Origin of the sequence: Clostridioides sp. GD02377, from assembly GCF_045899875.1 — a bacterium.
In the GTDB taxonomy this organism is placed as follows: domain Bacteria; phylum Bacillota; class Clostridia; order Peptostreptococcales; family Peptostreptococcaceae; genus Clostridioides; species Clostridioides difficile_A.
Map to the genome: position 1 here is coordinate 57,672 of NZ_JBJODA010000001.1, position 57,671 is coordinate 115,342.

Genomic DNA, 57,671 nt, shown 5'->3' on the forward strand with positions numbered 1-57,671 from the left:
TCTGGATTATAAGATGTTAGATTATTTGATGATTCACCATAGTATAAATAAGCAAAATTAGTAGAATAAGAAGATTGTGTACATCTTGTAGGATAATAGTTATATAAATAGCTATCATTATGTCCAGCGTATGAAATTCCTTGATGCTGAACTCTATAAGTTGAATCAGTTGGTTTTGTCCATAAAGTTCCATGATATCCAGTTAAAAAGGATCCAATGTTTGTACAAAATATAGTTACATACTCATATATGATAATATTATTAATTTTAGTAATATCATTTGTACATGAGCTTCTACTATAATTTGACCCTGATATATTTATATAATACCAATTATTTAATAAACTTAAATTTACATTAGCTCCATTAGAACTAGTAGAACCTAATAAGTAATTTGTGTTTATACCAGTTGCATATACCTTTTTTTCGTCACCCACAATAAATGTTGCATTATATGCACTATATGCATCTGTTACATTGCTAACACCAATCTCAGTATATTGGCTTGCTAATGTATTACTAAGTCCATTAACATAACTTGAACTCTTTCCAGAAGTGTATATTTGTTTATTATTAGTTACAATTAATGAAAACCAGTTTAATAAATCAGTATTTATAACAACCTTTTTTACATTATCTATAGATATTTTCTTAAATATGTCTGAATTAGAAGGAAGAACACCTGCTATAGAGTTACTATTTGAACCAGAATAATAACAAGTATCATCATTTTTAATGTAAAATATTCCTCCAGAAATATTTTTTGATGCTACTATCAATTTTACATTAGATATACTTAATTTTGTCAATTCATTTAATTGACTTGGTAAATCAGAACCCATACCTTTATAACTATTATTTCCTAGTCCATATACATCTCCATTCCCTAAAATGACTAGAGTACAATAAGGACTAAAAACAACATCTCTTACAGAATGTATATCTAGTGGAAGTTCAATATCCTTTATTTCCATTTCTTCTTTTAACAACGTTAATTTGTCATCAGATTTAATTAGATTAACATAATTACTATAACTATATTTTTCATTATTCATTTTTTTAAATTCTACAACATGCATATCATCAAAAAACGAACCAAGTTGGCCATAAGTATTATCACCTGTGCAATATGAATCATTATTTGAATCAATTAATATACTATGTGATAAACCAATGAAAATATTCTTAGATACAGTATTTTTCAAATCTATAAATGAACTATCTATATTTTCAGAGTAATTTGATATTCCTAACTGATATATATCATTATTTCCAGCAACTTTTAAAGTCCCTTTATTGTCTATAAGCATAGTATTACCATTACCACATGCAATAGTTTTTATATTTACCTGCTCTATTTTAGTAAATAGAGATGATTGAAGTGCATTTCCAAAACATTTTTCTTTTCCACAACCATATATATCATTGTTATATGTCATTAAAACAGTATGTTCAGAACCACAAGCTATAGTCTTAACATCATTAATTGAAACTAAACTAAATAAATTTCTATCATTCTTATCTCCTAAACCTAGTTGACCTTGATTATTAAAACCTGTAGAATAACACTTATTATCATTTTTTATTATAAAAGCTGATTTATTATATGAAAATACAGCCTTTACATTATCAACATCTACTTTTGTAAATGTATTTACATTTGCAGATGCTCCATTAGTTCCTAGACCTAATTGTCCATATAAATTATTTCCAGCAACATACAAAGTTCCATCATTATATAAAAGATATGTTGATTGAAGTCCACATGCAATATCTTTTACTCCTTTTATTTCTGGCACCTTCTCAAATGTAGATATTGTTTTTCCTACTTTATCCTGTCCCAACCCCATTTGACCATCTGTGTTTATACCTGCAACAAGTAATTCTCCATCCGATGTAAGTACAACTGCATGAGATTCTCCACATGCAACTTTTTTAATGTTAGTAGATATATTTGGTATTTTAGTAAATAGTTTTCTTGTTGTATTGTCTTCTCCTAACCCTAATTGAAAGTTACTATTATCCCCGCATCCATACAAGATATTATTATTTTTTAATCCAAATGTATAGTTACAACATCCAGTAAAAAAATTGATAAAGTCATAATTATCATATCCTTCATCAAACTCATCAACTATCATATTTTTATCACCAAAAAAATTACCTCTTTGAAGTAGTTTAGTCCTTTTCATTATACAAACCTCCTAATTATCTTATTTCATATGAATATTTATTTAAAGTTATCTCTGTCTGACCCATTAGATATGCCTCATTAGATTTTGTCTCTAGAAAGTTATTATCCATTTCATGTATATATCTAACTCGGTTTGCATTAAATGGCAATACCACATTTTTAAATGTTACACTCCCAAGGTCTCCAGCTATACATTTTCTATTTAAATCTAATTTCAGACCTTCTATAGCTACTATGTTTTTAGTATTAGCTAAGGTATCATACCAATATCCAGCTTCATCTACATCTATTTCTGACTCTAACTCTAAATATATTAAGATATCTAATACTTTTTCAGATAATTTATTGTAACTGTTTTTTAATACAGATAAATCAGTTTGTATTTGTCCTCCTATTACATCATCAATAGATATGTTTTCAATTTTTTCTACTACTTCATTTATAGCTTCTGACAGATTTTTAGCATCTGTAGACAATATTTCTTCTCCAATTTTCACTTTTATTTCTTTTATATTATTATTAAACTTATCATCCAAATCTTGAATATCCTTTTGAGTTACAAAAACCAGTGTTGGGTCTACTTCTAATGTCACATTTGAGGTATTAGATAGTTGTAAAATCATCTTTACAACTAAGTCTTTAATACTGCCATCCTCAGCACGTGGCTTATACGTCTCTGGATATTTACCTATAGCTATTATATTGTTCTCATTATCCAAAACAGCAGCTTCTCTTATCATAAATCCGCCAACTGTTCCTGGTAAAATAGTCTCTATAACTATCCAATTAGGATTTTTCTCATCAATTCTTAAAGAATTTATATTTCCTTCCCAAACTACATTCTTTAAAGCAGTTTGTTCTTCTGTTGGCTCATAATATTCTCCATTACTATCTCCAACTTGAAACTTTGTCAACCCTACAAGTTCCCCTAGTGCAGTTGCATTTGCTATTTTTTCTCTACCAATTTTGGTTAATATTATATAAAATTTTTCTTCCAACTATACCACCTCCTGTTTAGGATAAACTACTACATTTTCAACTCCTGTATCATTTGCAATAGCTATATTAATCTTACAATTACTTTCAATATATTTAATACTTAAAGGATAAACCTTTACTTCTTCTCTACTTAGCATTCCAGCTCCACAATTTATAATGGCACTACATTTTATAATTGGTTCAAAATATGGATGAACTTTTACTTCCTCACTACAAACCATACCTCCACCACAATAGACCATACTTTTATCTAGTATTATGGGCTCTAAATAGTGTACTAAGTGAGCAGGTTTTACTTTTTCAATCATATCGCTACAATCTAAAAGAGTTTTATAGTCACAGTTATTTGCTATAAAACTCAATACGAATGTAAATTCATCACTATAAACTTTTATATCTGCTTCTGATTTTGTATATGCCTCACATATATTTTTTATAACTTCAATAGTACTAGTACCTCTGCTCCTCATTTTGGCTTTTATATTGTTACGTCTTGCTTCGAAATCAAGGTCTTTCTTTTCAATGCAGAGTATATCTTCCCACATATCTAATCCCCATGTTGCAGTGTCAACAAATAATTGGTCAAAAGTATCATCAATATCTTCTTTAAGAATATTTAACTCTGTATCATATGCACCTTGTATCTCTTCTACAATGTGATTTCTATCAAATGATGGTAGTTTATCAATTAGTTTCATTGATTTTCCACCTCACTAAAATCAACAGATGTTACACTTGGTATTTTATCTTCATTAATAGTTATATTATCTGTGCTTCCATTTATAAGTAAGTTACTTAAATCATGCACACCAGCAGTATTTATAAGTATCCCCATGACTTTTGTATAGATTATTTCTCCTCTAATCTCTCTAAAATATGAATTTATACTTTCTAAGAAAGATTCTTTGACATTATCTAATGTATATCCATCTTCTAGTTTCATTACTGCACTTATATTTATTTCTATTGGTAATGGTGTTGTAACTGTTACAGTTGGTCCAATAGGTTTTTCTTCATCTATATGTTGCTGACATCTTTCAATTGTTTCTGTATCAACAGCTTGATTGTTTTTACCAAATATCAAAACTTTAATAGTTCCTGGACCATCCCATCTTGGATAAACCTTCGCATTATAGACTCCATCTACCTCTAAAGCCCATTCTTCATAGTGAGCTTTATTTCCACTTGTAGCTTGATTTTTCTGTATTTTATAAAATCTTTCCTTTAATTCTTCATCTGTCTCTATATCTGTACCACCTTCAAAACTTTTAGTGTTAATAATCTTAATTACTCCAGATATATTATCAGTTAATTTAAATTCACAATTTGTAGGTAAATTATATCTCTTACCAACTTCTAGAGCTTGAACTGGGCTATTATCACCTTCTTCACTACCAATAGTTACATCTTTTATTACTACAAATAGTAAATCTCTATATGATATTACTGTGCCATTAGTTATTACAGTTCCTTTCTCTCCAATGAACTCAACTTCTCCATTTGACTCAGTTCCCAACTTTCTATATACACCAAATTCATTAACTCTTTTATCAAGAAATTGGTTATATGTATCTTGTATAAAAGCCATTTTATGTATTTTAGAAAGTTCCATATACATTTTTGCGAGTTCTAGATTATTTCCAGATACCATGTTGTTTATAAAGGAACCTTCACCTTTATAAATATCAAGCTTGATATTTTCAAGAGTTCTATTTTTTATTACTTCATATGTCTGGTCGCTATACATTTAATTCCACCTCCCCATAGATAGTGGATACTTTTACATTTGTACTCAATATGTCTCTGTTAAAGTTAGCACTTTTTACATTTACTTCTAATATATATGGATTTATTAAAAGAGCTTCTTTTATAAATCTGCTAGCTTCACTTTCTGTAAGACCTTTTGTATACTTTTGTCCTATAAGTTCTGAAAGCTCTGTACCATACTCTAAAGAGTATATCTCATGTTCATACCTATTTGTTTTTATGCACTTGTATATCCAAACTTTTAAAGCTTCTTTTTTCTCAACTATTTTAAAATCACTTTTTTCTAAAATAGGTTGGTCTTTTTCAAAATCCCATGCTACTTCACGAAAGATTGGTAGCTCTTCTGCTTTAGGTAAGATATAATCTTCTGGTACACCTATAAAAGGGAATATTGTACTCATTATAAGCTCACCAACTTACTTACAATAGCAAATTTCTCACCTATTCTAAACATTATTACTGTGTCTCCAGATTCAAAAGTATCTATAAAGGGATTTTTTATTTCATGTTTATGTTCTTGACTTGTTTCTGTATCAAATAATTCTATCTGTCTATCAAGCATCCAACTATCTATTAAGATATCTTCTTTTTCTAATATAATGTTATTTGTTTCTATTTTTAAATCTGGTAATTTACTTTTAACTTTTCCAATAAAAAAAGAAGGTTGATTATGATACTTTCCTTCTTCTCTTATTATTCCTATAAATTCATTAATTGGATTTGCCATTATATCACCACCCTCTAAAAAACCCTTCTAGCTATGTTAAAGTCTTTTCTACTATTAAAATTACTTACTCTAATTTTTTTACCTTTACCAGGTGCTTCTATAAATTCTCCATTTCCTATATATAATCCAACATGACTTACAGGATTATGGAAAAATACTAAATCTCCTGCTTGTAAATTTTTTCGCTCTATTTTCTTTCCTACTGTGGCCTGCTGACTTGAAGTTCTTGGCAAATTAATACTAACTTTCTTAAAGCAATATACCATTAATCCAGAACAATCAAAACTACTTGGTCCATTACCACCCCATTTATAAGGCTTGCCTAAATGTTTTTTTGCTTCTGATATTACCGTTTTAGCTTTATTAGATACATTACCAGCATAACCACCAATAATAATTTTTCCTTTTCTCTTTCCAAATCTTTTCATTTCTTCTTCATTTTTTACTAAAACATCGATATGATAAGTTCCATCCTTTTCTATAATTATAGCAGGACCATTATCATTGACTGTATAAACTCCATCACGTCCAGAGACTCCTGTTACAAGTCTTACCTCATCACCATATTTAAATAATGGATGTTTTGATAAGAACTCTTTTGTGTAGTAAGGTTTTTCATAAGCTCCAACCATAGGTGTAGCACATGTCTTTTTAGAAGGATTGAGTTTTTTCTCTCTACAGTCTGTATCTCCTCCTTCTATACCAGGACCAGGATAATATGCTGTAAATATAGTAGAAAATTCTGTTCCTCCTGTATAATCATCTCCACCTAAATTACTTTCTTCCTTAGGTTCATCCTGTCCTGCTGACTTTTCATCCATAAGATTTTGAAAGTTAAGTTCAAGTTCAATTTGGTACTCTCCATTTTGCCATGTATGTTTATCTGTATCTATATAAAACAATCCTACAAACTTTGTATAAGAATCTTTAACTTTTACACCTCTACCAGTTATACAACTTACATCTCCATAACCTCTAAGAGAACAGCTTTTTTCTATCCCTTTAAATTCACTATCCACATCTACATCTTGATTTTCTTGTTGCTGAATTACTTTTTGCATTATTACATTTACTTCTTTAAAAACTTCATTATCTATTTTTTCACTAATTTTACTTCCATATTGGTCTACTACTATCACCTTATTTTTTACATTTTCCATACTTTCTGAAAAAGTAGTATTTATAATATTAAATCCCTCTTCAAACATAACACTTAAAGTTATAGTTCCTTTTTCAATAACATTAAACTTGTCTAAATTAGCTTCTATCATGTATTTTTTCTTAGTCTTCTTACTTGCTTCTGTATATGCACTCATTATGGTATCATAACCAGTTACACCTATAAACATCTTTGTGTACTTGACATTGGTCCTTGCTATTGTTCCAACTGCAAGTCTATTTTCAGCAAATACTTGTTTTGCTATATCTTCAACTAACTTGTCTTTAAAATTACATGATACTTCACTTTGTGTAAGTAAAAATCCCATGTCTTTAGATACAAAGCTAATTTCATTACTACTTGAATCTTTAGACCTATTAATTATCATTCCTCTAAAGAGTTCTTTCTCATCTACATAGAAACAAATCGTACTAGCTATTGGTATATCTATCTGTTGAAAATTCACATCAAAAGAGGATTGGATTATTGAAAATTCTAGTGTCCTTGATGGAGATTTATAATCACCTGACCAAGAAACTTTATTTACTATATCAGTGATATCATAGATACTTCCTTTTTTTATGTGTACCCAAATTTTAATAATAAAAAATCACCTGCCTTTTCCTTTAAGTCTATCAGCAGTTATTTATAACTTATTATCCATAATAGTTATTGTTTTGGAGTTACTTTTGGTATTTTTATTCTTTTATATTCCTTTAAATCTAATGTAAAATATACATCTCTAGTTCCATCTTTTTCTTCATAGCTAAAACCCTCAATTATGACTTCCATATTTATATTGGTTTCTGTAATTGTAAATCTTAGTATAAAGCCTTCCTTCATCCATTTTTCAATCTTATTTACACAGTCATATGGTGATGGAAAACCTGTGTAGTCACAAAAAGTATAGTCTTTATTTGGAAAAAAACTAGATATTGAAATACTTTTAAGAGCTACACCTCCAAAAGTGGCTATTTCACCTATTTTGAGTATACTAGAGGAGTTTACAGCAGCTTTTCCATTAATACTAAAGGATGATGGGAATACTGGAAATCTAAATCTATCTTCTGCTTGTCTAAGCCACATTTCCATTATAATACTCCTCCTAATTGTGCTATTTTTATACTTGAAACTAATTTTGATGTAACTTTTTCTATATCAGCTTCTTCTCTAATTACTATTGTGTCAGCTAATTTTGCTATACTTATGTTTCCACCACTTTTTCCACTTCTATATTGATTTGCTTCTTGTTTAGTTAATACCATCTCACCCTCATGAAGTCTTGTTTGGTAATTATTGTAAGGTACATAGTTTAATCCAAAGGCATTTCCAAACAATGAATTTATATCAGGATTTGTACCTGAATCATGAGCTAATCCACTATCCATTCCTTCTTCTTTATATTTATTTCTTCTTTCTGTAACATATTTACCTATTTTAGCTGTTATAGGACTTTCATTTATGGACTTAACCATCTTCTTCCATAAATCACAAATTAAATTTATAAAATCAGATAAGTTTTTTAATGCATCAAGAAAAGAGTCTAAAAGTGGTTCTAAAAACTTCCATGCCTCTTCTAAAATTGGACCTAATGTTTCCCATACGGTTTTCCATACATTGCCCATAGTTTCAATAAAATAATTTATTTGTGGTGCATGCTCTCCTAAAAAAGTAAAAATTCTTGTAATAATAGGGCTAACAGCCTCAACTACAGGTCCTATTAATTGAAATGCTGTAGTTACTATTGTCCCAAATATACTTATTAAACCTTGTGCAATTGGTGATTTATTGTTTATGTTGTCTAATAAATTGTTTACTAAGTTTACTACTGGAAATAATGAATCTATTAATGCAGTAAAGTCAATATTTTGCATTAACATACTTCCTGCATTAACAATTGCTTTTGGTGCATTTCCTATCATCATTGCTGCATTATTTTCAAAACTTTCTTGTTTATTTTCAACTAACATTTTACGTTTTTCAAGTTCACTAGAAAGTCGGTATTGAGTAGAATCAGGAAGTGATTTTTCACGCTTCATACTTCTAAATTTCATTTGTTCATCTTTGTTAGCAGTAATTCCTATACCATTCACTACATTACCTATCTTTGGAGCCATTCTTTTAGTAACATTAGTTAAACTTTTCAAACCACTCTCGATAAAACTTTGTATTTTTTTTATTCCTTGCCCCAAAATGGAATCGAAGGGTCTAACAAGATTCTTTAAACCATTATTAATACTCGTCTGAGTACTTGCTATTATACCTGGTATTGTTCCACTCATTTCCTTAGCCAATCCCATTTGCTTTACACTTATACCCTCTAATGCTTCATCAAAAGTTTTATAATTTTCTCCTACCAAAGTATTAAGAGATTCCATATTTCCTTTTGCTGCACTTAAGAAAGCTGCTGATACATCTTGCTCACTACTTGTATTCATATTTAAAGCTCTAACATCTACCATAGCCTGAGTTATATCTTTTTCTTTTTTTCCACCAGTAATATTACTAATCATTTTAGCTTTAGTTCCCATTGAAACAACATCTTCGGGATCAAAGGGTGTATCATTTGCTATCTTTAATAAATTATTATAATAAGTATCAACATCTTTTTTTCTAACATTTCCAGTATTTCTCTTCATTACACTTTCTAGGACAACTTTCTGATTTTGCTCTTGACCAAGTAAGTCAACACCCCTTTTAACAGCAACACCTATAGTAGCTCCATTCGTCAAATCAGATATCTTCCCCTTTATTGAACCAAGTATACTACTAGCCATATCCTTTACAGCTATTGCACCTGTCCACACCTTACCTGCAAACAATCTCAATTTAGGAAATACTTTACTTATAATGCCACTTGCCATATCCTTTGCAGCTATTACACCTCTCCAAAGAGAATTTTTAAATAACATTAATTTAGGTAAAATTACACCTATAACACTGCTTACCTTATCTTTTGCCCATATTATAATATTCCATATTTTACCGCCTTTAAGCTGTTTCAAGTATCCAATGACTTTATTTATGCCTTTCTTTACACCAGAATTTTCTATCCTTAACCTTATGTTAGAAGCATTTCTCTTTAAGAAACTTATTTTTGAATTAGTTTGTTCTATTTCATTATTTTTAACTTTAAATATTAATATAATTATAGGATTTGAATTAAATTCATTTTTCTTTTGAATCAACTTACTAAAATAATTAATAATCATAGCTATAGTTACTGCTAATCTCATAATACTGCCATTTAAACTCCCAATAGCTCCTGAAACAGCATTAATACTAGAACTTAATTTTGTTATAGTAGAACTTACACTACTAGCAGTAGCCTGAACTTTTCTTAAAGAAGAATTTAAACTGTTTACTCTACTACTTGCACTTCCAACAGAATTATTTATACTATTAGCCATTACATTAGTTGAAAGCGAAACAGCCACAGTTGCTCTCCTAAAATTATCAGTTACTGATATAATCTGATTCATTTTTGGTGTGTAATTATCTGTAAGATACATATTTATACCTTCTTCTTTTACATTCCCCACTATATATCACCTCCTGTCAAAGGACAAACTCCATATCCATGTTTCATTTTTTCAACTTCTTCCTCAATTTCCAAGGCGAAAAAAGCTTCAATAAGCTTTAATTCGCCTTTATCCATTGCATAAAAAAGGGACGGTCTAATACCTTTTTTCTTCCAATAATAATACATTATTGTAGTCTTGGTATCCGTCCCTATTAGTTTTTTACCTCTTCTATAACTGCATTTTTACCATAACCCATAATATCTTGAAGTATTCTATATAAGTTAGTAATTTCACCTGGCAGTAATAATTTTCTTGCCAATTCTTTTGGAGTTGGGGCCTTAAATTTCTCCATTAACTCCTTATTTTTAAATAGAAGCTTTCCATCCAAATCACAAATACCTTCTATTACTGTAAGCATCTGCATCTCTGGTAAATCTATATCTGTTTTCATATTTTCATCAATTTTAAGGCAAGTGTTTTGTATTTCTTCATCCTTACTTATTGTTAAAGCTCTACACATTACCTTAAACTCTTGACCAAATATATTAGATAATCTCTTAAGTTCAACTATCGTACTTGGTCTTTCTAAATTTTCTGTATCTGTATTTAAAAGTAAGTCTACTATATTTACATTCTTTGATAATCCATTTTCACTCATTATTATTTGCTCCTTTATCAATCAATTTCTATTAAATAACTACATATCTCCATTAACTAAACATATTTAATAACCATCTATATTTAACAATTATCCAAGTAAAACTAAATTATATCAAGGAAGTCATATTCAGTAAATGTGAATGGAGCTTCTATCTCTCCTTTTACTCCAACTTCCCAATCAGCTAAAGTTAAATCATCAAATGCTATATTCTTTACTGCTATTCTTTCTGCCCCATAAGAATCTGGATCATTTAATTTAGATATAGCAACAAATCTAGGTTCAGAGCCTCTCTTTATCTTTTCTCCAATTAATTTATGCATTCTTGAGCTAACATGATATAAAGTTATTGAGCCTTTTCCTTTGTATCCCATATACTTTGTATCAGTACCCATTTGACCTGCTATTATAATATCTTCTTTTGTAAATTCCATCTTTGCTTGAAACTTCTTTACTTCTGCTACTTTATTTCCATCAAGCCAAAGCTCTCCCCAAGTACCACTCATTACATTTCTAGCTTCCATATTTGCCATATTAATTAATCCTCCTATATCTCTATTGATAAATCTATATCTTCCATAGCATCAAGTACCTTTATTTTTGCTTTTAAAAATACTTTAGAACCTGTATTAGCTTCTTTTATTTCCTGTAAAGTCATATAAGATAAATCTACTCCCTTTGATTTCAAGTACGATTTTTGTGCTTCAAAATCTATTTCAACTGTAGAATTAGATTCTATAAGTGCAGATTTTTCTAGCTCTTCTAAATAACTCTTTATAGCCACTATCAATAAGCATTTGTTGTCATAACTGTTAGTAATCTTTCCTATATAGTCATCTATTATAACCTTTCTTATATCACTTTGTATAATATCTAAAGTATCAACTATTTTTATCTTTTGGAACATTTCTCCTTTTTCTTCTGTTAACTCAGTTAAAGAATTTACTCCTCTAGCAATTCTTATAGCCCCTGCTTCCTTAATAAGTATAAGCTCTCCTTTATTAACCTTTGATTCTGCATCAACTTTAGTCATCTTAGGTATATCAACTACATCACTAAGTTTAGTATAAGTTACTGACTGACTTAAAGGTGTCCCTGCTATAATACCTGCCACTCTACTTGTAAACTCATCAACACTATATTTCTTGTCTCCAACTAGTACATCTTCTGTAGTAAAATTAATTATACCTTCATGATTTCCTACAACTTTTCCTAATATAGCCTTAACTTTAACCTTATCTGTATCTCTAAGTTTAATTATCCAATTTTTTATAGCAGTCTTATCAGCTTCTACTGCTTTAGGCATACATAGATAATTAAATTCCTTAGTCTCTAAAAAGTCTAATGCAGTTTGAATATCTGCCTCTCCATCTATTACATAAGCTAATAACTTATTTGGAGTATTAACATTTCCCATCAAAGCCAAATTTATATATTCTTTATTTTCAGCAGATAAATCAGCTGGTATATCCTCTTTTTCATGTATCTCATTAAAACCTAGTGCTTTAGTGTCTTTAAGCACCATTGCAATTATTCCTCTAGCTGAACGTTCTTTAACAGTTGTAGCTAACTCCTTAAATGATATATTGATACTTGGTAATCCTATAGCCATACTATCACTCTCCTAAATTCAAATTGATTTCTTCCATATTTTCATATACTACTTCTTCTTCATATACACTATCAAGATAGTTTAATGTGATTGAAAAGTTCAATGTATATATTGACTCCTCTTTTTTGATACTTTGTTCTAGTTTTGTTATATTTAATTTTCTATCTGTTATCTTTATATTTCTGTTGAATAGCTTATTTAATTCGTCTGAGACTTCATACATTCTAACACCGTTTGATTGTGGTTTTGGCAAGTATTTTATAGAGATAACAATATCTTTGTTATTTGTATTTAACATTATAGGTGTACAAATAACTGACAATATACTTACAAAAAAACAAGACCCTTCTGAGCCTTGCACACTTTCATCATCAATAAAAACACTTTCAGTAAAGTTTTTTTTGAGAGTCTCAATAATTGTTTCTATTATTTCTTTGTATTTAAGCAAACAATCACCACTCTATCACTAAATATTTTTGCTTAATCTGATAATCTTACTATAAATGATATAAGTCATTTTTAAATACACATCTCATTTATTCTTATCAAGTATCTTCTATATTTTTAGGTAATATCATTCTTTTCAACTCATCACCTCCTTCAATATGGATTTCTTTCACAATAACATTATCTCACATATTTTATAGTCTATTGTTGTAATGGTGTATATAAAGTGTTGAAGATTTGTCCTATTTTTTTATAATATCTCGTTCAATTTAAATATCATCTTTTTCTTTAAGTTATAGCAAGAGGTTCTATCTAAATGTAATTTCATAGAAATATACGTCATATTATTTTTTGTCTTACTATTGTAAAAAAGATTAAAAAATTCCGTTTCCATATCATTTAGGCATGTTAGAGCATTTTCTATCTTTTCTTTTTCTATTTCTATATCTTCTTTTTCCATCTTTAACTTTCTTAATCTCTCTTCTTTTTTTACAACTTCATTTTCAACAGAAGAACTTATATTATACGTAGCACTAGTCTTTTCTTTATACACTATTGCTCCACATCCAGAGTATTCATTCTCACATCTTTTTATATCCAAATTAATGTTCTTTATCTTTATATCCAAATATTTATAATTATGTAATCTTTCATCTGTTTCTTTAAATAATATCTCTTTTTTGTTTTCCATAGTATTTCTCCTTTTTATAAGCTTATTATTAACTTCTAATTTGCAACAATCCCTTTACTGTATATCTTTTTTACTAATCTTATAACATTCAAGAACATTTTGTTCTATAACTATATAAAAAAAACTTCATCTATATTTTGTTCTAAAATATTAGAAATTTTCTTAGCCATAAGAAGTCCAGGACTTTTTATACCTCTTTCTATTTGAGATATATAGTCATTTGTAATTCCTGCCTTTTTAGCAAGTTGAATTTGTGTCATACCTTTACATTTTCTATAATATTTCAAATTGTTTTTAAACATAATCTTCATACCTCCATCACTATTAAGAATATTTTGTTCTTCCATATTCACATTATATAGAATTATTTGTTCTTTATCAATAGATTTTAGAAAAAAACATTCTTTTTATGCTTTCATAGTTTTATTTTTTAGAACAATTTGTTATAATCTATACATAAGGTGGTGTTATAATGTTTGCCAAAAGATTACGAGAACTTAGAAAGGAATTTGGATTGACTCAAAGAGAACTTGGCGAAAAAGTAGGAGTTTCTCAGAGAGTCTTAGGATACTATGAAACAGAAAACAGATTTCCTGATGAACATATTTTAAATAAATTAGCTGATGTGTTTAATGTGTCAGTTGATTACCTTCTTGGAAGAACCTTAGTTAAGGAAAATATTGATACAGTAGCTGCACATAGAAAAAATCCACATGAAGAATTACCTGAAGAAGCACAAGAACAACTTAATGAGTATATAGAATTTTTACTAAATAAATATAAAAAAAAATAAACCACATGATGAGCAGTCTATTTTTCTGCTCTTTTAATATAATTTCAAAGCAAACATACATTCTATTTTAGGGGGATTTTTATGAATAATTTGGATAAGCTCTTTGAATTAGCGTCTCAAGAAGAGATAATAATTCATTATACCACTTATATTGCAGGTGATTTAGAAGGGCTCTATATAAATAAACATGGTATGAAAATTATATCATTACTCAGTAATTTAAAACAAAATACAAAAAAACTTACATCTATCTTAGCTGAAGAGCTTGGTCATCATTTCACTAGCCTTGGATACTATGTATCTTCTTATAACGATTATTATACAAAAATCGTTATAGATAAATGTGAAAATAAGGCCTTAAAATGGGCCTGTGAATTCTTAATTACTGAGGAAGATATAATAAACATAATTAATTCTGGCATCACTTGCGTTTACGAAATGGCAGATATACTTAATGTAGATATTAATTTTTTTCAAAAAAGATTGGAATTCCTATCATTAAAAAAACAGTCTTTATCACTTGGAAGCAATAAATATCTAATATTAACCAACTTGCCATATTTCTACATATTTGATCCAATTTCATAATAAAAATAATAGCAATTTCAATTAATCTAACAGTAAAATCTATATATTTATTTTAACAAATTTTGGTTTCTATAAATTCAATATTAATATATAATAATGGTATTACATTATTTAAAATTCTAAAAACAAATATATGCTTTTGTTAAGAAAGGTTGTTTGATGAATGTATAAAGAAAAATTGTTTGATAATTATTTTAAGTTCTTAGCATTATTTTTTTGGCCAATTATGTGGTATAAGTGGATAGTAATTTCAAATGGAACTATTGAAAACATATTATTTACCGTATATGCAATTGTCGCAATTGGTTTCATCATTTTATATTCAGTGTTTATGATAAAATATAAAGACATTACACAAATAGATTTCTTTTACAGGATAAGTACTCTACTTGCTTTTATATTTACTCTTTTTAGCTTTTTAATATATCCAAAGAGTTTATCTTTCCTATATTTAAAGATAATTTTTACTGGGATATATTTTTATTACTCAATGGTAAAAACACTTAAGTTTAAACATGAAGAGGGTGTAGTAGGTATTATGAGCTCACTTTTATTGATTGTAATAACTTTGTTCTACTAAATTTAATTCTATTTGACTTAATATGACTTTAAATGTTAGACATCTACATTGTTTTCTGATATTATTTAAGATGGTAGTTTTTATATTAATAATGAAATACACTATAAAGGAGTTAACTATTATGGAAAAAAAAGTTTTAGCAACAGTTGGAGAAAAAGAAATAACTAATATTGATATTGAAAATGCATTAAAATCATTAGACCCTTATCAAGCTATGCAATTTAAAACTGAAGAAGGTAAAAAGCACTTGTTAAATGATTTAGTAAACCAAGAATTATTCTTATTAGATGCTAAAGACGAAAAATTAAATGAAGAAGAAATATTCAAGTCAGAAATGAAAAAGATAGAAGAAAATGTATTAAAGCAATTTGCTATAAATAAAGTTTTATCTAGTGTTAATGTGACAGAAGATGAAAAAGTAGAATTTTTCGAAGCTAACAAGAGTTCTTTCTCTAAGCCAGAAAGTGCAACTGCTAAACATATATTAGTAGATAGTGATGAAAAAGCTAAAGAAATACTTGCTCAAATAAAATCAGAAGAAATATCTTTTGAAGATGCAGCTGTTAAACATTCTTCTTGTCCATCTAAAGACATGGGTGGTGATTTAGGAACATTCGGTAGAGGACAAATGGTTCCTGAATTTGAAGAAGCTGTATTCTCTATGGCTAAAGGTGAAGTAAGTGAGCCAGTTAAGACTCAATTTGGATATCACATAATAAAATTAGAAGACCTTCAAGAAAGCACAGAATCTTCATTTGATGAAGCTAAAGCTGAAGTTGAAAAAAGTTTATTATACCAAAAGCAAAATGAGGTTTATGGAAATAAAATAAATGCTCTTAATGCTAAATATGGAAGCCTTGTAAAATACAACGATTAATCGTAAAACGGCGTATAAAAAAAGCTGTCTTTTCACAATTTTTATTGTAAAAGACAGCTTCTTATATTAAAATTTTAATTTTTAATTTCAGATTTTTATTCTTTTATTATAAAGAACTTAGCTTAAAAAATTTCAATAAGATTTTTAATTATCATTAGCTAGATTTTTATATCCTCGTATTATCTCATAACAATAACCTATAACATCTCTTCTTTTTATTATCCCAATAAATGTATCTTGGTCATCTATAACAGGAATAAAATTTTGATTTAAAGATTTTATAACTAAATCTTCTATATCTGCATTGATGGAAACAGGAGAATTATCCATTTTTCTATTAATATCTGTCACAGGAACATCTTCCAATCCTTTTAAGTCCAGATTTAAGTCGTTTTTTAATGTCCATAAAAAATCACCTTCTGTTATAGTCCCAATGTATTTACCATCCTTACTTATTATTGGAATTGCAGAGTATTTGTGATATTCCATTTTTTCTAGGGCTTGCCTTATAGTGTAGTCTTCATATATATATGCCACTTCACTTTTTGGTGTTAGAAAGAATAATATGTTCATTACACTACCCACCGTTACTGAAAACTTATAAATATTATTGAATATTTATAATGTTACTTTTTTGCAGTAACTTTCTCCTTTCTTATTTTCTAAGTATTCTTAAATACTATACGCTGTAACAAGCGTTTTTCCTTTGGTCATTTTAATCTTGTTTATGCTTTATTAATATTTTTATATGGTCTATCAGTATCACTTATTCTCTTTTTAGCAAAATTAACTAAAAATCAATTGACTTAAACTTAGCCATAATAAATTTACTCTACAATATCAATTTTAACATATTTATCTTATTATTAATGCTTTTATTTTAATAAATTTAATTTATTTTGCAATTTATTTTATTTACAAAAAATGAAAAAACCGCTAAATGATTAGCGGCTTATCTCTCATATTACTAGAACACTAATATATATGAATTTTTAATTATAATCTAACTACGTTAGCAGCTTGAGGACCTTTAGCTCCATCTACTACTTCGAATTCAACACTTTGTCCTTCTTCTAATGTTTTGTATCCGTCTCCAGTTATAGCTGAGAAATGTACGAAAACATCTCCTTCACCTTCTACAGATATAAATCCAAATCCTTTTTCATTGTTAAACCATTTAACTACACCAGTTTTCATTAATAAATCCTCCTAAAAAAACACAATTATTTAGCTACTCTTTTCTGTAACCTTAGTACTACTCTATCATATATAGCTATGTTTGTCAATTATTATTATTTTTATACATTAATAATCATTTTTTTTACTTTATAATATTAAGCCATTATTCTCTTTTATACTTTATTTTTCTTTATAGATTTTTAATAATTTATTTTTATTATATGGAATCTTATGGACTTATCACTCCAACCTAAATCCCATGGAACCAGCATTCTATCAGTATTATGACATGTTACCAAAGGATATCCTCTTGAATCTAATCCTGTTACTGTTGAAACATGTGTTATTCGGCCTTTTTTCTCATATCCGACAAAATCCCCTGGACGTAGATTATAAGCCTGTTTATAAACTTCTTCATAGGAGCCTTTTGCTATTAATGAACCTCTTCCACTATAAAGAGAATAATTTTTAAAGGCTTGTGCATTTACCCATGCTTTTGTACCTGCTCTTTCACTATAATTCCAAATTGAGTTCTTCTTAAACCTTCCACTTTCAAACATTATCTGTGATGCAAAATTTGCGCAATCTCCACCTTCTGGATTATAATCTCTATAGTTTGGATTAAATTTCATACCATGTTCCTCATCAGCTGCTGCTCCACAGTATTTGTGTGCATAATCTATAGCCTTTTTTTGCTCATCTGTAAGTTGTAACTCTACACCATTTTGTTGACCAATATAGTTTCTTATATCATCAGATTTTATGTTTTCTAAATTTAAAGAATCTGCAAAAGGATCTGTATACCACTCTTTAGTTATGACATACTGATTATCCATAATTTTTACATTTAGATAATGATATGTACCTATTCTAAAGACATTTTCTTTGTCCTTTTGATTTTCATATGAATATTTATACTCAGACGATACAGAGCAGATTATACCATATAGGTCTTTTTCTTTTTCCTTTATCTTTTTAACCTTAACTCTTGTTTTTATGTCCTTAAATTTTACACCTTGTTTACTGGACCAATTCTCTAAATACTTCATCTTCTTTACTTCATTTTCATAAGCCCAAAGACCAAACTTTTTATCTGTCTCATAAAGACCTTTTAAAATATTTTCATTTTTCTCTAATATTGCCTTATTTCTGTAATCAAATAAGTTTTCAAGCAATAGTTTATATTGGTCTTTTACATCATCACCTTCAACAGTTGCAGATTCTATGACTTTTTCTTCCATATTTTTAATACTTAAATCATTAACTAGAAATACACCTGCTGTAGTAGCTAAAGACAAAAATACAAATGCCATTATACCTTTGATGTACTTATTCTTATTTTTCAGTATTTTCAAAGCTACACCTCCCAAATAGTACACCTTACAAATGAAATTACAAAGAATATTCTGTCACATATAATAATTTTCATATTTAATAATTCTCTATTCTATTATGTCCAATATTAAAAATTAATTGTATCGATACACTGTTTTTTTTACAATTTTTTATTTTATAATCAACTTTTTTCTTTTTTTTATAGTAATATATATGTATATAAATATTTTGGCATCATTATAATTAATACATACTAATGGAGGGTTTTTTATGCAAAAAAAAGTCGCAGCAATTAATGACTTATCTGGAATAGGAAAATGTTCATTATCAGTTGCTATACCTATACTTTCAGCATTAAAGGTTCAATGTTGTCCATTTCCAACAGCTATACTTTCAAGTCAAACTGGTTATCCTGAATTTACTTTTTTAGATTGTACTGATGAAATGGTAAGATATTCAAATGTTTGGAAAAATTTAAAAGTCAACTTTGACAGTATATATAGTGGTTTTTTAGGTTCAAAACACCAAATCGAAATAGTGGCTAATTTTATAAATGATTATCCTAATGCTTTTATCGTAGTTGACCCTGTTATGGGTGATAATGGAGTAATGTATCCAATCTTTACAGAAGAAATGAGACAAGAAATCAAAGAATTAGTTAAACATTCAGATTTAACTACGCCTAATTTAACAGAAGCTTGTTTTTTAACTGGAAATGACTATACAAAAAGTGACTATAATAGAGAAGAACTTATACATATTGCAAAAGCTGTATCTGGTTTAGGACCTAGCAAGGTTGTTATTACTGGTATATTAGAAGATGATAATATATTAAATTTAGCCTATGATAGAGATAATGACCATGTATTTTTTACATCAGTTAAATACAATAACTGCTCTTATAGTGGAACAGGAGACATATTCACATCTATCCTTTGTGGTATGTTAGTAAATAAACACGACTTAGGAGTGGCTGTTAATACAGCAACAGATTTCATATATAAAACTATAAATTATACATCTCAATTTGACACTGATAGAAATGATGGAGTTATGTTTGAAAACTTTTTATCAGATTTAACTAGTATATAAATTTCAAAAAAAATTATCCATTTTATAAATACCTATAGACCACAAAATCTAGGTATTTACAAAATGGATATTATTTATTAAATCATTGGTATTTCAATTGTTACCATAGCGCCTCCAGTTTTTATAGAGTTTTCAATATTTAAAATCCCATTATGTTTTTGTACAATATTATTTACAATATAAAGACCCATGCCATAATGAGATTTAGAGTTTCTACTTAAATCTCCTGTATAAAATTGTTCTGTAGCTTTTGACAAATCTGCTTTAGAAAAACCACTTCCACAATCTGTAACCACAAATTTTAAGTATTTATTACTTAGTGATACACTTATGTATAGTTTGCTCTGGCTTGGTGAATAATCTATAGCATTTGAAATTATATTCATAATGGCTCTAAATAATAATTCTTTATCTATAGTTATACTTTCAGGCAAATTATCTTGTTTAGAAAACTCAACATCTAAGTTTTGTGTACGAGCTAATGCTTCTATTTGAATCAAGACATCTTCTATAAATTCACTTACATTAATTACTTCTTTATTTAATACATAACCAGCCTCTGTTTTTGATATGTCTATTAGTGTATTAATATATTTTTCTATTTGGGTGACACCTTTTGCTATGTATTCCATGTACTCTGATAACTCTGGATTTTCATTTATTTCAATTAATAAATCAGTGTTTCCATGTATAATAGTCAATGGTGTTTTTATATCATGTGCTAATGCAGATATCTGTTCCTTACGATTCTCTTCTAACATCCACTGTTTTTCTAAAGAATCTTTTAAAGCTGACTTCATTTTATCCATAGAAAAAAGAACATTATTGATTTCACAAATTTTACTAGATTCTACAACAAAATCTAAATCCTGCTGCTCTATTTTTTCTGTAGTATTTTTTAAAAGTTCCATTTCAGCATTTAATTTCTTGCCAAATAATTTTGATAGTATAATAATTTCAATAAGAAATATTATACTAAAAATAATCATTCCTAATAGTTCTGGCTTTGGTAAATATGTCCTTAAAGTTGGAGAAACAAATTCTACTACTATACTATAACGTATTATGCAAACTTCATTTTCTCTGGACAATTTGATATAGTTTTTTGATGACTTGATAGTCCTTCTTTCAAAACCTTGCATTAAATCCCATACTTCTTTTGACTCATCTTTATTGAAAGTTCCTGAAATTACTTTGCCATTTAAAGTATACACCCCATACTCACATGAATCTGGAATTAAATCTTTAGTTACTTGTTTACTTGAAATAATCTTATCTTTATTTTCATAGATTTGTTTTTCCGTATAATTAGCAGGTAATATTATATTTAATGATAATAATATAGGAAATGATAATATCAATATAGATACTAAGACAACGGTTATAGCAAAGAATAAAGATAAATATCTTACAAAAACGGTTCTAAGTGTTACAACCTTTTTATTATTAGACTTTTTACCTACAAGTATCCTCACCACCTCCTCCAAACTTTAATTAGTTTATAGTTAATTACAAACTAGCTTTTGATTTGATTATTTTTATCACTAGACTATATTCTAACATAATAATATGAGTAAATAGTAACTTTTTTATTTTTATTCTTCAGACTTTTTACCCTCCCATTTAGAAAACCATATACATAAAATTATAAATGCTAAAATGGTTACAAATCCACATACTAATCCTATTGATTGATATTCTTTAAATGATTCAACTTTAATATATTCAATTGTCTTAGAACTTGAAAAAGATGACCAAATACTTATAAATCTAACACCCCATACACAAGGAATATAAGGCCAAATTCTAGTACCTAATCCAGTTAATAACACTGCTGAAAGTAAAGTTTCTACTATACCCACTCCAATTGAGGCTCCTTTTCCGAATCTTAAACTTAAGAATAAATGTAATATATATACAAATAAATTACTCCCAACTAAAATTAAAATTGAAATCACATAAAAATCTAATGTAAAATAAACCTCATTAGAAATACTAGATACACCAAATTTAAAACCTAATACAGATACTAGTGTCGCTCCAAAACCAAGGCATATTAATATTATATACTTACTTATAAGTGTAAGATATTTTGGATTAGATGATGTTAACATATGTTTATAACTTCCTGAATAATATTCTTGTTCAATACATAATGAACACATAATACTTGATAATAAAGGAAAAGCTATTGCTATAACTTGTAAATATGCAGCTATCTTTGATATATCATCAGCACTTGAATACTTATAATATCCTAAACACAATCCCATACCTATCAAAGCAATGCAAAAGTGCATTAGTATTATAAAAGTTCGCTTTAATTTTATTAAATCAGAAAAAAAAATTCTTACTAGTTGTTCCATATTACTTCACCTCTCTATTATTAAACCAGGCATTTGTAACTAAAGAAAGCACTATAAATAAAACAATAGATATTAACACTCCTGGCAAAATTACATTACTATTTAAAAACTCACTTCCTTCTGGTACAGGAAGTCCATTTGGTAGAATATGCAATACAGGAGCCATTAATCGTGTAGTAATTGAATACGGAAATATGTACCATATTTCTGTAGTCGAAAAAACTGCAACCCCAATAATAGTAAAAAACATGTTTATTATAATTGTAATAAACAAACCAAATTTTGAAGCTAAAAACATACAAAGAGGAATCTGCCACATAAATAATAAAACTAATAATATGGTTCCAATAATATTTTGACTTATTGAAATAACTTCCTTATATACTATCCCAACAAGAACTATACCTATCATAAAAATAATTGATGTTATAAAACAGCAGATAATGCAATAAAGTATTTTTCCAGTCCAAACATCTTTTTTTTCAATTGGTAATGATAAAATACCACGATACTTCTTTTTTTCATCTTTTTGTACTATTAGGGAAGAAATCAATGTTAATGCCCCTGGAAGAAACATAGTATACCACCAATTGTAAACACCATTTTGTCCTCCACCAAATAAAAATACAATAATTATAGAAAATACTGGGGCTATCCATATCAATCTAATTCCAAAAGTTCTTTTCATTTTTTGAAATTCTGCTCTAACTAATTTTTCCATATTAATTTCCTCTCTTTCTATTTTCAGCTACTACTTTCATAAAAAGCTCTTCTAAGTTTTCTTCTTTTGATATCTTTCCTTGATAACCTATTACTCCATTAGAAATTATTCCTATTTCATCTACAATTTGCTCAACTTCAGATAAAATATGGCTTGATAAAATAACTGTAATTCCTTCCTTTGGAAAAGAACGAATCAATTCTCTAAGCTCTTCAATACCAATAGGGTCAAGACCATTTGTAGGCTCATCTAAGATTAAAAGTTTTGGGTGATTTAATAATGCAATAGCAATGCCAAGACGTTGCTTCATCCCTAGAGAAAATTGACCTGAACGCTTTTTAAAAGTCTCTCTTAAATCAACAATTTTTAAGACTTCTTCAATACGAGAATCTGGTAGACCTAATAAAGTAGTATGAACTTTTAAATTTTCTCTTGCTGTTAAATTTTCATATATAGCAGGAGACTCAATAAGAGAACCAATATATGCTAGGTCTTTTCTAGTCCATTTATGTCCCTCAAACATTATTTTTCCTGAAGTCGCATTTAAAATCCCAGTTATCATTTTTAATAAAGTAGACTTTCCAGCTCCATTTGGCCCTAATAATCCGTAAATAGAATTAGGTCTAATTTTTATTGAAATATTATCAACTGCAACCTCATTCTTAAACTTTTTAGTAACTCCCCTTAACTCTAAAATATAATTACTCATAATTTTCATCCTTTCTTTTATCGAACTTGTTTACAAGAATCATTCTAAATCATAAATATAAGGATTTTATAAGGATTAAAAATTAATAAAAAAAATGATGTGTTTTTTTAAACACATCATTTTTTATATTAACTCTATTAATTTTCCATTATAGTATATTTCTACTTCTTCAATCCAGATACTATCATCATCTTCTTGGATGACATTTTTGATAATATTGTTTATAGTATATTTTATATTTTGTTCATTTAAATAATCGTCTTTCCAAGAAACCCTACTTTTTTTATCTGGTTCTATTAAACTTATTCTAACGAGTCTGTCTTTTTCCTTAACTTCTACTTCCATATCTAAACCATTAAAATATTCATTTGATAATGTATCTAAGATTAATTGTAACTTATCTTTAAGTGTACTTTCTACATCAATTTGTAAGTATTTTACTATTTTATCATCTTTTGAAATTATCTCTATGGGTATTTTAGTAGTAGTCTTAGGATTAATTATTTTACTAGTTGCTTCTTCTTCGACACTCTCATCCTTCTTTACAACTGCTGACTCATTAGAATCAACCAATTCAACTGTGCTGATGCTATAATCCATACATGCTGTACTCGATAAAGTAGTAGCAATTATTAAAAAACTTACTGCTATTTTATTCATAAGTATCCCTCTCCTAATTCTCTTTCGATACTTATTATACCATAGTATAGATTATATTTTTATACTTTTAAGCCAATTTATCAATTATTGTAGTAAATTATTTACAGTTCTAATCGATTTGAATTTATTTTTATAGTATATTCTTGTTCTAAATTCGACATATTTTTATTCAAAAGCCCTTTTATTTCTCTAATATTTTTATACTTATTACTATGTTCATAGTCAGACGAATCATTACTATATTCTTCATCGCTACTATACTCTTCATCATTATTAAATTCTTCTATTACTTCTTTTGCCTTTATATCACAATTAAATTTATACTTATCTACTGGTAAATTAAGACTTACCTTAGAATTTGGAACTTCTATATTCAGATGCTTAGCAATTGGCAAATTAGAATCTAAATTAAATTCATTATCATAATGTGAATTTCTACTTACTTTTTCATTTATATTTACATTTTCAGGTATATAATCTTCTACATTATTTATAAACACATCTTCATATTCTGAAGATATATCTAATGATTCTGATTCTATATTTACATTTTTAACACCTAAAATTGACTTTGTTGATAAGTCAATATTACTATTAGATATTAAATTCAAAGTCTCTAATTTATTTACATTATTTTCTGTTATAACTCTTCCAAAGCTTCCATAAGAAGTCTTATATGTTATATTATTTGAAGCTACATTATCATATACCAATAAATATGAACTTACACTTGATACATTTACGTCTACATTATTTGGTACATATATTACAAGTTCTCTATAATCATGTGAAAACATATTATCTATAGATGTATTTAGTAATTGGTCAAAATTTTTAATCCTTTTAAGCTGATTTTCATATTTTCTTTCACCTTTTACCACTAAAGTTTTATCTTTTAAAGTAACATTATACTTATAAAACTCATTATTTCCTTTTGTTGTTACACGCACATCTTCACTTGCATGTTTCTTTATCGTAATATTTATATTGTCAACAGATACATCTAACTTGTCAATATTTACTTTTTCTTGATAAAGTTTATTTTCTTTTTTAAATTCAGCTTCCTTTTCTAGCCCAAAGTTTATTAAGCTTGGCATAACTAAAATCCCTGACCATGTCGTTCCAATTATGCCTATTACCAATAATATTGCAGCAAATATGGCAAGTTTCTTATTCATGTTTATCTTCTCCTTTCTTATCATCTAAATCTTCAAAATCCTTATACATTGCCTCAAAGTTTATACTATCATCATAATCATCAGTTTTTTTAATACTTTCTTCTTTTGTATTATAATAGTCATTACTATATAAATCTTCATTAATATCTTTATTCAAGTCTTCATCTCTTAAAATATCTTTATTTCTTTTTTCCATTTTTTCATTTGCATTTATATAAATATTTTTTCTCTTTATCCAATTTATATAGCTACCTAGCAACTGTTTCCCTAATTTTATAACAAACAGTAAAATTTGCCATGCAAGTATTTCAAGTCCTACAAATGCTATAATCGCAAATATACAAAACATCGTAATATCTGGAACCATTGTTATAAACTTAATCACAAATGGAATTGATATAACAAAAGCAATCAATGTACATATTAATCCAATAGCGACAGATATAATTGCACATACGAATGCAAATGCTGGAATAATTAAGAATAAAGATAATACTACTAATAATACCTTTATAACTTGCCTAGATAAACCTCCAACACCTTCTTCTATGCTTGGTGTAAGCTTATCATTTATATTTTCCTTTGATTTATTGTATTTTTCTTTAGCCTCATCTTTTAAGATAGAATAACCCTTTTTCATATCTGACTTAAATTTACTAAATTTATCGTTTAAAACATCTGTATTTATTATTTTTTCTTCTTCAGTATCTTTTTCTTTAGTCTGTAAGATAAGTTCTCTTGCTATAGATTTTGGTGAACCAAGTGATGCTATTATCTCCATATCACTCTTTCCTTCTATAAGACCATCTACAAAATACTCTTCATAATCTCTCAATATATCATTAACTTCGCTCTCAGAAAAATCTTTTTTTAGATAATCCTTTAAAATTTCAAGAAACTCAGTTTTATTCAAGTTCATTACCTCCCTCATCTTCACTTATTAAAATCTCAACAGCCTTTACAAATTCTCTCCACTCTTCCATTAGATTGGATAAATTTTCTTTTCCTAGTGAAGTTATTCTATAGTATTTTCTAGCAGGACCTTCATTAGATTCTAGTATATATGTTTCGAAATACAAATCTTTTGTAAGTCTTCTTAGAATAGGATATATTGTTCCTTCATTTACATCTATTACTTTAGAGATATTATGTACTATTTCATATCCATACATATCCTTTTTAGATATTAGTGCAAGTACACAAATTTCTAAAACACCCTTTCTAAATTGTGTGTTCATATACTCCATCCTTTCTTTAAATACACAGTATTGTGTTTTACAAGGTACTATGTTAAAACTTCTTATATTTTCATAATAACACAGTACTATGTCTTACACAATAGTTATTTTTAAATATTATTGTTGATTAAATTCTTCTATAAATGTATAATACTCTAATCAGATATATTTTATGAAAGTGGTGATAAATTGGCTAAAACGAAAGAAGATAAAACAATATTAATCTTAACTGCTCAATTTGGTGCTGGCCATATAAGTGCTGCAAAAGCAGTAAAAGAATGCATTATTGAAAAATATAGTAACTACAATGTTGTTATACAAAATTTTATAAATGCAAGTATACCTATGATGAATAAGCCTATGGTAAAACTTTATGAGAACAATACAAAATATACTCCAGGATTGTATAATTACTATTATTATTTTAAGAAATCGTTTGATTCAAGACATGATTTCTCTCATAAATTATATACACCTAAACTTTCTGAGTATATTTCTGATATAAATCCAGATTTAATTATCTCTACATTTCCACTAGCAGCTGCTTGTGTAAATAATTTTAAGATAAAAAATCCTGATATAAATATACCAACACTTACAGTTATAACAGACGTTGTAGATAGTATGGAGTGGGTTTTTGACCATACAGATTTGTATTTTGTTCCATCTCCTGAAATAAAAAATAGATTTTTTCAAAAGGGGATAAATCCAGACTCTATAAAGGTTACTGGTGTTCCTGTAGATAAGAGATTCCAAATTGAAAGTAAAGAACTCTGTCATGATAAATACAGATTACTACTTCTTGGAGGAGGACGAGGTCTATTCGATATAGATGAGGATTTTATGCATTGGATAGACGAATTTATTGAAGAACATATTGATTCTATAGAAATTACAATAGTTACAGGCAAAAACAAAAAATTATATGACACATTAACTTATAAAAAACCTTTAAAAAATATAAAAGTGCTTGGATTTGTAAATGATATGTATAATCTAATAAGAGAATGTGACTTAATGTTAACTAAACCTGGAGGAGCAACTATATTTGAAGCTATCCAGTCACAAACTCCAGTACTTGTAAAAATGCCAAAGGTCGGACAAGAGATTGAAAATGCTAAGTTTATAATAGATAAAGGACTTGGGATGATTTATAGTGATGACTTAGACCTTAAGAATATATTTTATAAATTAGTATCAAATGAATTTGATTCTATAATAAACTTTATGAAGAAAAATTTAGAAGAGTTTAAAACAGTCATTCACCCAGATGAAATTGCTGATTATATCTCAGAATTAATAGATACTCATTACAATTAGTATGTTATTATAAAACTTAAAATAATAAAACCAAAGGCAATCAAGTATGCTTTCATATTTGAGATTTTACTCAAAATGACCTAAGCATACTCGATTGCCTTTATAATATTAGAATCAAGTTACTAATTTATTTTAGTATATATTTTTCTTGTATTGCATATACAGTTGTTGTATTTCTTCCATACTTCTTTTTAATTCTATTTGTAAATCTGAAGCAGTCTGATAATCTTTATTTTCTACAGCTTCTCTTACTCTAGTAAATAGAGATTCTCTAGTTAAAGTGTCCTTCATAATGTTGAACTTCAAATCTGATATTGAATTCCAAACCACTTCATCAAGTGCATCCATATTTTCTTTTGTGTGTATTTTGACAATACTTCTTATCTTTTGTATTCCAGCCTCTATTATTCTAGTTTTTAATTTTTTTTGCCACTTATCTATTGCTCCAACCTTAAATGATTCTATTATACTATCAGTAAATACATCACCTTGTTTTAAAGATTTTAATTTTGAAGCATATATTTCTAAATTTTTCATATTTTCATACACTGTAGCTGGAGGAGTTCCAAATCTTGCATTTCTTTCTTCTAAGCTATAATGCTCAAATACATCATTTTCATCTCTATATGCTCTATCTTTTTCTAAATAGAATCCTTCTTCACCTACATTTTTAGACAATTCTTTTTCAAGTTCTTTTGTACTAAGACCACTCTTGGCTGCTGCTTTTATACCATCTAACATTGTCTGATAACACCCTGCTATTACTAGATATGTATTAGATAAAGGACTTGGTGATCTTAATTCAAATCTTACAGTCTTTGGATTTTTCATGTCTCTTATTAATCCAACAAGTACTGACCTATTTCTTGATGGAATCTCATAACTATGACCTAAAGATGTAACTATGCATACAGGTGCCTCAAATCCAGGAACTAATCTATTAAATCCATCATTAGAAGCTGTTACAATTGGATTTAATACTTCATAATTGTAAAGAAGTCCCATAAGGGCGCCATATCCTAGTTCACTTAGATAATCTTCTTTTAAATCTTTTGGGGCAAATAGATTTCTGATACTTCCATCTTTTAGTCTTGCACTTACTCCTACATGTGTATGTCCACCACTTCCTGCAACTCCATGAATTGGTTTTGCTTTAAACGTAACTTCTAGTCCATGTGATGTAAATACATCTTCTATAACGTCTCTTACTAATAATTCATTATCTGCTGCTTGTAATGGTGTAGAAAACTTCCAAGAAACCTCTAGTTGCTCCATAGCATGATTTGTTCTTCCATCTATACTAATAGAACTTTGTATCCCTCCAACCTCTTTATGAGCCATTTCAGGGCTTACACCTAGTTTTTGAAGTATTATCAAACTTTGCTCTAAGCAAGTTCTTATGATACCATGAGTTCTTTTCCAGTATTGCTCTTTTAGGCTTTGTGATACATATAATTTCTCTAAGTCCGCTTTATCTTCAGGAGTATTAACCCAAAACTCAAGTTCTGTAGCTGCTGTTAACATTATTTCTTCTATATCATCTACTGAATCTATTCCTATGTTATTTAATACATGTGGGTATTCTCTAAATATCTCAAACATAGATTTTTTGAAATACTTGTCTGCTTTTTGAAGCACTCCTCTTGAACATACTTTTTTGTTATCATGTATTAAAAATGCAGGTATCTTTAATGTTCCAACAGGTAAACCTACTTCTTCGTCTATATATTCCATATTGTAATCTACATACCAATGACAACTTTTATCTGGCATTAAATCAACTTTTGCATTATTTAATGTCGCTATGTTATAAAGTTCAACACTCGAACCATCAGTCTGTATAGCTGATTCTAAAAATTTATCTATATCTTCTAAAAATATTTCTACAGGAATCTTTTCATCTGTTGCATTTCCCCCTAAGTCAACACCCATTAAGGAAACAAATCTTATATTTTTATTGTTTTTTAGGATTTCTCTTATTTCTTCATTAGTATGCTTATCTTTCTCTATTACATATAATAGACTATCCATTTTTTCACTCTCCCATAATTTTTATGTAAATTTTATTTTGTTAAATACAAGATAAAATTCATTTTTACTTACATTTATGAATTTTTCTTGCAAAATATTCGTATTTTATTCGTGTTTTTATTTATATTATTATATATCAAGTACAAAAAGTTCGCAATATTTTTTATTGGAAAAAATATTCTACATACAATAGTTTAACATTTTTATAAATATGGGGTATACTAAAATAAAAGTATTTTTGTTTAAAAATTTAATTTGACTTATAATATAATCTATAGTAGCAATAATAAAAAAATTTAGGAGATAAACTTTATGGAATACATAATTTTCGATTTGGAATTTAATCAAGGATTTGATAAAAAATTTAACAAGACTGTATCCAATGAAAGGTGTCCTTTTGAAATCATACAAATAGGAGCAATTAAATTGGATTCTAAATTCAATATAATAGATACATTTAATAGCTATGTGAAGCCTACAATATACAAAGAAATACACCCTTTTATTAGTCGCATGACTAATATTAAAGATTCTGATTTTAATGGTTCACCTACTTTTCCTGAAGTTTACAACAAGTTCATAAAATTTATATCATCACAAGACCCTATATTATGTGTATGGGGAGCTGGAGATTTAAAGGAATTGTACAGGAACATTAATTACCATAAGCTAGCATCAAATACCTTACCTAAGTCTTATATTAATATTCAACAGCATGCATCTAAATATTTCAATAACCCAGCAGGAAAAAGTATTGGATTACAAAATGCTATTTCCTTATTGCAACTCGATGAAAAAATGTCTTATCACAACGCTTTAAACGATGCATACTATACTGCTAAGGTCTTTATTAATATATACAATCCAAGTATAGTGCCAGATATATATGTGTATACAAGCATTAGACCTAAAACTATAAAATATTCTAATAAAAAGAAAGTTGATTATGATAAGTTATTTGATGAATTTAAGAAGATTTTAAATCGTGAATTGAGTAAAGATGAGAAAAGAATTATTAACTTAGCTTATAACATGGGAAAAACAAATCAATTTGCATTAGAAAATGCTACTCAAAGAAAAAACAAATAGAATTTACTTAGGTTAAAAATAGGCATGTAGATTAAAACATAATCATCTTTAAATGTATATCTACAGCCCAATTTTTATCCTTATTAATCTTTATTTTATCTCTAATTCAACTGGACAATGGTCTGAACCTAGTACTTCAGTGTGAATGTTTGCACCTATCAATCTATCTTCTAATTTCTTAGATGCACAAAAATAATCTATTCTCCATCCTGCATTATTTTTTCTTGCATTAAATCTATATGACCACCAACTATAGACACCTTCTTTATCAGGATTAAAGTATCTATATGTATCTATGAACCCACTATCTAATAGTTTAGAAAATTTTTCTCTTTCTTCCTTAGTAAAACCTGCATTTTTCATATTATTTTTAGGATTTTTTAAATCTATCTCTGTATGTGCAACATTCATATCCCCACATACAATTACAGGCTTCTGATTATCTAATTTAACTAAATAGTCTATAAAATCATCTTCCCATCTAGTTCTATATTCTAATCTCTTCAACTCAGATTGAGAATTTGGTGTATATACAGTGACAAAATAAAAATCTTCAAATTCTAGAGTTATGACTCTACCTTCCTTATCATGTTCTTCTATATTTATTCCATACATTACTTTTAAAGGCTCTTTTTTTGTAAATATAGCAGTACCTGAATAACCTTTTCTCTCAGCATAATTCCAGTATTGAAAATATCCTAGTAAATCTAACTCTATTTGTCCTTCTTGTAATTTAGTTTCTTGTAAGCAAAATATATCTGCATCAACCTCTTTGAAAAAGTCTAAAAATCCTTTCCCAACACAAGCTCTTATTCCATTAACATTCCATGATATAAATTTCATATTATACTCCTCATCTAAACAGTAAATTTCTTTTAATTTTTTCATTTGTTTTTATTTTAACAACATGACACTATAATTTTATCTAAAAATTACTATTTACTTAATACCTTAAAAATATATATTTTAATCAATTTTTAATTTTTTTGTTAACTCTTCAGGGATTATTGAGGAAACATACATATTTGTTCCAAGCTCGAATCCTCCAAAATTATATTTTCTTGGGATTATGTGCATATGAACATTAAAATATGATTTTGTTTCAATATTTGTTGGATGAGTGTGAATACATAAGTTAAATGGCATATATCCATTGACATTGTACAGTTTCTTAAATAACTTCTCAAATATCATGGAAAGTTCTTTTACATTATTATCATTTAACTCATCAAATTTTATTTTATCTTTAAATATTACTCTTACTTCTCCACTATATTTAGTTGCATATGGAACAAGCACTATAAAAGCTTCTCCATTATAAACAACTCTTGTATTTAAATTTATTTCATTTTCTATTAAATCATCATACAAAGAGCTATTATTACTATCATAATACTCTTTTGAAACTAGTAATTCATTAGTAATTTCAGGAGGAATAAAAGACATAGACAGTATCTGAGCATGTGGATGCATTAAAGATGCCCCAGCTTTTCTCAAGAAGTTTTTAAAGATACTAACATACTCTACTTTGTCATTTTTCGACATTTCTCTAAATCTGTCTCTATACATAAAAAAAACATCTTCAAATTCTTTTTGATTCATGTTATAAAAATTACTATTATGTTTATCGCTCTCTATCATCACTTCATGAATACCATATACATCTCTTGCCATATCATCAATTATAGGAAATTTATTATAAATAGACTTCACAAGCCATCCTTCTTCACCCTCTATTTCAAATAGTGTATCAGTTGCATAAGCCTCATTTCCCTTACAAAATGGGCATCCTTCTTCATATTCCTTAATCTCTTCATCTTCATTTGGTATATCTGCTGTATCCAAAGGTCTTTTCAATCTATCAGTAGCAAATATAACAACATCATTAGTAATTGGATCTATTCTTAATTCTTTCATAATTAACACCTCTTAGTTAATAGCCTTTAATATAATTATATGATATTTATCGTATCTGTTAAATAAATTTATAATATTTTTTATAAATTTGCGTATTTACCCTTATATATTTTTATCTATAAATAGAGGATTATAACAAAAAATTACTATCTATACACCAAAACATTATCTTATCATAAATTAATTTACTGATATATAATTTATTGGCATGGACACAGGTATTTCACTGTAATTTGTTAAAAGTTTATTTTAGAGCTATATTAATTTTTTTTGATGATTTTTACCTATAAGTATGTTATTATTATCTTGTAAAGATGTCTTGTATTCAAACATACAATTTACATAATACAATATACGTATTTAAATTAAATAGGGGGTATTAAAATGAATTATTCAAACAGAGTTAGTGCAATGCAGGCCTCTCCAATCAGAAAACTTGTTCCATTTGCACAAGCAGCAAAAGATAGAGGAATCAAAGTATATCACTTAAACATAGGACAACCAGATATAAAAACTCCTAAAGGGTTTTTTGATGCTGTTAAAAACTTTGATAGTGAAGTCTTAGAATATGCTACATCAGAAGGTATTCCAGAATTATTAGAGGCACTTCAAAACTATTATAAAACTTATGATATGCATTTTGAAAAAGATGAATTACTAGTAACTAATGGTGGTAGTGAAGCTTTACTTTTCACTATGATGGCAGTTTGTGACCCAGGGGATAATCTATTAGTTCCAGAACCATTCTACACTAACTACAATGGATTTGGTCAATGTGTAAATGTAGAAGTTAATGCTGTTACAACAAAAGCAGAAAACGGTTTCCACCTTCCATCTAAAGAAGAAATAATGTCTAAAGTGGATGATAAAACTAAAGCTATAATTCTTTCTAATCCAGGAAATCCAACTGGTGCAATCTATACAAAAGAAGAACTTAATATCCTAGCTGAAATAGCTAAAGAAAAAGATTTATGGATAATAGCAGATGAAGTTTATAGAGAATTTGTTTATGATGGACTTGAGTACACAAGCTGTGGTAACTTAGAAGGTGTACAAGATAGAGTTATCATAATAGACAGTGTTTCTAAAAGATACAGTGCTTGTGGTGCTAGAATTGGTTCTATCGCTTGTAAAAATAAAGGTCTTATCGCTCAAATACTTAAATTATGTCAAGGAAGACTTTGTGTTCCTACATTAGAGCAAATAGGAGCTGTTGAATTATACAAAACTCCAGTTTCTTATTTTAAAGAAGTTAATGAAGAATACAAAAAAAGAAGAGATGTATTATACAATGAATTAATGAAAGTTGATGGCGTTATATGTAAAAAACCAACTGGTGCTTTCTATATAGTTGCTAAATTACCAGTTGAAAATGCAGAAGATTTCACAATCTGGATGTTAAAAGAATTCAACAAAAACAATGAAACAGTTATGGTTTGCCCTGCTGAAGGATTCTATGCTACTCCAGGTTTAGGACGTGATGAAATAAGATTGGCTTACATCCTAAATGAAACTGACCTTCATAGAGCTGCTACATTATTAAAAGAAGGTTTAGAGCAATATGTAGCTTTACACAAATAAATTCTTGAAATATTAATTTATATAAATTTAATGATATAAAAATATCCCCTTTTCAGATGTTATTTGAAGAGGGGATATTTTTTCTATTTAAATTCTTCTTTATTTAATATATATTGAAGAGTATTTATTGCCTCTAAATACTTTCTTCTATCTTCTTCAGTCAATTTAGAAAGCTTTTCTCCTAGACCATCACTTAATTTATCCATAAAATCAGAAGCTATATTGCCCCCTTCTTCAGTAATATCAATTAAATACTTTCTTCTATCAACTAAGTCTCTTTCTCTTGTTACATATTTCTTTTCAGTTAAATCATCAACCATACTAGTTAAACTGCCTTTTTCTATATTTAATTTAGAGCATAAATCAGTCATACTTATTACTCCATAATTTTTTATAAATACTAATGCTCTTAATTGTGTTTTATTTACATTATAGTCTGGTGCAAATTTTTTTAGGTCCTCTAAGTATAGGCTAGAATAAATCTTAGGAAATGTTTTTACTAGAAAACTTATGGTATCTTTTACTACGTAGTTCATACAATCACCTCGGTTGTTTTTAAATTTATTAAATTATCTAAATAACTTTATTTCAGTTTACATTAAAAATATTGCAAGCACAATAGTTTTTACTGAATGTTTAAATTTAATTAGTAATCTTATTATTTTATTTAATTTTATTTATATTATTCTTATTAAACACTATTTATATAGCTATTTTTTTTAATTCATGGTATAGTAAATAAGGAAGAACTCTTCATAGCGATGAAGAGCAGACGCTAGCCCATTAAAATGGCTATCTTATTTATAAATAAGATAGCCATTTTTGATTATATTTTATCTGTATACTTCTATACTCTTAAATCCACATCTACTTTTCCTAAATCTTCTTTATAATCTTTTATAGCTGGTTCTACAACTTCATTTGCAAACTCCACAACTTGTTCTGGTGCTCTACCTATAAAGTTTTTTGGGTCCATTATAGATAATATTTCTTCTTTGCTCATTTTAAATGAATCATCATTCATTATAAGCTCAATTAGATTATTATCCTTACCTTCATGTTTAACTCTATATGCAGCTTTCATAGAGTATTCTCTTATTATCTCATGTAACTCTTGTCTATCTCCACCTCTTTTTACAGCTTCCATAAGTATTGTTTCTGTAGCCATAAAAGGAAGTTCCTCATTTACACGTTTATTTATCATATTCTCATATACTACTAAACCATCAGTTACATTTATGCCTATTTCAAGTATTGCATCTGCTGCCATAAAAGCTTGAGGTATAGCTAATCTCTTGTTAGCTGAATCATCTAATGTTCTCTCTAACCATTGAGTAGCTTGTACCATTGCAGGGCTTAAAGATTCAGAGATTATATACTTAGATAAAGATGCTATTCTCTCACTTCTCATTGGATTTCTCTTATAAGCCATTGCTGATGAACCTATTTGATTCTTTTCAAATGGCTCTTCTAATTCTTTTAAACTTTGTAAAAGTCTTATATCATTAGTCATTTTATGCATACTTTGAGCTATCCCTGATAGTATACTTATCACTTGATAGTCTAATTTTCTAGTATATGTTTGTCCACTTACTGCATAAGAAGAATTATATCCCATCTTCTTGCAGATTTTTTTATCTAACTCTTTCACTTTTTCATGGTCTCCCTCAAATAAGCTTAAAAAACTTGCTTGAGTACCAGTAGTTCCTTTAACTCCTCTTAATTTCATATTATCTATTCTGTAATTCAAATCTTCCAAATCAAGTATTAAATCTTGAGCCCATAAACAAGCTCTTTTACCTACTGTTGTAAGTTGCGCTGCTTGAAAATGTGTAAACCCAAGAGCTGGCATATCCTTATACTTAAGTGCAAATTCTTTTAAATTATTTATTAAGTTTACAAGCTTTACTCTTAGAAGTTTTAACGCTTCATTCATTTGTATAACATCTGTATTATCTCCAACATATGCAGATGTTGCCCCTAAATGTATTATTCCTTTGGCTTTTTCACACTGTAAACCATATGCTTTTACATGAGACATTACATCATGTCTTACTTCTTTCTCTATTTTTCTAGCTTCGTCAAAATTTATATTATCTATATTAGCTCTTAGCTCATCTAATTGTTCTTCAGTTATATTTATTCCTAACTCATGTTCACCTTCTGCAAGAGCAACCCATAGTCTTCTCCATGTAGAAAATTTAAATTGTGGAGAAAATATATAGCTCATATCTTTGCTGCAGTATCTATCTGTAAGTGGATTTGAGTACATAGTATATTTATTATCTATCATTATTTAGCACCTTCCTTAAATCTTTTGTCATGTGATTAGTGTGTACAAATTAGTACATAAATAATTATATATAATTTTACGAACTATAACAAGGCTTTTTTATTTTTTGTTCACATTTATATATAGTATTTTTTATTTATTACTATTTTTTATTTATATCTAAATTATCTTTTTCAATAAGATAATCCACTATTTCGCTATCGACAAAATTTAATACATATTTATATCTAATTGCATAGTATTTGTCACTCCAACCAAGTTGATTTTTTACATCACTTTCATCTGCTCCAAGTCTTAAACTTATTGCTGCAAATGAATGTCTAAAGTCTCTTGCTGAATATTGAGAAAGCCCTGCTAAATCTAAAGCTTTTTTGACTATAAGTCTGACATTTCTATCTGTTATAGAATTACTTTTTTGAGTAGTAAAAATAAAGTCATCATTAGGTATTATTACCTCAGGAAGCCCAGAATAATTCCTATAATCTTCTAATAGTTTAAAGAAGTACGGATGCAACTTAACTACCCTCTCTTTTCTTCCTTTTCCCAGTCTCACGTACGAGTTATCGTTTTCATCTACCATAAGGTCTTTCCACTTCAAGCTAACCAATTCATTTAATAAACACCCAGTAGTAACTAGACAGACTATTATTACTCTATCTCTTATATTTAATTTTGGTAAAATACCTATAAGTTTATTTATTTCTTGTATACTTAGGACATCATCTTTTGTTTTTATTCTTGTTACTGTTGGTTTCTCTACATACCTAAATGGATTTATATCTATGTATCCTTCTTTCTTTAAGAAGTTATAAAAACTATGTAAATAACTATATATCTTTTCACAAGTTGATTTTGCATATTTGGTCTGTATATAGTCTACAAAATTTTTACAATCTTCTTTTGTCGCATAAATCAATTCTTTCCCTTTTAAGAACTCTTTAAACAGTATAACCTTTGATAAATAATCGTGTTTTGTATTTGGGTTTAATTTTGTAGAAAAAACATTAAAGGTTTCGTACTCATAATCATCTAGTATTTTTGTACTATACATAATAACTCCTTTCCTTCTCATAAAATAAAATCGTTATACTTTTACTATACCATATATTTCCCCTTCAAATATACCCCTTATTCAATAGATGAACTCTAACTTTACTTTGTCAAATTATGAAGGTTTTATGAAAATATCAATCTTCCATTGTGCACTACACAGTACTATGGTATTATAAGTTAGTAAAAGGTGGCATTTTTTTGTTAATATATGAATAAAATATGCTACTATAAATTTGTATTGGAGGTATTTTGGTTTGGAAACATTTAGTTTGCTTGAAGTTTTTAAGGCAGTCATTTTAGGAATAGTTCAAGGAATCACAGAATGGCTACCAGTAAGTAGTACAGGGCATATGATATTAGTTGATGAGTTTATAAAATTGAATTTTTCAGATACATTTATAAGTACATTTTTGGTTGTAATTCAATTTGGTTCAATATTAGCAGTACTTGTTATATTCTTTAAAAAGTTAAATCCTTTTGATAGCTCAAAGAATATTAAACAAAAAAAAGAAACAGTTCGCTTATGGCTTAAGGTTATAATTGCAGTTATACCATCTGGAGTTATTGGAATACTTTTTGAAGATGATATAGATAGATTATTCTTCAATTCAACAGTAGTTGCTATTGCTCTTATTGTATATGGTATAATAATGATAGGACTTGAAAAGAGAAATAAAAGACCTAAGTATAAGGATTTTTCTCAAGTTACATATAAGTTAGCTCTTTGTATAGGATTATTCCAATGTTTAGCTCTTATACCAGGTACATCTAGGTCTGGTTCAACTATAATAGGTGCAGTGTTACTTGGTGCTTCTAGATATGTAGCTGCAGAATTTTCATTCTTCTTGGCTATCCCTACAATGCTTGGAGCTAGTGCATTAAAGCTTCTAAAAGCTGGATTTGGATTTAGTGGATTTGAATGGCTTATTTTAGGTGTTGGTTCTATAGTAGCATTTATTGTTTCAATTGTAGTTATTAAATTCTTTATGGACTATATCAAAAAACATGACTTCAAAGTCTTTGGTTATTATAGAATAGTCTTGGGTATAATTGTTCTTGCTTATTTCTTTCTATTCTAATGTATTCTAATTTAATAACAAATGATAAGGAGAAAAATTATGAGTGTTAAAAAAGAAATATTTGATTGGGCTAAGTCAATAGCTATGGCTATTGTACTTGCATTTGTAATCCTACAATTTATAAGACCTTCTATTGTCAGTGGAGAATCGATGTATCCTACTTTAGACGATAAAGACTATCTAATTTTAAATAGAATATCATACAGAGTTGGTAAACCTGAAAAAGGCGATATTGTCGTTTTTAAAACCAATTTAGTTGATGGCGATACAGGAAAGAAAAAAGACTTAATAAAAAGAGTTATAGCTACTGAAGGTGACAGTATAAAAATATCAGATTCCAAAGTATATGTAAATGGAAAGTTATTAAATGAACCATATATACACAATAATTACACTTCTGGAGATATAGATACAGTTGTTCCAAAAGGTAAACTATTTACGATGGGAGATAATAGAGAAAACAGTAATGATAGTAGATTTCCTGATGTAGGTATGGTTGATGAGGATGAAATTCTTGGTAAGGTTATGGTAAGACTTTTACCTCTTAATAATATTGGAAAAGTGGATTAAGAAAATAAGAGACTGAATTGGTAAAATTTATTTTACACATCTCAGTCTCTTTTAATTTACTTATAGAAGTTTTTTCTAGTTCTCTTTTGATTCTGTGATAATTCTTATTATATCACTTGCATCTTCATTAAAAGTTGTTACTATACTTAAATAATCAGTTGCTCTACTCATAGCCAAATAAACCTTATTTAAATCTCCCACAAAGTCATTTACTTGGTAATCTTGCTCTGTATCATTTATAGTTTGATTGTATAACATTTCTAGCTCACATATTATCACTGCTTTGTATTCCAAATTCTTTATAGAATATATATTTGCTATTGTAGTTCCTACCTTCTTACTTATATTTGTCAGATTGTCTTCTGCACATATATAAGGAATTTTTGCTTCTTCTAAAGCTTTTTTTAGCATGTATTGAAAATAAATAGTTTTTCCACTTTTTAACTTTTTCTTATTGTAAGGATATACAATAGCAACCTCAGAATAATCAAGCCCCTTTTTACCTATCAGGTACTCAATTTCCCATATTACAGAACTTATCTGGTCATCAAGGTCACTTACCTTTATTATATCAACAGATTTATTACCACTTCTAAGTGCTTCAGTATTAAAAAAAGTATTAAACTTTGTATTTGGTCTTAATTCATTAATATATGAGTTAGAATTATTTGAAAATTTATTTGAAAAATCTACAATTTCTTTAGCTTGTCTATAATTTCTGCTTAAGATAAGCTTATCATCAAACTCTATATTGCTATATAACGTTTTAAATATATTTAATCTATTAGAGATATTCAAAGAATTACAAGAACACACATTAAATATAAATTTGGTTTTATATAAAAACTCTCTTATAAAATCTATCTCATAATCTAAAAAACTTTCTGCTTCATCAACAAAAATGGCTTTAAACATATTTTTATTTTTTATGATGTTCTGTGCTTGTTTTACTAGATTATTAAAAGTTTTTTCATAATCATTTTTTAACATATTGTAGTCTACAATTAAGTTGTATTTTTTAGCGAGTTTAAATATAAAAGAACTAAATGTATGGACTTCTAAATTATTATTATCTTTATACAATAGCTCTATCCTCTCTCGAAGCTCATTGCATAATTGCTTTGTATGTGTAAATATGATTAATTTATGATGTGGATATACTTTTGCTAGCTTTATAGCTCTTGAAAGCATAATTGCTGTCTTTCCTATACCAGAACCACCTTCAATAAGTGTATTTCCATATTTAATAGAAACAGCATCTTTAATTTGAACTTCTTCCATCATAGTTGCTGTATACTTATAGTCATCATTATAGAAAGAAATCTTTTTAAATTTTTCATTTAAATGAAGTTTATCATTTATTATATAGTACTCTGAGCATATATCTAATAAAAATAAATTTAAATTTATTTCATCATTTTTTTCACTAAGAAATTCATCTAGTGAACCTTTATTCATTATATCTTGAAGCTTATTTTTATCTATTATATTATTATTAACAAATTCTCCAAACTCATATGCTTCTTCTACTTCAACATATGGCATAATGTAAACGTAATTATAGCTTATATTTCTATTCTTTTGTCCCATTTTTAGTTTCAAAAGCTCATATTCCTCATTCATAACTTCAAGTAACTCTTCTTCCAAAATAAAAAATATATCTTCTGTTGTATCCATAAATTTTATAAATAAAATTTTTCCATCTTTGACATACAACAAATCAGTATTTATTCCTTTAAAAGGAGTAACTTTTGGCACTACTTTAACGTCCTCATTGATATCTCCGTAAAATAATTTCTCGAATTCTTTCAATTTTAGGGCGTCTAACTGAGAGTTTATATTTATGTATTGGCTCACTTACATTACCTCCTTCTGTTATACTTAATTATACCATTTTGAACTATATTTTTATATATACTTTTTATAGGCAAATTTAGTAAATAAATTCAAAATAAATACAAATAAATACAAAACTTTTGAAGAAAAGTTGTAATAAGTATAGATACTTATTCTTATAAAATGTTTTATGTAAATAATAAATTTCATAATTAATTTTTAAAATGATAAGTAATGTCTTTAAAATGCAAAACTTTATCGTCTAAAAACATAAAAATTTATTATTAAAAAATTTAAAAACCTGCCAAAAACTATCTATTTTTATTAGCAGGTTTTATTTATAATCTTTACATGTTGATACTATTATATTAATTTTTTTATTTTACTATAATGTTTAATTTTTATCTTCTGATATAATATTAAGATTTGATATATCTGTATAAATCGCATAAAAAACAGGATAACGATTTTGATATAATTCGTTTACAAACTTACCTTGCATTCTTACAGGAAAAACATGACCATCTGTATGGCAAAAGCGGAAAACTACTTCAAAAGTTTCTCTTTTAGAAATTGCTTTTTCCAATGTATCAGTTACTATTTGCAAGTCATCTTGTAATACTGGTGAAAGAACATCAAAATCTTCAGATGAAACAGATTGTGCATAATATCCAGTGAATTCAAGCATTTTTTGATTAAAATAAAGTAATTTCAAATTCTCCATGCAAGCAAATTTGACAACACCATCAGTAGCCATTTCTAATAATACCTTTATATCTCTAGGGTCTATGTGAAATGACATGCTATCAGCAGAATCATCTGAAAATACATGATAAGAATTTTTTCCATGACTTTTTGCATAATAAAGTGCTTGGTCTGCTTTTTCATATAACTCAGAATATACATAACCATGTTCAGGATACATCGCTACCCCAATACTACATGTAATAGAAAACTCCATATGTCCAGCAAATCTTTTTTGGTTAATTTTAGAACAAAAACGCTCTAATTTATCTACAAGTACATAGTTATTGGTGTTAAAGTTTTTTATTAATACCACAAACTCATCTCCACCAATACGCCCTACAATATCATCCTCACGAAATTGAGATTTCAGCTCCAATGCAAACTCACTTATAATAAAATCTCCAAATGCATGACCATACTTATCATTTACATTTTTAAAATCATCAATATCAAATATTAGAAAAACATGTTCTGAATCTTGATTATTTTTATTTTCTAAAAATGAACTAATAAATTCCTCTGTTACCCCCTTATTGTAAAGACCAGTAAGAGAATCACGTTGAGAACGTTCAAGGAGTAACAATTCTCTATTTTTCTCTTCATCTATATTTTTACGATAAGATATCATACGAACAGATTCATCTGATGTCCAAAAGAAAATTCGTGCATTAATTCTAATCCAGTGATAATTTTCCTCGTCTGTCTTAATTAAAAAATCATAGCTAATATTATTAATTCCACTATTATAACACTTAAGAACATTTTCTGGTAAGAATGTATCTAAATACCCCTGTGCATACTCTTCTTTTATTTGTTCTTTAGCAATTGTATGTAGTGCTTCATCATATGGTGTATTAATATCTAACCCAAAATCATGAAAATATCTATTTAAATCTTCACAACCAGCTCTATTATTAGTGACATCAATCTCAAAAATATTTTCATAAAGTTCTTCAGTAGATTGACTCAGCAACTTTTGATATTCTAATTTCTGGGATACACTAAGCTTCATTATTTGGTTCTTATACTTCTTAAGCACACGTGTAATTGTAAAAAGTACAAATATTATAATCAAAATTATAATTGCAATTCCTTTTAGAAATTGTGTTTGAAATTGCTTACTCATTATAGTCAAATCATTTTCTAAAACAAGATGCCATTTTAAACTAGATATATATTGACATACAACATAACTTTTTGATTTTTCAGATGAATTCCAAAAACTCTTTTGTTCTTTTTTATTATTTAGTATTAACTCTTTTGAATCAGATAAATCACTACTAGAATTTTCAAAAAAATTTATATGCTCATAACCAGTTTTATCTGATGTTAATTGTACAAATCCTTTATCATCAATTAAACGTGCTACAACATCGAATTTATCATCATATTCTTTAAGCAACTTTTGTAATGAATTAACCTTTAATCCAACTCCTATAATTCCCATAGTTGAACCATCATTATCTTTTATCTTACAGTTTACAAACACCGTAATACTATTATTACTTGCTTCATCATTATCAACATTTAATGAATATTCCTCATTATTCTTTAGGAAATCATAATACCATTGATTCTCAGAATTCTTATCACTAAGATTTCTATCAAGACCATTAAAGTGATAATAATTATTCGTTTTGGTCGATACTAGAAAAACAGAATCATATGAGTACTTATTCCTGTATGCATTCAAGTAATCTTGTAGTTTATGAATAAACTCTTCATCATTTAAATGTTCTTTCTCTCCATTTAAAAAGTTTTTTAATAAACTATCATTTGCCATGGTAAGAGACACATTTATAGGCTCTGAAAGGATTTTATCTATCTGATAATAAATACCTTCAGCAGCTAATGTAGATACATGCTCAATATCATTTTTAAAAATATTAGTATTAGATTGATATCCAATTACAGAAGTAGCTACAAAACCAAGAGTAATAATAATACAAACAACAATATTTGTATGTAAAAGTGTATTTTTTTTCATAATCTGTCCCCTCTTTAACCCTCACTTTGGCTTCATTGTATTTTCACCTTCTTTAAATATAATTATTTCAAGTATTAAACTTTTTAAAACTTTAAATTTTTTATATTAATCTATTACTTTTTATAAAAAAACAGAAATATACAAATATCTAATACAAAATTATTTGTTAAAATACTAAAATCATTCTACTAATATAAATGAATTATATTAGTTTTATTATTAATATATATTAATATAATAGATAAAGCACATCTAAAGCACATCATCAAAATTAAAAGTCTAAAAAAATTTATATTTTTTTCAAATATATTATTTATCTTTCACAATAACATTGATTAAAAGTTTTTTGATATAACATTCCTGTAGTCAGTTCTGCCCAACTATAATTTGTCATATATTCTCCAGAATATGTATTCACTGCCATCATATCCCATGTAAGCATATTATAATAATCACAATCAAATTTTGTAATATCTACTGCGATACTATTCCATTTTTTAACTATTATATGTTCGATATTTGCATCTTTCATAGTTTTCATCATATTTGATACTACTGTTTGTGTTTGATTTTGTAAAGAACGATTATATTCTCTATCTTCCCAAAGTACTGCTGCTATTTCAGCAATAGTTACACTCGTCCCTTTTCTATCCACTAAATAAGCGAGTAATTCTTTTGATTTTGCTCTAGAAAAGATTAATGGTTTTTTATCTACAAATACTTCAAAATTACCAAATGTATGAATAAAGATACGATTTTTCGGCTTCAAAGTAATGGGTATACGTAAATTTTCGATTTCTTTCTTTATTCTTTCTACTGTCACAGGCTTAAGAAGATAACCACTAGCATGTATAGAAAAAGCATCTACTGCATATTCTGAGTAACCAGTTACAAAGATTATATTTATGTTGGGTAAAATATTTTTTGCTAAGAGTGCAAACTCTAATCCGCTCATATCATACATCTCAATATCAAGAAATGCAATATCTACAGAGTGTTCTTTTAAATAATTTAATGCAGACTGAGGTTCATCAAAAAGAGTAATTTCTTCAATCTCAGAAATATATAATAACTTTTCATTCATATTTTTAAGAGCAATTGGCTCATCATCTACAACAATTATATTCATAATTTGACTCCTTTCTAATAGGTATGATTATTGTTACTATTGTCCCTTTTCCTACAAAACTTTCTATGGTTAAACTTCCATTACACTGTGTCTTTAATCGCCTTTTTACATTTTTAATCCCAACATGATTTTTTCCATCATTCATTTTTTCAAGTTCTTTAAATCCTACTCCATCATCTTTTATAACAATATAAATATTTTCTTTATCTCTTGAAGTTGATATTACGATTGTTCCTCCTTCTTTTTTCTTTGTAATTCCATGCCGTATTGCATTCTCAACAATCGGTTGTATGGTAAGAACAGGAATATAAAAATCAGTAGTTAGAAGTTCATACTTAATTTTTACACGTTCTCCAAAACGCAATAACTCTATACACAGATAATTTTTTAGATGTGATAATTCTTTATTAAAAGGAATCAATTTTTTTTGTGTAAGAGAATCCATATTTCCACGAAGATAAGAAGAAAATTTTTCTACTGCTTCACATGCCATATTAGAATCATGCTTACACAAATACTGAATAGTATTAAGTGCATTATACAAAAAATGGGGTTGTATTTGGCTAAGCATTATAGAAATTCGATTTTCCATCAATTCATTTTCCAATTTCTTTTGAAGCTTCTCTTTTCTTTTTATGGATAGCATAATATGTCCAATTTGAAATACAATAGTAGTTAAAAAACCCACACAAAAAAAGGACAATTCTCTAATATATATAGTATAGTAATTTGCTATTTCCAGAATACCACCAATCACTACTGGCAAGTATGTAAACAGTGCTATTTTAGCATCAATTGCTCTATATAATATAATTTCTATAACTAGACATCCCATACCAAGTAGTACAATTAAGATACACATAATATTTTGTACTATAAGGAATTCATGTAAATCATATATTCGTAATATTTGAAGAATAACACAAAGTAATATACTAGTCATTATTCCATACACACCTATATTTATAGTTTTCGACCTCCACCCAGTTAAATAAGTAGCTAGATAGAGCGTGCCAAAAGTAGGAAGAAAAAATTGTGTAAGTAACTCTAAAATACCAACTAGGGTTGGAGATTGAATTATAAAAGTAAGTACATTAAAATCTGCTAGACACCAAATTCCTCCAGCTATAGCAAACCATGACAATAAAAAAATCTGACGTGTTAGCTCACTTTTCAAGCAAAATAAAATAATACTTGCAATTAGACCAAATAGTCCAAAAGATATTGTTAACATTGTGAACATAAGACCAATCTTATTTTCATGAAGCACACTAACAATTAAATCGCCTTTAGAGCCAATCTGCATTTCATCAAAAAAACATACTAATTGTAACGCTCTACCACTAGAGTACACTCGTTGTATGGTTATTTCTACTAAGTCATTGGATGATATGCCACTTGATTTAAATCCTGTCCACATATGTCCTGTAGATTTAGTCAGTGTATTATTTGAATTTATACTATTAGTAGAAAACACTTCCTTATTAGATACTCTAATATTAACCTTCAAATGACTGATATGTAGTAAAAGAGTTTGTCCTGCTGGAATATCTTTATTAAAATGACCACGTAAATAAATAGTTTCTTTTCTTATATTCTTAAGTGAATCTACATCAATAAAAGGTTTGAATTTTCTAGACTTAGGTACTTGATATTCTCCAATAAATGAAACTGGAATAAGATTATTTTTAAAATTTGGATGATTATCCGCTTTTGAAGCACAAATAAGTAGCAATATCACTGACAAAGTTAGTATTATTGGCAAATAAAATGTATTCCACCTAGATGTTTTCTTTCCCACAATAGTTTCCTCCATAAAATAAATGCTAATTTTCTTATATATTTAAATATATAAGAAAATTATATGACTTAAAAACATTTATTTAAACATAATATATTATTTTATAATTTTATTATATCAAACAAATTTAAATAATTATATAAACAATACATATATAAACATTTATTTTATCAATGCTTTATAATTAATATATTTATCTATTATATTAATTCCATATACTGGTAAATATATTTTTTATAATTAAAAAGCCACAAGATATATTATTTATATCTTGTGGCAAATCTAAAATTCTAAAAATATTTTTTATTATTATTTAGATATTATTTCTTTTATTTGGCGTACTCTATAGCTCTTGTTTCTCTTATTATACTTACTTTTATTTGTCCAGGATACTCAAGCTCATCCTCTATTTTCTTAGTCATATCTCTAGCTAATAAGTGTATCTCTTCATCATTTATAGCCTCTGGTTTTACCATTATTCTGATTTCTCTACCAGCTTGTATAGCAAATGATTTTTCTACACCTTCATATGAATTAGCTATTTCTTCTAGCTTTTCAAGTCTCTTGATATAAGCTTCTAAAGTTTCTCTTCTAGCACCAGGTCTAGCAGCTGATATTGCATCTGCTGCTGTAACTAATACAGCTTCTACAGTCTGAGGTTCGTAATCTCCATGATGAGTGCTCATTGCATGTATAACTTCTTTAGATTCTTTATAACGTCTAAGTAAATCCATACCTATTTCAACATGCGTACCTTCCATCTCATGGTCTACAGCCTTACCTATATCATGTAGTAAACCTGCTCTTTTTGCTAATCTAATATCTGCTCCTATTTCAGCAGCCATTATACCAGCTATATGAGCAACTTCTATAGAGTGTTTAAGGACATTTTGTCCATAACTAGTTCTATAGTTAAGTCTACCTAATAATCTTATTAGTTCTGGATGAATTCCATGTACACTAGTTTCAAATGCAGCTTGTTCACCATATTCTTTTATAATATTGTCAACTTCTTTTCTTGCCTTTTCAACCATTTCTTCAATTCTAGCTGGATGTATTCTTCCATCTGCTATTAGTTTTTCTAGAGCAATTCTTGCAATTTCTCTTCTTATTGGATCAAATCCTGATAAAATTACAGCTTCTGGAGTGTCATCTATTATAAGGTCTATACCTGTTAAAGTTTCTAAAGTCCTTATATTTCTACCTTCTCTACCGATTATTCTACCTTTCATTTCATCATTAGGTAAGTTTACTACTGTTACAGTAGTTTCTGCTACGTGATCTGCTGCACATTTTTGAATTGCATATCCTATAATTTCTCTTGATTTCTTATCAGCTTCTTCTTTAGCTTGACTTTCTATCTCTTTTATCATTATAGACATTTCACGTCTTACATCTCTCTCTGCATTTGTTAAAATTATTTCTTTAGCTTTATCAGAAGTAATTCCTGATATACTTTCTAATTTTTCCAATTGCTGAGATTTAATTACTTCAACTTCTTCTTCTTTCTTTTCAACTACCTTTAGTTTTTCGCTTAGATTTAATTCTTTAGATTCTAAATTTTGTAATTTTCTATCTAAGACTTCTTCTTTTTGTACTACTCTTTTTTCATATTTTTGTACTTCTGTTCTTCTTTCTCTGTTTTCTCTTTCAGCTTCTGTTCTCCACTTATGGATCTCTTCTTTAGCTTCTAATAATTTTTCTTTTTGTACTGTTTCTGAGTCGTGGTGTGCTTTATCTATTATTTCTTTGGCCAAGTTTTCAGCTTGTCCAAGTTTTGCTTCAGATATATTTTTTCTAACAAAATATCCAGCTATAATACCAACAGCTGCACCTATTACAATCATTACTACACTATCTATGACATCCACCTCCTTCGTTAATAATCCCAAAATGTCATCACTATGATTAAAAAATATTCCTAATAATTAAAATTAAATTTAGATATTTTATCCTCACCTAATTTTATAATTTTTTCAACATTGTGTCAAGCTAATAGGGAGCGTGGCATGTCTTTAATTACTAGTTATTTTTTTGTATTTTTACTTCTTCTTCTACAATTTCTTTTGATACTGGGTTACTTGATTCTTCACTTTCTCCAGTTAAGTTGTAAAATGCTCTAACTTTCTCGTCTATTTCATTAGTTAAATCCAAATTATCTTCCAAGAATTTTTTAACATTTTCTCTTCCTTGTCCAAGTTTAGTATCATTGTAACTATACCATGAACCTGATTTTTTAACTATATCTACGTCAGCAGCTATATCTAAAAGGTCTCCAATTTTTGAAATACCCTCTCCATACATTATATCAAATTCAGCTTGTTTAAATGGTGGTGCTACTTTGTTCTTAACAACTTTAACTCTCGTTCTACTTCCTATGACTTTATCACCTTGTTTTATTGTATCTATTTTTCTAACATCCAGTCTAACTGATGAATAAAACTTTAGTGCACGTCCTCCAGTAGTAGTTTCTGGATTTCCAAACATTATTCCTACTTTCTCTCTTAACTGGTTTATAAATATAGCAACACAATTTGATTTTTTAATTGAACCAGTTAATTTTCTAAGTGCTTGAGACATAAGTCTTGCTTGTAAACCTACATGAGAATCACCCATATCTCCATCTATTTCAGCTTTTGGAACTAATGCCGCTACTGAGTCTATTACTATTATATCTATCGCTCCACTTCTTATTAATGCCTCTGCTATTTCTAAAGCTTGTTCACCTGTATCTGGTTGAGATATTATTAGGTTATCAACATCCACGCCCAATGCTTTTGCATATACTGGGTCAAGTGCATGTTCTGCATCTATAAATGCAGCTATTCCTCCCTCTTTTTGAGCTGATGCTACACAACTAAGCGCAACAGTAGTTTTACCAGAAGATTCTGGCCCATATACTTCAACTATTCTCCCTCTAGGTAGACCTCCTATACCAATTGCTATATCTAAACCAATTGCTCCTGTTGATATAACATCTATAGACATAGACGTTGCTTCTCCCAATTTCATTACTGAACCTTTACCAAAATCTTTTTCAATTTTACCTAAAGCTTCATTCAACGCTTTTAACTTTTCTTGATCTACACTCATCTCTATACCATCCCTTCATTTATCTACAAACATTTGTTCTCTTGTTATATATTAATTATATAACATAAATCAAACCTAGTCAATTTAAAAACGCTACTAATGATTATATTTTTATTCATTACTTTTTATTTATAAACCATTATTAATAATTATATACACAAAAGAAAATATTCTTAAAATGAAAAGAGGTATACTATAATAGTATACCCTTTTTTAGATTTTTAAAATTTTTAGTTGTTATTTTTTATTAATTAATCAATTATTTTTTCTTTATAAGTCATTTTTACTTAGAAGACATAAAAAGCTCTTTATTTTTATATAGGTATTCCCACCCTGAATATAAAGTAAGTAATGTCGCTATAAGTATAAGAATTCCACCCACATTTAAGATTAATCCACTCTCAAACTGAGCTCCTATCAATAAAAATACTATTGATACCATCTGAGTTATAGTTTTAAGTTTTCCACTGTTACCAGCTGCTATTACTTTACCATCTGCAGCTGCTATAGCTCTTAATATACTTACTGTAAGCTCTCTAGCTACTATTATAATTACCATCCAACTACTTACAAGATGGTCTTCTATCATACATGTAAGTGCAGAAATTACTAATAGCTTATCTGCTAATGGGTCCATAAACTTTCCAAAGTCAGTAACCAAGTTGTATTTTCTAGCTATTTTTCCGTCTAATGCGTCAGTAATTGAAGCTATTATAAAAATAATACAAGCTATTAAAAACTTATTTGGTACATTGAGTAACATAATTAAAACAAATACTGGTATTAAAAAGATTCTAAACAAAGTTAATTTGTTAGGCAAGTTCATATAATACATCTCCCATTAAATCGTATTCCATTGCATCATTTATTTGAACACTTACGAATTCTCCTACTTCAAGATTGTCCACACTTTTTACATATACTATACTGTCAATTTCTTCCGCATCACCTTGTGTTCTTCCTGTATATACATTATCTTCTATCTGCTCTTCTATTAAAACATCATATATCTTCCCTATTTTTTTATCATTAAGTTCTTCAGATATTTTTTGTTGAATCATCATTAAAGTATCTCTTCTTTGTACTTTTATTTCCTCATCTATATGATTAGGTAATCTATCTGCTGGTGTATCTTCTTCTCTTGAATATGCAAATGCACCAAGTCTATCAAACTTAACTTCTTTTACAAAATCCACAAGTTGTTTAAAATCATCTTCTGTTTCACCAGGAAATCCTACTATTATTGTAGTTCTAAGTATTGCATCTGGTATATTACTTCTTATAAGATTTATTTTATTTAATATATCTTCTTTACTAGTTTTTCTATTCATTAATTTTAAAATATTATTACTTGCATGTTGAATTGGCATGTCAAAGTAACTACATATATTATCGTGTTTTTTTATAACTTGTACCAATTCTTCTGTTATAGATTCTGGATATGAATACATAACTCTTATCCACTTAAATCCATCTATCTTTGCAAGTTCTTCTAAAAGTTCTGGCAATTTTTCTTTTCCATACAAATCAAAACCATATTTGGTTGTATCTTGTGCTATAACTACAAGTTCTTTTACTCCAGATTCAGCTAGTTTATTGGCTTCTTTAATTATATCTTCAAATTTTCTACTTCTATATTTACCTCTTAATTTTGGTATTATACAATAAGTACAATTATTAGAACATCCTTCTCCGATTTTTAAATATGCCATATAACTAGGTGTAGATAGGTATCTTGGTAAATCTTCATTAAACACAAACTCTATATCATCAAGACTTACAATTTGATGTTTTTCACTTAATTCTTTAAGTATCTCATCTATGTTTTGATAGCTCCCTGTACCTACTATAGCATCTATTTCTGGAATTTCAGCTTTTAATTCTTCAGAATATCTTTGTGCCAAACACCCTGTTACTATCAACAACTTTAAGTTGCCAGTTTGTTTTAATTCTGCAAATTCTATTATTGTATCTATTGATTCTTGTTTAGCCGATTCTATAAATCCACATGTGTTTACTATAATTACATCAGCTTCTTCAAAATCTCCAATTAATTTATAGCCTTTTTTATTTAAAATTCCCATCATTATTTCTGCATCCACTAAATTTTTTGAGCATCCTAATGATTCCAATGCTATTTTTAACATTCCTTCTCTCCTTCCAATATGCTCTCATATAGGTCCATAACATCTTCTAAAGCTTTTTGTGTATCATTAAAGTTTATAACTTTATCGTACTTATACTTCTCTACTGAATGCATATAAAGTGGGTCGTAGTATTCTAAAAGATATCTTTCTACAAGCTCTTTATATTTACCTGATTCTAATAACTCAATATAGCCATCTACTACTTTATTACCCAATCTTTTTCTAAATTTATTTATACATTCTTTTAAGACATCTATATTATCTTTATCATAAATATAGTCTCTACAAAGTCTATTAACTCTATTTTCAATATTACATTCTAATAGTATATGATGTCCTTCTCGTATCATAGCATCAAAAATCTCATTTGGAACTGTAACGCTTCCAACTCGTTTACTTTCACTTTCAACAAATATATAGTCCTCCTTTGAGAAAAATATACTTTCAAATAACTTAGTTTCAAAATTCTTTTGAGATGGTGGTTTTTTATCAAATGTTATAAAACCAAAAGTAGAACCACTATTTTTAGCTATACCTTCCAAATCCAATACATCTATTCCTTTTTCCACTAATAGATGTAATAAGTCAGTCTTTCCTACTCCAGTCAATCCATGAACAGATACAAAGTTTTTTGTATCCATTGCATTTCTTAAATATTCTAAAACAAAGTTTCTATATGACTTATATCCACCTTCAAGTTGATATACATTTACACCTAATGATGATAATACATTTACTATACTTCCACTTCTCATTCCACCTCTTGCACAATATATAACAATATTATCATAATTTGTTGCAAGATTTGCTGCTTGTAGATACATATCTTTTAACTTATACGAGACATAGTCAAAACCCTTTTGTATTGCTTCATGTTTTCCTTGCATTTTGTAGATTGTTCCAACTTCATTATGCTCATTATTTTTAAAAATAGGCATATTAATCGCATTTAATATATGGTCTTCTTCATATTCACCTTCTGTTCTTACATCTACAAATATTACTTTCTCTAGCTTAAGTGCTTCTTCTATTTTTATAACTGACAATTCTATTCACCTTCTAAATTCTGCAAATCTTGTTTGCTTATTAATACCTTTCTCGGTTTACTTCCCTCACTAGCTCCAATTATGCCTCTTTCCTCCATAGAATCTATAAGTCTAGCTGCTCTATTAAATCCTATTTTAAATCTTCTTTGTAACATAGAAGCAGATGCTTGACCACTCTCCACTACAAATTCTATTGCTTCACTCAAGAATTCATCTTCATCACTACTCTTTGAAGTATTAACCTTAGATATAGTTTCAATTATATCTTCTTCGTATTTTATTCCATCTTTAACCTGACTCTTTACAAAATCAATTACTTTTTCTGACTCGCTCTCTGATATGAATGCACCTTGAAGTCTAACTGGCTTTGCTGCACCAAGTGGGTAAAATAACATATCTCCCTTACCTAGGAGCTTTTCTGCACCACCCATATCAAGTATTGTTCTCGAATCAGTTTGAGATGATACTGCAAATGCTATTCTAGATGGTATATTAGCTTTTATGACCCCTGTTATAACATCAACAGAAGGTCTTTGAGTTGCTACAATCAAGTGCATTCCAGCAGCTCTTGCCATTTGAGCTAGTCTACAAATATAGTCCTCTACATCATTTGCACTTGCCATCATTAAGTCTGCAAGCTCGTCTATTATTATTACTATTTTAGGTAATTTTTCTTCAGATTTCTCATTATAACTTGTTACGTCTTTTACTTGAGCATCTGCAAAGAGTTTATATCTTCTATTCATCTCAGTAACTGCCCAGTTCAAGGCATTAGCAGCTTTTTTAGGGTCAGTAACTACTGGTATTAATAGATGTGGTATCCCATTATAATTTGCAAGCTCAACTACTTTTGGGTCTATTAATAGTAGCTTTACTTCATCAGGATTTGCCTTATATAATATACTACTTATTAATGTGTTTACACATACACTCTTTCCTGAACCTGTAGAACCAGCTATTAGTAAGTGTGGCATCTTACCTATATCTCCAATTATAATTTTACCTGCAACATCTTTTCCAAGCCCCATTGCAAGAGGAGAATTAAAATTATTAAATTCTTCGCTTTCTAGAACTTCTCTTACTCCAACCATTTGAGCTTCTTCATTTGGAACTTCTATTCCAATTGCACTTTTCCCAGGAATTGGTGCTTCAATTCTTATACTTTTAGCTGCTAAGCTTAGAGCTATGTCATCTGTTAAATTTACAATTTTACTTACTTTGACTCCTGGACTTGGCTGTATCTCATATCTAGTTATAGTAGGTCCAACTGTAACTTGATTAATTTTCGCTTCTACTCCAAAATCTGATAATGTTTTTTCTAAAAGAGAAGCATTTTTTAACACTTTCTTTTTACCATTTTCATCAGATTTCTTATTTACTTTATTTAAGAGTTCAATGCTAGGCTTCTTATAGTTTGAATAATCTTCATTAACTGATTCTGCTATGATACTCATAGGTTGAGTTTTTTCTATATTTAAGTTAGGTTTGTTTATATCAACTTTTTTTTCTGGTTTAATATCTACAACTGAATTTTCATTTGTAGCTTTTTGTAATTCCTTTAAAACATCTAACTCTGGCATACTCTGAGTTCCTTCTAATATTTCTAAATACTCATCTTCTGCTTTATTAAATCCAACTATTTTAATAGTCTTATCATCTACACCATCACCATTTTCTTCTTCAAAATATTCCTCTTCTTCATCCTCATCATTACGACCTTTTGACATTAACCCTTTAAAGAAACCTGGTTTCTTGTTTATAGTGGTTTCGTCTACTTCATCAGTCATCATATCTATTGCAGATTTCTTCATATTTGCAATTTTATCTTTAAACGTTAAATTACTGTCTTTTGATGCTTTAGATTTTGATTTTGCATTTGATACCAAATCTTTTATAGAAATATTAAATATAAACATGATAGAAAGTATAAGAGCAAATACACTTATTAACCATCCACCTGCTATACCAAATATTTTACTCATATAATATGCAATAGTAGTTGCTATCAAACCACTACCTTGTCCACTCACACCCATTTTCATAACATCATCAAACATGTTACCTTTTAGTGGACTATCTACAGGAAGAGTTCCTGCATTTAATAATCCATAAAATACAAAGATAAATAAAATAATTATGTAGTATAATTTAGTCTTTCTTAGCCTATATATATATTCATTTCCATCAAAAAATCCTAAAAGTCCTGTTATAATTACTATAAATGGTATTGCTATGGAAAGCCCCCCAAATAGTCCTTTAAAAAGATTCTGCATTAACACAGGTACCCATCCCATAGAGTTAGAATTTAAACTATATAATAAAAATACACCTATAAATATCGTTATTAAATTATGATATTCTGCGTTAAAACTTAAGGTATTTACCTTCTTTTTTTTCTTCTTTTTCGTGGCCATTAATATCACTCCTTATTTTTAGCAAGTTTTACCCCTTCACAGCAAAAAGTGCTAATGCCTTAACACTAACACTCCTACTTTATTACATCATTATATCATAAATTTTATTATTTAAACAAATTTTAATCATTATTTTTTTCTTCATCAGATTCTTTTATAAGCTCTTTTAGTTTTTTAAGAGCTTCCTTTAGTCCTCCAACTTCATCTATAAGCCCATAATCTACAGCTTCTTTTCCTATCAATACACTACCAACATCACTTACAAGCTCATCTTTTTCATGCATAAGTTTCTCAAGTACATCTTTTTTGATATTTGATGTTCTTATTATAAACTGAATTATTCTATCTTGCATCTTTTTAAAATACTCAAAAGTTTCATTTATACCAATCACAAGACCAGTAGTTCTCACAGGATGTATAATCATAGTTGCTGTTGGTGCTATAAATGAGTAATCTCCTGCTGTAGCAAGAGGAACTCCTATACTATGACTTCCTCCTAAAACAAGAGTAACCACTTTCTTAGATGTACTGTTTAAGAGTTCTGCAATAGCTAGACCTGCCTCAATATCTCCTCCAACAGTGTTTAAAACAACTAACACACCTTTAACCTCATTACTCTCCTCAATTGAATATAACATTGGAATTATATGTTCATATTTTGTGGCTTTTTTTTGAGGATTTCCTATAAAATGACCTTCAATTTCTCCAATTATTGTCAAACACTGAGTATCTTTAGGAGGCTGAGGTGGCATTTCATTAGTACCAAATTGCTTTATACACTCTCTTTCTTCACAACTAGATTCTCTTCTACAACTATCTTTATCAAATGGTTCGTTATCTTCTCTATAATCTTTCATAAAAAAACTCCTATCAAAATCATATTTAACTTAGTTTTACCAAATAAATCAAATATATTAAGATATACGTAAAATTATTAAAATTTGAATAAAAATAGTTGTATTATAGTGTTTATTTTACATAAAATTGTTGGTGTATTGCATGTACTGCTGTGTGCATATCTTCTTCACTAACTAAACAAGATATAGTCATGTTTGAGTCTGATGTTTGTAAAAGAGATACTCCTGCCTTTGATAATCCTCTAACTACCTTTGACATGATACCAGACATTTCATCTGCAATTCTTGAACATATCAATGTTACTTTGGCACAATCTCTATTTACTTCATAATCCAATTCAAATTTATCTAGTATTTCCTTTAAAGCTTTTATATCAGCATCTTCAATAACAAATGCTTTTTCTGATATAAAGAAGTTTATCATATCTATAGTTATAAGTTTATCTTCTATCTCATTTAGTACTTCTGTAAACACTTCTTCTGCTGATTTAATCTTAACTTGGGCTACACTATCTTTGTTTGCAACAGCAACATTAAAGTCTTTTTCTTGTTCATATTCTATATTTTCTTCTAAGTGTCTACATAAA

The 57,671-nt window shown here is 28.1% G+C and carries 54 protein-coding genes (2 of these 54 cut by a window edge); 9 read left to right on the top strand and 45 right to left on the bottom strand.

Features of this window, described 5'->3' with window-relative positions:
* The 16 genes from Q3304_RS00255 to Q3304_RS00330 form a co-directional block, all read right to left on the bottom strand.
* On the bottom strand, positions 1-2,192 hold the 5' portion of the coding sequence (locus tag Q3304_RS00255; RefSeq protein WP_407813602.1) for a hypothetical protein. It extends 3,130 nt beyond the left edge of the window; 2,192 of the gene's 5,322 nt are visible here — the first part of the coding sequence; the start codon lies at positions 2,190-2,192; its stop codon lies beyond the left edge, outside the window.
* A gap of 16 nt (positions 2,193-2,208) precedes the next feature.
* Positions 2,209-3,192 carry a phage tail protein gene (locus tag Q3304_RS00260; RefSeq protein WP_407813603.1) on the bottom strand — a complete coding sequence of 328 codons (984 nt, stop codon included), beginning with the start codon at positions 3,190-3,192 and terminating at the stop codon, positions 2,209-2,211.
* Positions 3,193-3,891, bottom strand: a complete 699-nt coding sequence (locus Q3304_RS00265; RefSeq protein WP_407813604.1) for a putative phage tail protein — start codon at positions 3,889-3,891, stop codon at positions 3,193-3,195.
* The gene (locus Q3304_RS00270; RefSeq protein WP_407813605.1) at positions 3,888-4,940 is read right to left on the bottom strand and encodes a baseplate J/gp47 family protein; all 1,053 of its coding nucleotides are present in this window, start codon (positions 4,938-4,940) and stop codon (positions 3,888-3,890) included. Before Q3304_RS00270 ends, Q3304_RS00265 begins: the two co-directional genes overlap by 4 nt.
* Positions 4,933-5,361, bottom strand: coding sequence for a DUF2634 domain-containing protein (locus Q3304_RS00275; RefSeq protein ID WP_407813606.1), 429 nt, complete (start codon positions 5,359-5,361; stop codon positions 4,933-4,935). Before Q3304_RS00275 ends, Q3304_RS00270 begins: the two co-directional genes overlap by 8 nt.
* Positions 5,361-5,687, bottom strand: a complete 327-nt coding sequence (locus Q3304_RS00280; protein ID WP_054276343.1) for a DUF2577 family protein — start codon at positions 5,685-5,687, stop codon at positions 5,361-5,363. Before Q3304_RS00280 ends, Q3304_RS00275 begins: the two co-directional genes overlap by 1 nt.
* A 14-nt stretch (positions 5,688-5,701) precedes the next feature.
* Positions 5,702-7,312, bottom strand: a complete 1,611-nt coding sequence (locus Q3304_RS00285) for an NlpC/P60 family protein (protein WP_407813608.1) — start codon at positions 7,310-7,312, stop codon at positions 5,702-5,704.
* Between the two features lie 203 nt (positions 7,313-7,515).
* Positions 7,516-7,938 carry a phage baseplate protein gene (locus tag Q3304_RS00290; RefSeq protein ID WP_054276341.1) on the bottom strand — a complete coding sequence of 141 codons (423 nt, stop codon included), beginning with the start codon at positions 7,936-7,938 and terminating at the stop codon, positions 7,516-7,518.
* The gene (locus tag Q3304_RS00295) at positions 7,938-10,388 is read right to left on the bottom strand and encodes a hypothetical protein (protein WP_407813609.1); all 2,451 of its coding nucleotides are present in this window, start codon (positions 10,386-10,388) and stop codon (positions 7,938-7,940) included. The genes Q3304_RS00290 and Q3304_RS00295 overlap by 1 nt, the downstream gene beginning before the upstream one ends.
* Positions 10,388-10,555: a hypothetical protein gene (locus Q3304_RS00300; RefSeq protein WP_054276339.1), complete on the bottom strand. Its 168-nt coding sequence runs from the start codon at positions 10,553-10,555 to the stop codon at positions 10,388-10,390. Before Q3304_RS00300 ends, Q3304_RS00295 begins: the two co-directional genes overlap by 1 nt.
* A gap of 26 nt (positions 10,556-10,581) precedes the next feature.
* A complete protein-coding gene (locus Q3304_RS00305) occupies positions 10,582-11,028 on the bottom strand; it encodes a phage tail assembly chaperone (RefSeq protein ID WP_054269845.1) in 447 nt (148 codons plus the stop codon).
* 104 nt (positions 11,029-11,132) lie between these two features.
* Positions 11,133-11,561, bottom strand: a complete 429-nt coding sequence (locus Q3304_RS00310; RefSeq protein ID WP_003419646.1) for a phage tail tube protein — start codon at positions 11,559-11,561, stop codon at positions 11,133-11,135.
* A gap of 14 nt (positions 11,562-11,575) precedes the next feature.
* On the bottom strand, positions 11,576-12,640 hold the full coding sequence (locus tag Q3304_RS00315) for a phage tail sheath subtilisin-like domain-containing protein (RefSeq protein WP_407813610.1): 1,065 nt from the start codon (positions 12,638-12,640) through the stop codon (positions 11,576-11,578).
* Between the two features lie 4 nt (positions 12,641-12,644).
* Positions 12,645-13,088, bottom strand: a complete 444-nt coding sequence (locus Q3304_RS00320; protein ID WP_219673624.1) for a DUF6838 family protein — start codon at positions 13,086-13,088, stop codon at positions 12,645-12,647.
* A gap of 249 nt (positions 13,089-13,337) precedes the next feature.
* Positions 13,338-13,778, bottom strand: a complete 441-nt coding sequence (locus tag Q3304_RS00325; RefSeq protein ID WP_407813611.1) for a hypothetical protein — start codon at positions 13,776-13,778, stop codon at positions 13,338-13,340.
* A gap of 110 nt (positions 13,779-13,888) precedes the next feature.
* Positions 13,889-14,080 (bottom strand): helix-turn-helix transcriptional regulator, encoded by a 192-nt coding sequence (locus Q3304_RS00330; protein WP_407813612.1) that lies wholly within the window; start codon positions 14,078-14,080, stop codon positions 13,889-13,891.
* A gap of 170 nt (positions 14,081-14,250) precedes the next feature.
* Here Q3304_RS00330 and Q3304_RS00335 point away from each other — a divergent pair, with 170 nt between their 5' ends.
* The 3 genes from Q3304_RS00335 (at position 14,251) to Q3304_RS00345 (ending at position 16,616) form a co-directional block, all read left to right on the top strand.
* A complete protein-coding gene (locus Q3304_RS00335) occupies positions 14,251-14,571 on the top strand; it encodes an XRE family transcriptional regulator (RefSeq protein WP_054269840.1) in 321 nt (106 codons plus the stop codon).
* Between the two features lie 81 nt (positions 14,572-14,652).
* Positions 14,653-15,159, top strand: coding sequence for an ImmA/IrrE family metallo-endopeptidase (locus tag Q3304_RS00340; protein ID WP_407813613.1), 507 nt, complete (start codon positions 14,653-14,655; stop codon positions 15,157-15,159).
* A 701-nt stretch (positions 15,160-15,860) separates the two neighbouring features.
* Positions 15,861-16,616 carry a peptidylprolyl isomerase gene (locus tag Q3304_RS00345; RefSeq protein WP_407813614.1) on the top strand — a complete coding sequence of 252 codons (756 nt, stop codon included), beginning with the start codon at positions 15,861-15,863 and terminating at the stop codon, positions 16,614-16,616.
* A 144-nt stretch (positions 16,617-16,760) separates the two neighbouring features.
* Here the strand turns inward: Q3304_RS00345 and Q3304_RS00350 are convergent, their stop codons facing one another.
* From Q3304_RS00350 to Q3304_RS00360, 3 genes are all read right to left on the bottom strand, one after another.
* Positions 16,761-17,189: a CBS domain-containing protein gene (locus Q3304_RS00350; RefSeq protein ID WP_021384091.1), complete on the bottom strand. Its 429-nt coding sequence runs from the start codon at positions 17,187-17,189 to the stop codon at positions 16,761-16,763.
* Positions 17,190-17,612: 423 nt separating this feature from the next.
* Entirely contained in the window at positions 17,613-17,813 is a 201-nt protein-coding gene (locus tag Q3304_RS00355; RefSeq protein WP_003419624.1) for a cold-shock protein, read from the bottom strand.
* Between the two features lie 182 nt (positions 17,814-17,995).
* Positions 17,996-19,150: an amidase domain-containing protein gene (locus Q3304_RS00360; RefSeq protein ID WP_407813615.1), complete on the bottom strand. Its 1,155-nt coding sequence runs from the start codon at positions 19,148-19,150 to the stop codon at positions 17,996-17,998.
* A gap of 250 nt (positions 19,151-19,400) precedes the next feature.
* On the opposite strand from Q3304_RS00360, the gene Q3304_RS00365 reads away from it, so the two are divergent.
* A complete protein-coding gene (locus Q3304_RS00365) occupies positions 19,401-20,222 on the top strand; it encodes a pyridoxamine kinase (RefSeq protein ID WP_167640036.1) in 822 nt (273 codons plus the stop codon).
* Positions 20,223-20,299: 77 nt separating this feature from the next.
* Here the strand turns inward: Q3304_RS00365 and Q3304_RS00370 are convergent, their stop codons facing one another.
* The 8 genes from Q3304_RS00370 to Q3304_RS00405 all read right to left on the bottom strand — a co-directional run bounded on the left by Q3304_RS00370 (position 20,300) and on the right by Q3304_RS00405 (position 27,094).
* On the bottom strand, positions 20,300-21,691 hold the full coding sequence (locus tag Q3304_RS00370) for a sensor histidine kinase (RefSeq protein WP_407813628.1): 1,392 nt from the start codon (positions 21,689-21,691) through the stop codon (positions 20,300-20,302).
* Between the two features lie 126 nt (positions 21,692-21,817).
* Positions 21,818-22,588 (bottom strand): lantibiotic immunity ABC transporter MutG family permease subunit, encoded by a 771-nt coding sequence (locus tag Q3304_RS00375; protein WP_054269833.1) that lies wholly within the window; start codon positions 22,586-22,588, stop codon positions 21,818-21,820.
* A gap of 1 nt (position 22,589) precedes the next feature.
* Positions 22,590-23,309 (bottom strand): lantibiotic immunity ABC transporter MutE/EpiE family permease subunit, encoded by a 720-nt coding sequence (locus tag Q3304_RS00380; protein ID WP_284181795.1) that lies wholly within the window; start codon positions 23,307-23,309, stop codon positions 22,590-22,592.
* Between the two features lies 1 nt (position 23,310).
* The gene (locus Q3304_RS00385) at positions 23,311-24,018 is read right to left on the bottom strand and encodes a lantibiotic protection ABC transporter ATP-binding protein (RefSeq protein ID WP_407813616.1); all 708 of its coding nucleotides are present in this window, start codon (positions 24,016-24,018) and stop codon (positions 23,311-23,313) included.
* Between the two features lie 123 nt (positions 24,019-24,141).
* Complete coding sequence (locus Q3304_RS00390; RefSeq protein ID WP_054269830.1) at positions 24,142-24,678, bottom strand: hypothetical protein; 537 nt, start codon at positions 24,676-24,678, stop codon at positions 24,142-24,144.
* Between the two features lie 101 nt (positions 24,679-24,779).
* Positions 24,780-25,856 carry a hypothetical protein gene (locus Q3304_RS00395; protein WP_407813617.1) on the bottom strand — a complete coding sequence of 359 codons (1,077 nt, stop codon included), beginning with the start codon at positions 25,854-25,856 and terminating at the stop codon, positions 24,780-24,782.
* Positions 25,849-26,775 (bottom strand): DUF1700 domain-containing protein, encoded by a 927-nt coding sequence (locus tag Q3304_RS00400; protein WP_054269828.1) that lies wholly within the window; start codon positions 26,773-26,775, stop codon positions 25,849-25,851. Before Q3304_RS00400 ends, Q3304_RS00395 begins: the two co-directional genes overlap by 8 nt.
* On the bottom strand, positions 26,762-27,094 hold the full coding sequence (locus Q3304_RS00405; protein WP_009889116.1) for a PadR family transcriptional regulator: 333 nt from the start codon (positions 27,092-27,094) through the stop codon (positions 26,762-26,764). Before Q3304_RS00405 ends, Q3304_RS00400 begins: the two co-directional genes overlap by 14 nt.
* A 189-nt stretch (positions 27,095-27,283) precedes the next feature.
* On the opposite strand from Q3304_RS00405, the gene Q3304_RS00410 reads away from it, so the two are divergent.
* Positions 27,284-28,414, top strand: a complete 1,131-nt coding sequence (locus Q3304_RS00410; RefSeq protein WP_407813619.1) for an MGDG synthase family glycosyltransferase — start codon at positions 27,284-27,286, stop codon at positions 28,412-28,414.
* A gap of 132 nt (positions 28,415-28,546) precedes the next feature.
* Here the strand turns inward: Q3304_RS00410 and Q3304_RS00415 are convergent, their stop codons facing one another.
* Positions 28,547-30,445 carry a glutamine synthetase gene (locus Q3304_RS00415; protein WP_054269826.1) on the bottom strand — a complete coding sequence of 633 codons (1,899 nt, stop codon included), beginning with the start codon at positions 30,443-30,445 and terminating at the stop codon, positions 28,547-28,549.
* A gap of 312 nt (positions 30,446-30,757) precedes the next feature.
* Between Q3304_RS00415 and Q3304_RS00420 the strand changes: the two genes are divergently transcribed.
* Positions 30,758-31,534, top strand: coding sequence for a 3'-5' exonuclease (locus Q3304_RS00420; RefSeq protein WP_074178909.1), 777 nt, complete (start codon positions 30,758-30,760; stop codon positions 31,532-31,534).
* A gap of 90 nt (positions 31,535-31,624) precedes the next feature.
* Here Q3304_RS00420 and Q3304_RS00425 read toward each other — a convergent pair whose 3' ends face one another.
* Entirely contained in the window at positions 31,625-32,377 is a 753-nt protein-coding gene (locus Q3304_RS00425; RefSeq protein ID WP_407813620.1) for an exodeoxyribonuclease III, read from the bottom strand.
* Between the two features lie 123 nt (positions 32,378-32,500).
* A complete protein-coding gene (gene galT / locus Q3304_RS00430; RefSeq protein WP_219673619.1) occupies positions 32,501-33,451 on the bottom strand; it encodes a galactose-1-phosphate uridylyltransferase in 951 nt (316 codons plus the stop codon).
* Positions 33,452-33,835: 384 nt separating this feature from the next.
* On the opposite strand from galT, the gene Q3304_RS00435 reads away from it, so the two are divergent.
* Positions 33,836-35,032 carry a pyridoxal phosphate-dependent aminotransferase gene (locus tag Q3304_RS00435; protein WP_054269822.1) on the top strand — a complete coding sequence of 399 codons (1,197 nt, stop codon included), beginning with the start codon at positions 33,836-33,838 and terminating at the stop codon, positions 35,030-35,032.
* An 83-nt stretch (positions 35,033-35,115) separates the two neighbouring features.
* Here Q3304_RS00435 and Q3304_RS00440 read toward each other — a convergent pair whose 3' ends face one another.
* The 3 genes from Q3304_RS00440 to Q3304_RS00450 form a co-directional block, all read right to left on the bottom strand.
* Positions 35,116-35,568, bottom strand: coding sequence for a MarR family winged helix-turn-helix transcriptional regulator (locus tag Q3304_RS00440; protein ID WP_054269821.1), 453 nt, complete (start codon positions 35,566-35,568; stop codon positions 35,116-35,118).
* 311 nt (positions 35,569-35,879) lie between these two features.
* Positions 35,880-37,325, bottom strand: coding sequence for an adenylosuccinate lyase (gene purB / locus Q3304_RS00445; RefSeq protein ID WP_407813622.1), 1,446 nt, complete (start codon positions 37,323-37,325; stop codon positions 35,880-35,882).
* Between the two features lie 142 nt (positions 37,326-37,467).
* A complete protein-coding gene (locus Q3304_RS00450) occupies positions 37,468-38,376 on the bottom strand; it encodes a tyrosine-type recombinase/integrase (RefSeq protein WP_054269819.1) in 909 nt (302 codons plus the stop codon).
* 256 nt (positions 38,377-38,632) lie between these two features.
* Here Q3304_RS00450 and Q3304_RS00455 point away from each other — a divergent pair, with 256 nt between their 5' ends.
* Positions 38,633-39,457: an undecaprenyl-diphosphate phosphatase gene (locus Q3304_RS00455; RefSeq protein ID WP_054269818.1), complete on the top strand. Its 825-nt coding sequence runs from the start codon at positions 38,633-38,635 to the stop codon at positions 39,455-39,457.
* 39 nt (positions 39,458-39,496) lie between these two features.
* On the top strand, positions 39,497-40,027 hold the full coding sequence (gene lepB / locus Q3304_RS00460) for a signal peptidase I (protein WP_054276324.1): 531 nt from the start codon (positions 39,497-39,499) through the stop codon (positions 40,025-40,027).
* A 75-nt stretch (positions 40,028-40,102) separates the two neighbouring features.
* Here the strand turns inward: lepB and Q3304_RS00465 are convergent, their stop codons facing one another.
* The 12 genes from Q3304_RS00465 to dapG all read right to left on the bottom strand — a co-directional run.
* On the bottom strand, positions 40,103-41,884 hold the full coding sequence (locus tag Q3304_RS00465; protein WP_231300569.1) for a UvrD-helicase domain-containing protein: 1,782 nt from the start codon (positions 41,882-41,884) through the stop codon (positions 40,103-40,105).
* A 373-nt stretch (positions 41,885-42,257) separates the two neighbouring features.
* The gene (locus Q3304_RS00470) at positions 42,258-44,597 is read right to left on the bottom strand and encodes a diguanylate cyclase (RefSeq protein ID WP_407813623.1); all 2,340 of its coding nucleotides are present in this window, start codon (positions 44,595-44,597) and stop codon (positions 42,258-42,260) included.
* Between the two features lie 313 nt (positions 44,598-44,910).
* Positions 44,911-45,726 carry a response regulator gene (locus Q3304_RS00475; protein ID WP_407813624.1) on the bottom strand — a complete coding sequence of 272 codons (816 nt, stop codon included), beginning with the start codon at positions 45,724-45,726 and terminating at the stop codon, positions 44,911-44,913.
* Entirely contained in the window at positions 45,704-47,527 is a 1,824-nt protein-coding gene (locus tag Q3304_RS00480) for a sensor histidine kinase (protein WP_407813625.1), read from the bottom strand. Before Q3304_RS00480 ends, Q3304_RS00475 begins: the two co-directional genes overlap by 23 nt.
* Positions 47,528-47,856: 329 nt before the next feature.
* Positions 47,857-49,398: a ribonuclease Y gene (rny, locus tag Q3304_RS00485; RefSeq protein WP_054269964.1), complete on the bottom strand. Its 1,542-nt coding sequence runs from the start codon at positions 49,396-49,398 to the stop codon at positions 47,857-47,859.
* 151 nt (positions 49,399-49,549) lie between these two features.
* Positions 49,550-50,620, bottom strand: coding sequence for a recombinase RecA (recA, locus tag Q3304_RS00490; RefSeq protein ID WP_054269812.1), 1,071 nt, complete (start codon positions 50,618-50,620; stop codon positions 49,550-49,552).
* Between the two features lie 283 nt (positions 50,621-50,903).
* Positions 50,904-51,446 (bottom strand): CDP-diacylglycerol--glycerol-3-phosphate 3-phosphatidyltransferase, encoded by a 543-nt coding sequence (pgsA, locus tag Q3304_RS00495; protein WP_054269811.1) that lies wholly within the window; start codon positions 51,444-51,446, stop codon positions 50,904-50,906.
* The gene (rimO, locus tag Q3304_RS00500) at positions 51,433-52,767 is read right to left on the bottom strand and encodes a 30S ribosomal protein S12 methylthiotransferase RimO (RefSeq protein WP_054276319.1); all 1,335 of its coding nucleotides are present in this window, start codon (positions 52,765-52,767) and stop codon (positions 51,433-51,435) included. Before rimO ends, pgsA begins: the two co-directional genes overlap by 14 nt.
* Positions 52,761-53,813 carry a tRNA 2-selenouridine(34) synthase MnmH gene (mnmH, locus tag Q3304_RS00505; protein ID WP_407814604.1) on the bottom strand — a complete coding sequence of 351 codons (1,053 nt, stop codon included), beginning with the start codon at positions 53,811-53,813 and terminating at the stop codon, positions 52,761-52,763. Before mnmH ends, rimO begins: the two co-directional genes overlap by 7 nt.
* A gap of 2 nt (positions 53,814-53,815) precedes the next feature.
* Positions 53,816-56,227 carry a DNA translocase FtsK gene (locus Q3304_RS00510; protein ID WP_074178904.1) on the bottom strand — a complete coding sequence of 804 codons (2,412 nt, stop codon included), beginning with the start codon at positions 56,225-56,227 and terminating at the stop codon, positions 53,816-53,818.
* Positions 56,228-56,349: 122 nt separating this feature from the next.
* On the bottom strand, positions 56,350-57,084 hold the full coding sequence (locus Q3304_RS00515) for a ClpP family protease (RefSeq protein WP_054269807.1): 735 nt from the start codon (positions 57,082-57,084) through the stop codon (positions 56,350-56,352).
* Between the two features lie 112 nt (positions 57,085-57,196).
* On the bottom strand, positions 57,197-57,671 hold the final stretch of the coding sequence (dapG, locus tag Q3304_RS00520) for an aspartate kinase (protein ID WP_054269806.1). 749 nt of this gene lie beyond the right edge of the window; the window shows 475 of its 1,224 coding nt (coding positions 750-1,224); the start codon falls outside the window, past its right edge; its stop codon occupies positions 57,197-57,199.

Bases quoted from the DNA above. Each gene is read 5' to 3' on its own strand.
- Q3304_RS00315 (WP_407813610.1), bottom strand. From the start codon at position 12,640: ATGGCTATAGGATTACCAAGTATCAATATATCATTTAAGGAGTTAGCT.
- Q3304_RS00365 (WP_167640036.1), top strand. From the start codon at position 19,401: ATGCAAAAAAAAGTCGCAGCAATTAATGACTTATCTGGAATAGGAAAA.
- Q3304_RS00270 (WP_407813605.1), bottom strand. From the start codon at position 4,940: ATGTATAGCGACCAGACATATGAAGTAATAAAAAATAGAACTCTTGAA.
- Q3304_RS00325 (WP_407813611.1), bottom strand. From the start codon at position 13,778: ATGGAAAACAAAAAAGAGATATTATTTAAAGAAACAGATGAAAGATTA.
- Q3304_RS00350 (WP_021384091.1), bottom strand. From the start codon at position 17,189: ATGAACATATTATTCTTTCTAACACCAAAAAGTGAAGTGGCATATATA.
- rimO (WP_054276319.1), bottom strand. From the start codon at position 52,767: ATGTTAAAAATAGCATTGGAATCATTAGGATGCTCAAAAAATTTAGTG.
- Q3304_RS00330 (WP_407813612.1), bottom strand. From the start codon at position 14,080: ATGTTTAAAAACAATTTGAAATATTATAGAAAATGTAAAGGTATGACA.
- Q3304_RS00395 (WP_407813617.1), bottom strand. From the start codon at position 25,856: ATGAATAAGAAACTTGCCATATTTGCTGCAATATTATTGGTAATAGGC.
- Q3304_RS00335 (WP_054269840.1), top strand. From the start codon at position 14,251: ATGTTTGCCAAAAGATTACGAGAACTTAGAAAGGAATTTGGATTGACT.
- Q3304_RS00275 (WP_407813606.1), bottom strand. From the start codon at position 5,361: ATGAGTACAATATTCCCTTTTATAGGTGTACCAGAAGATTATATCTTA.
- pgsA (WP_054269811.1), bottom strand. From the start codon at position 51,446: ATGAACTTGCCTAACAAATTAACTTTGTTTAGAATCTTTTTAATACCA.
- Q3304_RS00400 (WP_054269828.1), bottom strand. From the start codon at position 26,775: ATGAACTTGAATAAAACTGAGTTTCTTGAAATTTTAAAGGATTATCTA.
- Q3304_RS00380 (WP_284181795.1), bottom strand. From the start codon at position 23,309: ATGGAAAAATTAGTTAGAGCAGAATTTCAAAAAATGAAAAGAACTTTT.
- Q3304_RS00425 (WP_407813620.1), bottom strand. From the start codon at position 32,377: ATGAAATTTATATCATGGAATGTTAATGGAATAAGAGCTTGTGTTGGG.
- Q3304_RS00385 (WP_407813616.1), bottom strand. From the start codon at position 24,018: ATGAGTAATTATATTTTAGAGTTAAGGGGAGTTACTAAAAAGTTTAAG.
- Q3304_RS00435 (WP_054269822.1), top strand. From the start codon at position 33,836: ATGAATTATTCAAACAGAGTTAGTGCAATGCAGGCCTCTCCAATCAGA.
- Q3304_RS00340 (WP_407813613.1), top strand. From the start codon at position 14,653: ATGAATAATTTGGATAAGCTCTTTGAATTAGCGTCTCAAGAAGAGATA.
- Q3304_RS00290 (WP_054276341.1), bottom strand. From the start codon at position 7,938: ATGGAAATGTGGCTTAGACAAGCAGAAGATAGATTTAGATTTCCAGTA.
- Q3304_RS00475 (WP_407813624.1), bottom strand. From the start codon at position 45,726: ATGAATATAATTGTTGTAGATGATGAGCCAATTGCTCTTAAAAATATG.
- purB (WP_407813622.1), bottom strand. From the start codon at position 37,325: ATGATAGATAATAAATATACTATGTACTCAAATCCACTTACAGATAGA.
- Q3304_RS00415 (WP_054269826.1), bottom strand. From the start codon at position 30,445: ATGGATAGTCTATTATATGTAATAGAGAAAGATAAGCATACTAATGAA.
- Q3304_RS00515 (WP_054269807.1), bottom strand. From the start codon at position 57,084: ATGAAAGATTATAGAGAAGATAACGAACCATTTGATAAAGATAGTTGT.
- Q3304_RS00450 (WP_054269819.1), bottom strand. From the start codon at position 38,376: ATGTATAGTACAAAAATACTAGATGATTATGAGTACGAAACCTTTAAT.
- Q3304_RS00405 (WP_009889116.1), bottom strand. From the start codon at position 27,094: ATGAACACACAATTTAGAAAGGGTGTTTTAGAAATTTGTGTACTTGCA.
- Q3304_RS00355 (WP_003419624.1), bottom strand. From the start codon at position 17,813: ATGAAAACTGGTGTAGTTAAATGGTTTAACAATGAAAAAGGATTTGGA.
- Q3304_RS00265 (WP_407813604.1), bottom strand. From the start codon at position 3,891: ATGAAACTAATTGATAAACTACCATCATTTGATAGAAATCACATTGTA.
- Q3304_RS00420 (WP_074178909.1), top strand. From the start codon at position 30,758: ATGGAATACATAATTTTCGATTTGGAATTTAATCAAGGATTTGATAAA.
- Q3304_RS00305 (WP_054269845.1), bottom strand. From the start codon at position 11,028: ATGAGTGAAAATGGATTATCAAAGAATGTAAATATAGTAGACTTACTT.
- lepB (WP_054276324.1), top strand. From the start codon at position 39,497: ATGAGTGTTAAAAAAGAAATATTTGATTGGGCTAAGTCAATAGCTATG.
- galT (WP_219673619.1), bottom strand. From the start codon at position 33,451: ATGAAAGAATTAAGAATAGATCCAATTACTAATGATGTTGTTATATTT.
- Q3304_RS00470 (WP_407813623.1), bottom strand. From the start codon at position 44,597: ATGAAAAAAAATACACTTTTACATACAAATATTGTTGTTTGTATTATT.
- Q3304_RS00280 (WP_054276343.1), bottom strand. From the start codon at position 5,687: ATGGCAAATCCAATTAATGAATTTATAGGAATAATAAGAGAAGAAGGA.
- Q3304_RS00390 (WP_054269830.1), bottom strand. From the start codon at position 24,678: ATGAATAAAATAGCAGTAAGTTTTTTAATAATTGCTACTACTTTATCG.
- Q3304_RS00510 (WP_074178904.1), bottom strand. From the start codon at position 56,227: ATGGCCACGAAAAAGAAGAAAAAAAAGAAGGTAAATACCTTAAGTTTT.
- Q3304_RS00345 (WP_407813614.1), top strand. From the start codon at position 15,861: ATGGAAAAAAAAGTTTTAGCAACAGTTGGAGAAAAAGAAATAACTAAT.
- recA (WP_054269812.1), bottom strand. From the start codon at position 50,620: ATGAGTGTAGATCAAGAAAAGTTAAAAGCGTTGAATGAAGCTTTAGGT.
- Q3304_RS00310 (WP_003419646.1), bottom strand. From the start codon at position 11,561: ATGGCAAATATGGAAGCTAGAAATGTAATGAGTGGTACTTGGGGAGAG.
- Q3304_RS00440 (WP_054269821.1), bottom strand. From the start codon at position 35,568: ATGAACTACGTAGTAAAAGATACCATAAGTTTTCTAGTAAAAACATTT.
- Q3304_RS00375 (WP_054269833.1), bottom strand. From the start codon at position 22,588: ATGGAACAACTAGTAAGAATTTTTTTTTCTGATTTAATAAAATTAAAG.
- Q3304_RS00300 (WP_054276339.1), bottom strand. From the start codon at position 10,555: ATGTATTATTATTGGAAGAAAAAAGGTATTAGACCGTCCCTTTTTTAT.